Annotated in this window: 53 protein-coding genes; 36 read left to right on the plus strand and 17 right to left on the minus strand. The window is 65.2% G+C overall.

Translation table 11 applies throughout. The annotated features are described in order from the left end of the window. Nucleotides 1–68 precede the first annotated feature (68 nt). From HMPREF3151_RS01595 to HMPREF3151_RS01625, 7 genes are all read left to right on the plus strand, one after another. Complete coding sequence (locus tag HMPREF3151_RS01595; RefSeq protein WP_070472665.1) at nt 69–515, plus strand: hotdog fold thioesterase; 447 nt, start codon at nt 69–71, stop codon at nt 513–515. Between the two features lie 66 nt (nt 516–581). Continuing rightward, nucleotides 582–1,868, plus strand: a complete 1,287-nt coding sequence (locus HMPREF3151_RS01600; protein ID WP_083290117.1) for an amino acid permease — start codon at nt 582–584, stop codon at nt 1,866–1,868. Beyond that, a complete protein-coding gene (hisC, locus tag HMPREF3151_RS01605; RefSeq protein WP_070472668.1) occupies nt 1,865–2,881 on the plus strand; it encodes a histidinol-phosphate transaminase in 1,017 nt (338 codons plus the stop codon). Before HMPREF3151_RS01600 ends, hisC begins: the two co-directional genes overlap by 4 nt. After that, nucleotides 2,871–4,205 (plus strand): MFS transporter, encoded by a 1,335-nt coding sequence (locus HMPREF3151_RS01610; RefSeq protein ID WP_070472671.1) that lies wholly within the window; start codon nt 2,871–2,873, stop codon nt 4,203–4,205. The genes hisC and HMPREF3151_RS01610 overlap by 11 nt, the downstream gene beginning before the upstream one ends. A gap of 132 nt (nt 4,206–4,337) precedes the next feature. Next, nucleotides 4,338–4,988, plus strand: coding sequence for a 50S ribosomal protein L25/general stress protein Ctc (locus tag HMPREF3151_RS01615; RefSeq protein WP_070472674.1), 651 nt, complete (start codon nt 4,338–4,340; stop codon nt 4,986–4,988). A 79-nt stretch (nt 4,989–5,067) separates the two neighbouring features. Beyond that, the gene (pth, locus tag HMPREF3151_RS01620) at nt 5,068–5,619 is read left to right on the plus strand and encodes an aminoacyl-tRNA hydrolase (RefSeq protein ID WP_070473044.1); all 552 of its coding nucleotides are present in this window, start codon (nt 5,068–5,070) and stop codon (nt 5,617–5,619) included. A gap of 5 nt (nt 5,620–5,624) precedes the next feature. Beyond that, a complete protein-coding gene (locus HMPREF3151_RS01625; protein WP_070472677.1) occupies nt 5,625–6,419 on the plus strand; it encodes a fumarylacetoacetate hydrolase family protein in 795 nt (264 codons plus the stop codon). On the opposite strand, the gene HMPREF3151_RS01630 is transcribed toward HMPREF3151_RS01625, so the two are convergent. Further along, nucleotides 6,416–6,727, minus strand: a complete 312-nt coding sequence (locus HMPREF3151_RS01630) for a hypothetical protein (RefSeq protein ID WP_070472679.1) — start codon at nt 6,725–6,727, stop codon at nt 6,416–6,418. The two genes, HMPREF3151_RS01625 and HMPREF3151_RS01630, sit on opposite strands and share 4 nt — an antisense overlap. Nucleotides 6,728–6,750: 23 nt before the next feature. Then, nucleotides 6,751–7,641 (minus strand): NAD(P)H-dependent flavin oxidoreductase, encoded by an 891-nt coding sequence (locus HMPREF3151_RS01635; RefSeq protein WP_070473050.1) that lies wholly within the window; start codon nt 7,639–7,641, stop codon nt 6,751–6,753. On the opposite strand from HMPREF3151_RS01635, the gene pth (HMPREF3151_RS01640) reads away from it, so the two are divergent. Continuing rightward, on the plus strand, nt 7,640–8,218 hold the full coding sequence (pth, locus tag HMPREF3151_RS01640; RefSeq protein ID WP_083290118.1) for an aminoacyl-tRNA hydrolase: 579 nt from the start codon (nt 7,640–7,642) through the stop codon (nt 8,216–8,218). The genes HMPREF3151_RS01635 and pth (HMPREF3151_RS01640) overlap by 2 nt on opposite strands. A 10-nt stretch (nt 8,219–8,228) precedes the next feature. Beyond that, nucleotides 8,229–8,798 (plus strand): DUF6891 domain-containing protein, encoded by a 570-nt coding sequence (locus HMPREF3151_RS01645; protein WP_083290119.1) that lies wholly within the window; start codon nt 8,229–8,231, stop codon nt 8,796–8,798. On the opposite strand, the gene HMPREF3151_RS01650 is transcribed toward HMPREF3151_RS01645, so the two are convergent. Continuing rightward, nucleotides 8,795–9,334 carry an NADPH-dependent FMN reductase gene (locus HMPREF3151_RS01650; protein WP_070472682.1) on the minus strand — a complete coding sequence of 180 codons (540 nt, stop codon included), beginning with the start codon at nt 9,332–9,334 and terminating at the stop codon, nt 8,795–8,797. The two genes, HMPREF3151_RS01645 and HMPREF3151_RS01650, sit on opposite strands and share 4 nt — an antisense overlap. A 47-nt stretch (nt 9,335–9,381) precedes the next feature. Between HMPREF3151_RS01650 and HMPREF3151_RS01655 the strand changes: the two genes are divergently transcribed. After that, nucleotides 9,382–11,013 (plus strand): peptide chain release factor 3, encoded by a 1,632-nt coding sequence (locus HMPREF3151_RS01655; RefSeq protein ID WP_070472685.1) that lies wholly within the window; start codon nt 9,382–9,384, stop codon nt 11,011–11,013. Here HMPREF3151_RS01655 and HMPREF3151_RS01660 read toward each other — a convergent pair. The 5 genes from HMPREF3151_RS01660 to HMPREF3151_RS01680 are packed head-to-tail and all read right to left on the minus strand — an operon-like array spanning nt 11,010 to nt 15,882. Further along, nucleotides 11,010–11,882: a patatin-like phospholipase family protein gene (locus tag HMPREF3151_RS01660; RefSeq protein WP_070472687.1), complete on the minus strand. Its 873-nt coding sequence runs from the start codon at nt 11,880–11,882 to the stop codon at nt 11,010–11,012. The genes HMPREF3151_RS01655 and HMPREF3151_RS01660 overlap by 4 nt on opposite strands. After that, nucleotides 11,879–12,556, minus strand: a complete 678-nt coding sequence (bioD, locus tag HMPREF3151_RS01665) for a dethiobiotin synthase (RefSeq protein ID WP_070472690.1) — start codon at nt 12,554–12,556, stop codon at nt 11,879–11,881. Before bioD ends, HMPREF3151_RS01660 begins: the two co-directional genes overlap by 4 nt. After that, nucleotides 12,553–13,818: an adenosylmethionine--8-amino-7-oxononanoate transaminase gene (locus tag HMPREF3151_RS01670; RefSeq protein ID WP_070472691.1), complete on the minus strand. Its 1,266-nt coding sequence runs from the start codon at nt 13,816–13,818 to the stop codon at nt 12,553–12,555. The genes bioD and HMPREF3151_RS01670 overlap by 4 nt, the downstream gene beginning before the upstream one ends. Nucleotides 13,819–13,866: 48 nt before the next feature. Further along, on the minus strand, nt 13,867–14,751 hold the full coding sequence (locus tag HMPREF3151_RS01675) for an SDR family oxidoreductase (RefSeq protein WP_070472693.1): 885 nt from the start codon (nt 14,749–14,751) through the stop codon (nt 13,867–13,869). Between the two features lie 27 nt (nt 14,752–14,778). Next, on the minus strand, nt 14,779–15,882 hold the full coding sequence (locus HMPREF3151_RS01680; protein ID WP_070472697.1) for a YihY/virulence factor BrkB family protein: 1,104 nt from the start codon (nt 15,880–15,882) through the stop codon (nt 14,779–14,781). A gap of 153 nt (nt 15,883–16,035) precedes the next feature. Between HMPREF3151_RS01680 and HMPREF3151_RS01685 the strand changes: the two genes are divergently transcribed. Both HMPREF3151_RS01685 and HMPREF3151_RS01690 read left to right on the plus strand, forming a co-directional pair. Then, complete coding sequence (locus HMPREF3151_RS01685) at nt 16,036–17,094, plus strand: HNH endonuclease (protein ID WP_083290133.1); 1,059 nt, start codon at nt 16,036–16,038, stop codon at nt 17,092–17,094. Between the two features lie 25 nt (nt 17,095–17,119). Next, complete coding sequence (locus tag HMPREF3151_RS01690; protein ID WP_070472702.1) at nt 17,120–17,512, plus strand: hypothetical protein; 393 nt, start codon at nt 17,120–17,122, stop codon at nt 17,510–17,512. Here HMPREF3151_RS01690 and HMPREF3151_RS01695 read toward each other — a convergent pair whose 3' ends face one another. Further along, nucleotides 17,513–19,018, minus strand: coding sequence for a DASS family sodium-coupled anion symporter (locus tag HMPREF3151_RS01695; RefSeq protein ID WP_070472705.1), 1,506 nt, complete (start codon nt 19,016–19,018; stop codon nt 17,513–17,515). It lies immediately after the preceding gene. Nucleotides 19,019–19,140: 122 nt separating this feature from the next. Here HMPREF3151_RS01695 and HMPREF3151_RS01700 point away from each other — a divergent pair, with 122 nt between their 5' ends. The 5 genes from HMPREF3151_RS01700 (at nt 19,141) to HMPREF3151_RS01720 (ending at nt 24,744) form a co-directional block, all read left to right on the plus strand. After that, on the plus strand, nt 19,141–19,326 hold the full coding sequence (locus tag HMPREF3151_RS01700; protein WP_070472707.1) for a hypothetical protein: 186 nt from the start codon (nt 19,141–19,143) through the stop codon (nt 19,324–19,326). Next, nucleotides 19,323–20,528: a peptidase T gene (pepT, locus tag HMPREF3151_RS01705; protein ID WP_070472710.1), complete on the plus strand. Its 1,206-nt coding sequence runs from the start codon at nt 19,323–19,325 to the stop codon at nt 20,526–20,528. The genes HMPREF3151_RS01700 and pepT overlap by 4 nt, the downstream gene beginning before the upstream one ends. Before the next feature lie 85 nt (nt 20,529–20,613). Further along, complete coding sequence (locus HMPREF3151_RS01710; RefSeq protein WP_070472713.1) at nt 20,614–21,744, plus strand: ATP-binding protein; 1,131 nt, start codon at nt 20,614–20,616, stop codon at nt 21,742–21,744. Nucleotides 21,745–21,796: 52 nt separating this feature from the next. Further along, a complete protein-coding gene (locus tag HMPREF3151_RS01715; protein WP_070473055.1) occupies nt 21,797–24,154 on the plus strand; it encodes an MMPL family transporter in 2,358 nt (785 codons plus the stop codon). Between the two features lie 2 nt (nt 24,155–24,156). Further along, entirely contained in the window at nt 24,157–24,744 is a 588-nt protein-coding gene (locus tag HMPREF3151_RS01720) for a TetR family transcriptional regulator (protein WP_083290121.1), read from the plus strand. On the opposite strand, the gene HMPREF3151_RS01725 is transcribed toward HMPREF3151_RS01720, so the two are convergent. Beyond that, nucleotides 24,741–25,100 (minus strand): DUF2200 family protein, encoded by a 360-nt coding sequence (locus tag HMPREF3151_RS01725; RefSeq protein ID WP_070472716.1) that lies wholly within the window; start codon nt 25,098–25,100, stop codon nt 24,741–24,743. The genes HMPREF3151_RS01720 and HMPREF3151_RS01725 overlap by 4 nt on opposite strands. A gap of 145 nt (nt 25,101–25,245) precedes the next feature. Here HMPREF3151_RS01725 and HMPREF3151_RS01730 point away from each other — a divergent pair, with 145 nt between their 5' ends. After that, a complete protein-coding gene (locus HMPREF3151_RS01730; protein ID WP_070472719.1) occupies nt 25,246–26,043 on the plus strand; it encodes a hypothetical protein in 798 nt (265 codons plus the stop codon). Here the strand turns inward: HMPREF3151_RS01730 and HMPREF3151_RS01735 are convergent. Then, nucleotides 26,040–28,427: a zinc metalloprotease gene (locus HMPREF3151_RS01735; protein ID WP_070472722.1), complete on the minus strand. Its 2,388-nt coding sequence runs from the start codon at nt 28,425–28,427 to the stop codon at nt 26,040–26,042. The two genes, HMPREF3151_RS01730 and HMPREF3151_RS01735, sit on opposite strands and share 4 nt — an antisense overlap. 14 nt (nt 28,428–28,441) lie before the next feature. Continuing rightward, nucleotides 28,442–31,771: a Rib/alpha-like domain-containing protein gene (locus HMPREF3151_RS01740; protein WP_083290122.1), complete on the minus strand. Its 3,330-nt coding sequence runs from the start codon at nt 31,769–31,771 to the stop codon at nt 28,442–28,444. 179 nt (nt 31,772–31,950) lie between these two features. On the opposite strand from HMPREF3151_RS01740, the gene HMPREF3151_RS01745 reads away from it, so the two are divergent. Both HMPREF3151_RS01745 and HMPREF3151_RS01750 read left to right on the plus strand, forming a co-directional pair. Further along, nucleotides 31,951–33,147, plus strand: coding sequence for an NAD-dependent epimerase/dehydratase family protein (locus tag HMPREF3151_RS01745; protein ID WP_070472726.1), 1,197 nt, complete (start codon nt 31,951–31,953; stop codon nt 33,145–33,147). Further along, nucleotides 33,148–34,278 (plus strand): glycosyltransferase family 4 protein, encoded by a 1,131-nt coding sequence (locus HMPREF3151_RS01750; RefSeq protein WP_070472729.1) that lies wholly within the window; start codon nt 33,148–33,150, stop codon nt 34,276–34,278. It begins immediately after the preceding gene. Here HMPREF3151_RS01750 and HMPREF3151_RS01755 read toward each other — a convergent pair. Continuing rightward, nucleotides 34,256–34,696, minus strand: a complete 441-nt coding sequence (locus HMPREF3151_RS01755) for a hypothetical protein (protein WP_070472732.1) — start codon at nt 34,694–34,696, stop codon at nt 34,256–34,258. The two genes, HMPREF3151_RS01750 and HMPREF3151_RS01755, sit on opposite strands and share 23 nt — an antisense overlap. A gap of 65 nt (nt 34,697–34,761) precedes the next feature. Next, a complete protein-coding gene (locus HMPREF3151_RS01760; protein WP_141741281.1) occupies nt 34,762–36,153 on the minus strand; it encodes a glyceraldehyde-3-phosphate dehydrogenase in 1,392 nt (463 codons plus the stop codon). 237 nt (nt 36,154–36,390) lie between these two features. Between HMPREF3151_RS01760 and HMPREF3151_RS01765 the strand changes: the two genes are divergently transcribed. Continuing rightward, complete coding sequence (locus tag HMPREF3151_RS01765) at nt 36,391–38,001, plus strand: histidine-type phosphatase (RefSeq protein WP_070472738.1); 1,611 nt, start codon at nt 36,391–36,393, stop codon at nt 37,999–38,001. On the opposite strand, the gene HMPREF3151_RS01770 is transcribed toward HMPREF3151_RS01765, so the two are convergent. Then, on the minus strand, nt 37,998–38,993 hold the full coding sequence (locus tag HMPREF3151_RS01770; protein WP_070472740.1) for a 3-hydroxyisobutyryl-CoA hydrolase: 996 nt from the start codon (nt 38,991–38,993) through the stop codon (nt 37,998–38,000). The two genes, HMPREF3151_RS01765 and HMPREF3151_RS01770, sit on opposite strands and share 4 nt — an antisense overlap. Nucleotides 38,994–39,034: 41 nt before the next feature. Here HMPREF3151_RS01770 and HMPREF3151_RS01775 point away from each other — a divergent pair, with 41 nt between their 5' ends. From HMPREF3151_RS01775 to HMPREF3151_RS01785, 3 genes are all read left to right on the plus strand, one after another. Continuing rightward, nucleotides 39,035–39,817, plus strand: a complete 783-nt coding sequence (locus HMPREF3151_RS01775; RefSeq protein ID WP_070472743.1) for an HAD family hydrolase — start codon at nt 39,035–39,037, stop codon at nt 39,815–39,817. Then, entirely contained in the window at nt 39,814–40,395 is a 582-nt protein-coding gene (locus tag HMPREF3151_RS01780) for a DNA-3-methyladenine glycosylase (RefSeq protein ID WP_070472746.1), read from the plus strand. Before HMPREF3151_RS01775 ends, HMPREF3151_RS01780 begins: the two co-directional genes overlap by 4 nt. Nucleotides 40,396–40,478: 83 nt before the next feature. Beyond that, nucleotides 40,479–41,126, plus strand: coding sequence for a biliverdin-producing heme oxygenase (locus HMPREF3151_RS01785; protein WP_070473061.1), 648 nt, complete (start codon nt 40,479–40,481; stop codon nt 41,124–41,126). Between the two features lie 11 nt (nt 41,127–41,137). On the opposite strand, the gene HMPREF3151_RS01790 is transcribed toward HMPREF3151_RS01785, so the two are convergent. Beyond that, nucleotides 41,138–41,485, minus strand: coding sequence for a hypothetical protein (locus HMPREF3151_RS01790; protein ID WP_141741270.1), 348 nt, complete (start codon nt 41,483–41,485; stop codon nt 41,138–41,140). A gap of 173 nt (nt 41,486–41,658) precedes the next feature. Here HMPREF3151_RS01790 and HMPREF3151_RS01795 point away from each other — a divergent pair, with 173 nt between their 5' ends. The 7 genes from HMPREF3151_RS01795 (at nt 41,659) to HMPREF3151_RS01825 (ending at nt 48,574) form a co-directional block, all read left to right on the plus strand. Further along, nucleotides 41,659–43,593, plus strand: coding sequence for an HtaA domain-containing protein (locus tag HMPREF3151_RS01795; protein WP_083290123.1), 1,935 nt, complete (start codon nt 41,659–41,661; stop codon nt 43,591–43,593). Between the two features lie 25 nt (nt 43,594–43,618). Further along, a complete protein-coding gene (locus HMPREF3151_RS01800; RefSeq protein ID WP_070472756.1) occupies nt 43,619–44,686 on the plus strand; it encodes a heme/hemin ABC transporter substrate-binding protein in 1,068 nt (355 codons plus the stop codon). Next, nucleotides 44,683–45,726, plus strand: coding sequence for a FecCD family ABC transporter permease (locus tag HMPREF3151_RS01805; RefSeq protein ID WP_070421265.1), 1,044 nt, complete (start codon nt 44,683–44,685; stop codon nt 45,724–45,726). The genes HMPREF3151_RS01800 and HMPREF3151_RS01805 overlap by 4 nt, the downstream gene beginning before the upstream one ends. Then, nucleotides 45,723–46,526, plus strand: coding sequence for a heme ABC transporter ATP-binding protein (locus HMPREF3151_RS01810; protein WP_070472758.1), 804 nt, complete (start codon nt 45,723–45,725; stop codon nt 46,524–46,526). The genes HMPREF3151_RS01805 and HMPREF3151_RS01810 overlap by 4 nt, the downstream gene beginning before the upstream one ends. Before the next feature lie 92 nt (nt 46,527–46,618). Further along, nucleotides 46,619–47,479: an HtaA domain-containing protein gene (locus tag HMPREF3151_RS01815; protein WP_070472761.1), complete on the plus strand. Its 861-nt coding sequence runs from the start codon at nt 46,619–46,621 to the stop codon at nt 47,477–47,479. Nucleotides 47,480–47,484: 5 nt separating this feature from the next. Further along, nucleotides 47,485–47,748, plus strand: a complete 264-nt coding sequence (locus tag HMPREF3151_RS01820; protein WP_070472763.1) for a hypothetical protein — start codon at nt 47,485–47,487, stop codon at nt 47,746–47,748. 64 nt (nt 47,749–47,812) lie between these two features. Beyond that, nucleotides 47,813–48,574 carry an HtaA domain-containing protein gene (locus HMPREF3151_RS01825; RefSeq protein WP_070472765.1) on the plus strand — a complete coding sequence of 254 codons (762 nt, stop codon included), beginning with the start codon at nt 47,813–47,815 and terminating at the stop codon, nt 48,572–48,574. On the opposite strand, the gene ppk2 is transcribed toward HMPREF3151_RS01825, so the two are convergent. After that, on the minus strand, nt 48,575–49,426 hold the full coding sequence (gene ppk2 / locus HMPREF3151_RS01830; RefSeq protein ID WP_070472768.1) for a polyphosphate kinase 2: 852 nt from the start codon (nt 49,424–49,426) through the stop codon (nt 48,575–48,577). 186 nt (nt 49,427–49,612) lie between these two features. On the opposite strand from ppk2, the gene HMPREF3151_RS01835 reads away from it, so the two are divergent. From HMPREF3151_RS01835 to HMPREF3151_RS01855, 5 genes are all read left to right on the plus strand, one after another. After that, a complete protein-coding gene (locus HMPREF3151_RS01835) occupies nt 49,613–50,251 on the plus strand; it encodes a GntR family transcriptional regulator (RefSeq protein ID WP_070472771.1) in 639 nt (212 codons plus the stop codon). Between the two features lie 60 nt (nt 50,252–50,311). Further along, a complete protein-coding gene (locus tag HMPREF3151_RS01840) occupies nt 50,312–51,067 on the plus strand; it encodes a LamB/YcsF family protein (RefSeq protein WP_070472773.1) in 756 nt (251 codons plus the stop codon). Beyond that, nucleotides 51,064–52,614: a 5-oxoprolinase subunit B/C family protein gene (locus HMPREF3151_RS01845; RefSeq protein ID WP_070472777.1), complete on the plus strand. Its 1,551-nt coding sequence runs from the start codon at nt 51,064–51,066 to the stop codon at nt 52,612–52,614. The genes HMPREF3151_RS01840 and HMPREF3151_RS01845 overlap by 4 nt, the downstream gene beginning before the upstream one ends. Nucleotides 52,615–52,617: 3 nt before the next feature. Continuing rightward, entirely contained in the window at nt 52,618–54,342 is a 1,725-nt protein-coding gene (locus HMPREF3151_RS01850; protein ID WP_070472780.1) for an acetyl/propionyl/methylcrotonyl-CoA carboxylase subunit alpha, read from the plus strand. Nucleotides 54,343–54,408: 66 nt separating this feature from the next. Continuing rightward, nucleotides 54,409–55,494 (plus strand): zinc-dependent alcohol dehydrogenase family protein, encoded by a 1,086-nt coding sequence (locus tag HMPREF3151_RS01855; protein WP_070472783.1) that lies wholly within the window; start codon nt 54,409–54,411, stop codon nt 55,492–55,494. Nucleotides 55,495–55,528: the final 34 nt, after the last annotated feature.

Below are 55,528 nucleotides of genomic sequence, written 5' to 3' on the forward strand. Positions count from 1 at the left end.
CGCCAGACCGCAACAGCCGGGGCAGCACTTCCGCTGCCCCGGCTTCACGCATACGGGAAGGAATAGGCATGTACGAGCGCTACGCTCCGTCGGTGGAGTTCACCCCCGACCTCGAGCACGCGAAATCCATGTTCGACCATGACGCCACCTTGGAGTACCTCGGTGCGACCATCACGCGGCTCGAACCGGGGTTGGCTGAAGGCGAGTTCACGGTGGAGGCGCGCCACGCCAACGGCTTCGGAGTTTGCCAAGGCGGCGTGCTGTTCACCTTCGCCGACGCCTTGTTCGGCGGCGCGTGCAACTCGCGGCGCACCGACCCAACCGTCAGCGCGCAATCCGAGATGATTTACCTCGCCCCCGCGAAGATGGGCCGCACTATCCGCGGCGTTGCGCGCGAGCGCCACACGTGGGGCAGGAACGGGCTTTCGGACGTCACGCTGTACGACGGCGACACCGCCATCGCCGAATTCCGTGGCATGTCCCGCACCACCACCCGACCACCGACAGGAAACTAAACCGTGAGCCAGAACGACAGCCTGCAAGAGCAGGGCCTGAACAGGAGCGTCAAAAGTCGGCAATTGATGATGATTGCCTTTGGTTCGTCGATAGGCACGGGCCTGTTTTTGGGCTCCGCCGGATCGATCCAGTACGCCGGGCCCGCGGTGTTGATCTCCTTCGCGCTCGTCGGGCTGATCGTGTACTTCCTCATGCGCATGCTCGGCGAGATGGCGGTGGAGCACCCCGTCTCCGGGTCGTTCGCGGCGTACTCCCGCGCGTTCATCGGGCCGGTGGCCGGCTTCATCACCGGCTGGAACTGGTGGTTCACCACCGTCGTGGTGGGGATGCTGGAGCTGACGGCCATGGGCACATTCTTGGACTACTGGTTTCCCGGGTTGCCGCACTGGGTCACCGCGCTGGTCACGCTAGTCCTGGTTGTTGTGCTGAATCTGTTCAACGTGCGCGTCTTCGCCGCGACCGAGTACTGGCTGTCGCTGATCAAGGTCGCCGCTCTCGTGCTCATGATCGTGCTCGGGTTTGCCCTGGTGGCCGGTCTCGGCCCCGACGAGCCGATCGGGTTCTCCAACATCACCGAGCACGGCGGGTTCATGCCCAACGGCCCCTCCGGCGTGCTGTTCGCGCTGGTGGCGGTGACGTTCACGTTCGGCGGCATCATGTCCATCGGCACCGCCGCCGGCGAGGCGGACAACCCCAAGACCGCCATCCCGCGCGCAGTGAACTCGGTGGTATGGCGCATTCTGGTGTTCTACCTCGGCGGCATCGGCACCATCCTGCTGCTGGCACCCTGGAACGAGCAAGAAACGAACGAAAGCCCGTTTATCCGCGTGCTTGCCGGTGTCGGCTTCGGCCCGGCGGCCACGGCACTCAACGTGGTCATCGTGGTGGCGGTGTTCTCGGTGCTCAACACCATGACGTATTCGGGTGCCCGCATGCTGCGCGACCTCGCCCGCAACGGCCAGGCGCCGCGCGCATTCGCGGCAACCAGCGCGAAAGGGCTGCCCACCAGAGCCCTGCTTTTCGACGCCGCGCTCATGGGCACCGTCGTCATCCTGAACTTCTTCTTCGAAGGTAAGATCTTCGCGGTGCTGCTGGCGATTATCGTCGGCACCGAGCTGATCACCTGGGCGGGCATCTGTATCTCCCACCTGAACTTCCGCAAGACTGCCAAGAGCGCAACCTTCGCGGCGCCGATGTATCCAGCGGCCAACTGGATCTGTATCGCGTTTTTCCTCCTCGTGCTCGTGTTAATGGGTATTCTTCCGGAATACCGGATGGGCCTTGCCACGCTGACCGGCTGGATCATCGTGCTGGGCCTGATCTCACTGACTACGCAGAGGAGCCGCGCATGATCCGCCCCGACCTCGAGGCCATTCCCCCGTACGTCCCGGGCGTGCGCGACGAGCGCGCCATCAAACTGTCCTCCAACGAGTGCGCCGAAGGGCCACTGCCGCCGGTGCTCGACGCCATGAGCAACACGCTCGGCGAAATAAACCGTTACCCGGACATCGGCGCGCTCCGGCTGCGCACGGCTCTGGGACAGCACCTGGGTGTGGAACCTGAGCAGGTCGCGCTCGGCGCCGGATCATCCGCGCTGTGCCAGCAGCTGGTCTCGATTGCGGCCCAGCCCGGCGACGAAGTGGTCTTCCCCTGGCGCAGCTTCGAGGCCTACCCGATCTTCGTCCAGATCGTCGGCGCCACCCCAGTGAAAGTCCCGCTCGACAGCGACAACAGGCTCGACATGCCGGCGCTCGCCGCCGCGGTGACCGAGCGCACCAAGCTGATCTTCCTCTGCAACCCGAACAACCCCACCGGCACGACAATCACCAACGCCGAGTTCACCGCCTTCATGGACAAGGTGCCGGCGGACGTGCTCGTCGTGCTCGACGAGGCCTACTTCGAGTACAACCAAGCCGCCGACACCCCAGTGGCCACCGAGGTGATCACCCGCTACCCGAATGTGGTGGGCCTTCGCACCTTCTCCAAAGCGTACGGCCTGGCAGGCGCGCGAATCGGCTACGCGTTCGGCCCGCGCCCGATCATCGACGCGCTGAACAAGGTCTCCATTCCCTTTTCCGTCAGCGCGATCGCGCAAGAGGCGGCACTCGCCTCGCTCGAGGCACAGGAGGCGCTGCGTGCGCGTATCGACGGCACCGTGGCCGAGCGGAGCCGTGTCGTCGACAAGCTTGGGCTTGCAGCAAGCCAGGCGAACTTCGTGTGGTTGCCCGGCGCAGGCAAAGAGTTGGCCGACCGGCTGGCCACGGAAGGCGTGCTGGTGCGCTCCTTCCCTGAAGGCATCCGCGTGACAGTGACGAACACGGAAGAAACCGACGCGCTTTTGGAGGCCTTCGACCGTGCGCAGTGAACGCCGTCGCGTCGTCGCGGCCACCACCATCGGCACCGCCATCGAGTGGTACGACTACTTCCTCTACGCGGCCGTCGCCGGCTTGGTGTTCAACCAGGTCATGTTCGGCCCGCTCGGGCCCGCCGCGGCGACGATTGCCAGCTTCCTCACCGTGGGCCTGTCCTTTTTGTTCCGGCCGTTGGGTGCGGTGCTGGCAGGCCACTTCGGCGACCGGCTGGGCCGGCGCGGGGTGCTCATGGTCACGCTGTTCACCATGGGCACCGCCACAGCGCTGATCGGTCTTTTACCCACGTATGAAACCGCTGGCTGGTTCGCGCCAGCCGCCCTGGTGTTCCTGCGCATCCTGCAGGGCACCTCTGCAGGAGGTGAGTGGGGCTCGGCGGTGCTTCTGGCCGTGGAACACGCACCGGCCGACAAGCGTGGCCTTTACGGCGCCGGACCCCAGGTGGGCGTGCCGGCGGGGCTTTTGCTGTCATCCGGTGTGCTGGCGCTGATGACCATGATCGCCCCGGGGGATGCGTTTCTGCAGTGGGGCTGGCGCGTGCCGTTTCTGCTTTCCATCGGCCTGACCGTGCTGGGCTGGTGGATCCGTACCGGCGTGGAGGAATCGCCCGTGGTGGAGGAAATGCGCGAGGTCGGCGCGCGTAACCCGGTCGGCTCGCTGTTCAAGCGCCACGCCGGGCTCGTGCTCGCCGCCGCGCTGATCTTCGCCGCAAACGGCACGGTGGGCTACATGACCACCGGCGGCTACATCCAGAACTACGTCACCGACCCGGCCGGGCTCGCCATCGAACGCGGCGACATCCTGTGGGCCGTCACCGCCTCAGCCGCCACTTGGCTGTGCACCACCGCGTTCGCCGGCTGGGTCTCCGACTTCATCGGCCGCCGCCGCACGCTTGCGATCGGCTTCGTCGTGCAGGCAGCCGGCGTGTTGGCGCTGTTCCCGCTGGTGAACACCGGATCGTTGCCAAAAATCACCGCGGCGCTGATCTTCCTCACCGTCGGGCTCGGCCTGACCTACGGACAAATCGGCGCGTTCTACGCCGAGCTCTTCCCCGCCTCCATCCGTGCCTCCGGCGCCTCCATTTCCTACGCCCTCGGCGCGATCCTGGGCGGCGCGTTCGCCCCCACCATCGCCGCGGCCCTGCGCGAGGCGACGGGCGGCACCACCGCCATCACCGTGTACTTGATGGCGGCGACGGTCACGGGCCTCGTCGTCACGCTGCTGATGCGCGAGCGCCGGGGCATCCCGCTCGGGCACGAGTTTGAGGAGGCCCAGGCAAGCGGGCATTTTGTGTGGCAAAAACCGCCTGCTACCCTGTAGCAGTCTCGGCGAGGGCCTTGATAGGCCGTTATCGACGCGATTTTGAGATCCTTTGCGATCACTCGACGAGCACATATCCGTTTAGTGGTCGCAGGCAAGGCCTGTGGCCCTTCACACACGAAGGAGTACAACATGGCTATTACCCCCACCGTTATCAAGGGTGAGCGTCGCGAGGAGTTCGGCAAGGGCTCCGCACGCCGTCTGCGCCGCGACGGCAAGATCCCGGGTGTCCTGTACGAAAAGGGCATCGAGAACATCCACTTCGCGGTCGACCGCATTGAGATGACCGCAATCGTGCGTAACGACGGCGCCAACGCCATCGTCGAGCTCGAGCTCGACGGCGAGAAGCTGCTGGCCATGGTCAAGCACATCGACCAGAACGTGCTCACCCTGGACATCGACCACATCGACCTGTTCGGCATTAAGCGCGGCGAGAAGGTCACCGTCGAGGTCCCTGTTGTCATGGAGGGCGAGGCTGCTCCGGGCGCAGTTGTGCTGCAGGAGACCGACTACGTGGAGATCGAGATCGACGCGCTGTCCATCCCGGACGAGCTGACCGTCTCCATCGAGGGCAAGGAGATCGGCGACGCGCTCTACGCAACCGATGTCAAGCTACCGGAGGGCGCAGAGCTCATCTCCGACGCGGAGACCCTCATCGTCAACGTCACCTACGAGCAGGTTGACGAGGACCTCGAGGCTGAGGCCGAGGCCGCTGAGGAAGGCGGCGCCGAGGCTGGCGCTGAGTCCGAGGCTCCGGCTGAGGAGAAGGGCGACGAGGAGTAAATCCTCCCCTCCCCAACCCGCCACCGCATCCCCGCGGCGGCGGGTTTTCCGCATTTTCGGGTGGGTTATCCTCGTGGGCGTGACTATCTTGATCGTCGGCCTTGGCAACCCCGGCCCGCAGTACGCCGCCACGCGGCACAACGCGGGCGTGTTCGTCGTGGAGGAGCTGCTCGGCCGCGCCACCCCGATGCCGGCGCAACTTGCGGTGCACAAGCGCACGAACACGGAGATCGCCGAGCTTGCGAAGGGGCGCTTGCTTGACGACGACCATGCGGTCATCGCCCGCACCCGGGCCTTCATGAACGTCTCCGGTGGGCCAGTCAAAGCACTGATGGACTACTTCAGCGTGAAGCCGGAGGACCTCTACGTGGTGCACGACGAGCTGGATTTAGAGCTCGGCGAGGTGAAGCTACGCCTGGGCGGCGGCGACCACGGGCACAACGGGTTGAAGTCCATCACGAAATCGCTGGGCGGCAAGCCGTACAACAAGGTGGCGGTGGGCATTGGGCGCCCGCCCGGACGGATGGCGCCGGCGGACTACGTGCTCAAACCATTCAGCGCGAAGGAGCAGGTGGACTTGGCTATCGCGTCCGCAGACGCGGCAGATGAGATCCTGCGGGCGATAAGCTAGTGTGCATGAAACTTGCCACGATCAGGACCGGAAGCACCACCACCGCTGCCCGCGTTATCGGCGAGGGAAGGGCGGTGACGTTGGGCGCGGAGGACGTCGGAACGCTGCTGCGCGACGGCACTTTCGAAGAAGGCGAGGAGATCACCTTCACCCCGGGCGATCTCGCGCCGGTGATCCCGCGCCCCGGCAAAATCATCTGCGTCGGCTTGAACTACGCCAAGCACATCGCCGAGATGGGGCACGAGCAGCCGGACGTGCCCACCTTGTTCATCAAGTACCCGGAGGCGCTCATCGGCGCCCACGACGACGCCGAAGTACCCAGCTTCAACGCCGACACCCTCGATTTTGAGGGCGAGCTCGCGGTGGTAATCGGCACCCGCGCCCGCCACGCGACCAACGGCGCGGAGCACATCGCGGGATACTCGGTGATCAACGACTACACCCAGCGCCACTACCAAAAGCGCACGCAGCAGTGGCACCAGGGCAAGTCCCTGGAGAAAACTGCCGGTTTCGGACCGTGGCTGGACACCGAGTGGCAGCCGGGGCCTGCAATCACCACCACTGTCAACGGCGAGGTGATGCAGCACGCCCCCACCGACGACCTGGTGTTCACGCCCGCGAAGCTGGTGGAGTTCATCTCGCACCTCTACCCGCTCGAGCCCGGCGACGTCATCGCCACCGGCACCCCTGCCGGCGTGGGCCACGCCCGCGAGCCGAAGCGCTACCTTGCTGACGGCGACACGGTGCGCGTGGAAATCGAGGGCTTGGGCGCGATCGAGAACACCACGCGGGTGTATTAGCGGCTGAGCTGGTCCAGCAGACGGACCTCAGCCTCGGCGATCATCTGCAGCGGGAACAGCAAGATCGCCAGCGGCAACGCGCTGAGCATGACCCCACCGAACTTTTCGGTCGGGTGCCTGTCCGCGCCGCCGTTGATCTGGTCGAGCCCGTTCATGATGTTGGTCATGAGGAAGCTGTAGAGCCCCCACGCGCTGCCGCTGTAGGCGATGTCGTGCTCAGCAGGGGCTGCGGGGGCGGCCGGGGCAAGCGCGCCCATTGCAAGCGCGCCTGTGGTTGCGGTGGCAATGGCAATCTTGGAAAGTTTCATGTCCCTAACATCGCTGCCACCGGTTAGGGCGTTAACATCCGCTGGATCTCGCGCGCCGGTGCGGCCATGAGTTCGCCTCGGTCCACGCCGACGAGGCAGTAGTCGTTGTCTCTGGTCATGGGCCGCAGGTACGGGTAGGTCGGCGGCAGGTCCGGGTGTTCGCGGGTGAACGCGGTTTCCAACCCGCTCGCCCACCGCCCAGAGAACGCGCGCGAGACCACGGCGGGCGCGTCCGTGCGCAGCAGGTCGCGGTTGCGCGCGCTGGTGCCGGCTTCGTCGGCGAGCAAAAATGCGGTGCCGCAGGCGACAGGGACGCCAAGCGTTTCGACGTCCTCCGGTCCCCGCACCCCACCCGCCGCGATCACGGGCCCATCCGCGAGCGCGAGAAGCTCCTCCAACGTCCGCTGGTCCGGGTCCTCGTGCTGGTCCCAGGTTGCGCGGTGACCGCCGGCACGCGGGCCCTGGACGATCACGCCGTCGACGCCCCTGCGCTTCGCCTCGGCAATCTCGGCAGGGCTGGTCACCGTCGCCCACGCCTCCGAGCCCGCGGCGTGCAGCTGGGCAATCTCGGCTTCGGTGAAGCAACCGAAAGTGGACGAGACCACGGCGGGTGCAGCGTCGAGGACGAGCGCGAACTTCTCCGCGTAGTCGGACGAGACGTCCGGGACTTCTTGGTGGAGGCGGCGGGCGACCGTGAGGACGTCATCAGGCTTTGGCTCCCGCTGGGGCACGAAGAGGTTGGCGCCGAACGGCGGCTCGCACGCGGCGAGCCACTCGCGGGCCTGGGCGACGGTGCAGGTGCCGAGCGCGATGAACCCGAAGCTCACCGCGTTGACGAGTGCGGGCGTGGACGGTCCGCCGGCCATGGGTGCTGCGATCACTCGTGGAAACTCCATGGCTAGAGTATGCGTCATGTTCGGATTCTTCAGGCGCAAACGCACCCCCAAGCTGGAGGCGCAGTGGCTCGTGGTGGGGCTGGGCAACCCGGGCGACAAATACGCCGCTACCAGGCATAACGTGGGCTATATGGCGCTGGACGAGCTGGCCGACGAGCTTGCGCCGGTGCCGGGAGTCAAAGCGCTGGTGCAGGTGCGCGACCGCGTCGCCTACGCGCGCTCGACGACGTACATGAACACCACCGGCGAGGCCGTCGGCCCGCTGGCGGCGCAGCTGGGCGTGGCGCCGGATCGCATCATTGTGGTGCACGACGAGCTGGACCTGCCCGCCGGGAAAGTGCGCGTAAAGCTCGGCGGTAACGAAAACGGCCACAACGGGCTGAAATCCATCACTGAGCACCTGGGCACCCGCGACTACCTGCGCGTGCGCATGGGCATCGGGCGCCCGCCGCAGGGCATGAGCGTGCCGGACTGGGTGCTCTCCCCCATCGAGGGCGACATTTCCGGCCAGGTCGCGCTCGCCGCAAAGGCCGTGCAGTTGATTGTCAGCGAAGGCCTAGGAAAGGCACAAAACGTGATCCACGCAATACGGTAGGTTGTGGGGCATGACCCGCCATGCCATGTTCGACAGCAAATACCCGCCCGCGCCCGGCCTGTTTGAACCCGACGAGACCACCAGCGAAATCTGCCTCCAGCTCTGCCACGGTTGGAGCTCCAGCCACATTGAAAGCTGGCTGGAAGATAACGAGCGCCCGACAGACCTCATCGACGAAGTCCGCGAGGAATACGCCCGCTTCGTCCCCGAGGCCTCCGAGGATGCCAAGCGCATCGAGGCCCTGCGCGAGGCGCTGGCGAAGCGCGACCTCTCGTTTTCCTTCGACGACGGCTACGACAAGGGCGAGGCCGCCGAGGACGGCGCCGACCTGGCCCGCGAAAAAGGCCGCAAGGGCTACGCCTACTGCACCATGCAGGACGTGGACAGTGTCATCCACACCGGCGAGCTCCTATTCGGCTTCAGCTCCCTGGACAACCCCGGCGACGAATCCGACGCCGAGATCGGCCAGACGGTCGTCGACGCGCTTAAAGAGGTCGGCTTCACGCCTGAGTGGAACGGCAAACAGACCGGCCGCATCACATGCGAGGGCCTGAAGTTCGAGCTCCCGCTGGCGGACTAGCCCAGCTCGGCCTCTAGGTCATCCAGCGCGCGCGTGAGCGCCGCCTGCTTGTGCTCGCGCGGGGCGAGCTCGCCATCCTCGACGTCCTCGCCGAAAATGTTCAGCGCCAGCTGGTTGCGGATGCCGCGCATGGACAGGTTCGCAACAATCTGGCGCCAGTGCTCGACCGCGCGCACGCCGCCGTCGGCGCCGTAGCCCACAAACGCCACCGGCTTACCGGCCCACTCGCCGAACAGCGAGTCGAAGGCGTTTTTCATCGTCCCCGGGATGGAGTGGTTGTATTCCGGGGTGACAAAGACGAACCCGTCGCAGGCGTCGACGGCCTCGGACCAGGCGGTGACGGCCGGGTCGTCGTACTGCTTGTTCGCCGCGCCCGGCACAACCTCCGCGATGAGGTGCGGCACGTCGAATTCGGCCAGGTCGAGCAGGCGGTATTCTGCGTCGCGCTCGGCGGCGGCGTCCATCACCCAGGCGCCGATTTGCTCGCCGATGCGGCCGGTGCGTACAGATCCAAGAAACACTCCGATTGTTGTCATGGACACGACTGTACTTGGCCGGAGGTGCGTCGATAAGCTAGCTGCTTATGAGTACCGTTTCCGAGGCCGCGCGCCGCCGCACATTCGCCGTCATCGCCCACCCGGACGCCGGTAAGTCGACGATCACGGAGGCGCTGGCGCTGCACGCGCACGTCATTTCGGAGGCGGGCGCGGTGCACGGCAAGGGCAACCGCAAGTCCACCGTGTCGGACTGGATGGAGATGGAAAAAGACCGCGGCATCTCGGTCGCGTCCTCGGCGCTGCAGTTCGAGTACGCGCCCGACGGCCACGAGGGCGAGCCGTACGTGGTCAACCTGGTGGACACCCCGGGCCACGCGGACTTCTCCGAGGACACCTACCGTGTGCTTTCCGCCGTCGATGCCGCAGTGATGCTTATCGACGCAGCCAAAGGCCTCGAGCCGCAAACCCTGAAACTGTTCCGCGTGTGCAAGGCCCGCGGGCTGCCGATTGTCACCGTGATTAACAAGTGGGACCGCGTGGGCCGCGAGCCGCTCGAGCTTGTGGACGAGATCGTCTCCGAGATCGACCTGCAGCCGACGCCGCTGTACTGGCCGGTGGGCGAGGCGGGCGATTTCCGCGGGCTCGCGCACGTCTCCCGCGACGGCGACATCGACGGGTATGTGCACTTCACGCGCACCGCCGGCGGCTCCACCATCGCCCCGGAAGAGCACTACTCCCCCGACGAGGCCCTGGCGAAAGAAGGCGACGCGTGGGACACCGCCGTCGAGGAGGCGTCGCTTCTGCTTGAGGACGGCGCCGTGCACGACCAGCAGCTCTTCGAGCAGTGCATCACCTCGCCGATCATTTTCGCCTCCGCGATGCTGAACTTCGGCGTGCACCAAATCTTGGACACGCTGTGCGCCATCGCCCCCGCGCCCGAGGGCCGCGCCTCCGACCCGAAGGCTGTGGAGGCGTCCACTGCCGCGATGGACGAGCAGCGCGAGGTCGGCGACGACTTCTCCGGCGTGGTGTTCAAGGTCCAGGCCGGCATGGACAAAAACCACCGCGACACCCTGGCGTTCATGCGCGTGGTCTCCGGCGAGTTCGACCGCGGCATGCAGGTCACGCACGCGCAGTCCGGCCGCAGCTTTTCCACGAAGTACGCGCTGACGGTGTTCGGCCGCAACCGCGACACCGTGGAGACGGCGTACCCGGGCGACATCATCGGCCTGGTCAACGCTGGCGCGCTCGCCCCCGGCGACACGATCTACGCCGGCAAGAAAGTCCAGTTCCCGCCGATGCCGCAGTTCGCGCCGGAGCACTTCCGCACGCTGCGCGCGAAGTCGCTGGGCAAGTACAAGCAGTTCCGCAAGGCGCTGGACCAGCTGGATGCCGAGGGCGTGGTGCAGATCCTGCGCAACGACGCCCGCGGCGACGCCGCCCCCGTCATGGCCGCGGTCGGCCCGATGCAGTTCGAGGTCATGCAGGCGCGCATGGAAAACGAGTACAACGTTGAAACCGTCACCGAGCCGATCCCGTACTCCGTGGCGCGCCGCACGGACGCCGAGTCCACCCCGGAGCTGGGCCGGCAGCGCGGCGTGGAGATCTTCACCCGCACCGACGGCGAGCTCATCGCCCTGTTTGGCGACAAGTGGAAGCTCGCGTTCGTGGAGAAGGAGCACCCGGAGCTGACCATCGAGCCGCTCATCGCTGACTAGCGCTTCGCGGTGAGGAACTCGCGCATCGCAGGCCAGTCGCGCTCCACCTGCGCCTGCCCGGCCGCGTAGTTCGCCCGCAGCTTCTCCGCGTCGAGCTCGGTGGACTCCACTCCCATCGCGTCGGGGTAGAAGATGTAGGCGTTTCCGGCGGCGGCTTCGTCGATAAGCGACTGCTTCGCAGCGTTGTAAATGCCCGGCCGAGCCACCATTGCGTCGGCGACTTTCGGCGTGTTGCGCATGATGCGACGCACGGCGCGCTCGCGCTTTTGCGGCCCCTTGACGTAGTCGCGCGGGCGGGTGAGCACGGCCACAAAACGGGTGTAGCCGGCGGCGCGGGCGGCGTCGATAAGCAAACCGCCCGAGGTGCCCAGCGCGCCGTCGACGTAGGGCACGCCGTCGATCTCGCGCATCTTCATCAGGACCGGCATCGTCGACGACGTCCGCGCGGCGAGGGCGACATCCTCCAAAGTGCGCAGGTCGTCGCGGTTAAACGCCACCGTCTCCCCTGTGTCGGCACGCACGGCCTCCACGTGGACCTCCTCGGTGGTCCGGGCAAACGCGTCAAAGTCGAACGGCAGGACGTCCTCGGATTGCTCGTACGCCCATTCGCCGTTGATCAGGCCCTTGCCTCGCACCACAGAGCGCCAGCCGCCGAACTTGGGGTTACCCGGAAACTCCGTGAACGCGTTCTCGGAGCGCCACGTGTCACGGGAGGCGAAGTTCAACGCGTGGATCGAACCGGCGGAAATGCCGCCGACCCAGCCGAACTGGACCTCCTCCGCGATGAGCTTTTCCACCACAGGGGCGGTGTACGAGTTGCGGGTGCCTCCGCCCTCGAAGATGAGGGCGGTGTCGCGGGCGTCAATCATGCACGCGAGCCTACACGCACGGCCTCCCCGATCGCGTCCCAGGCGACCTCCGCGAATTCGGCCGCGTCGAGGCGCCCGCAGCCTTCCGGCAGGTGGCCCCAGTACTCGGCGCCGGTGACCTCCGGCAGCTCTTCGACGTTCAGCCGCGTGGGCAGGTCCGGGTTGTCCGGCATGCTGCCGCCGATGAGCCCCAGCACCTCCAGTCCCATGGCGCGGGCGTGGACGCACGTCAGCTCGGCGAGGTTCAAACTACCCAGGCCCAGCGAGGTCACCACCACCAGCGGCGCGCCTGTGGCCTGTGCAATGTCGGCGAGCGTGTAATCGTCTGCGAGCCGCACCAGCAGCCCGCCGGCGCCTTCGACCAGCACCACACGATCCGGGGCGTCGAGGCCACGGATCCATTCGGCGACCTCGTCCAGGCTCGGGGTTTGCATCCCCGCGCGCCGCGCGGCAAGGTTCGGCGCGAGCGGTTCCGGGTAGCGCCACCGCTCGAACGTCTCAATGCCAGCAAGCTTCTCGACGACTGACGCGTCCCCCTGCCCCGGTGCCTCCCCCGTCTGGATGGGTTTGGCGGCCACGACGTCGACGCCGCGGCGCTTGAGCACGGCCGCGACGGCGGCGGTGGCGACGGTTTTTCCCACGTCGGTGTTGGTGCCGGTGATGGCGATGATCATTTCGTGGCCTCCTTGACCGCTGCCGTAATACCCCGGCAGATCTGGGCGATGTCTTCCTCCGTGCAGATGTATGGCGGCATGACGTAGACCAGCCGGCCGAATGGCCGGACCCACACGCCGTCGGCCATGGCGACCTCGGTGGTCTCGCGCATGGGAGCGTCGCGTTCGAGTTCGACCACGCCAATGGCACCCAGCACGCGCACGTCCGCCACGCCCGGGGCGTCTGCTAGCGGTCGCAGGCCGCGCTCGAGGCCGGCCTCGATCCGGGCGACCTGCCCGCGCCACTGCCCCTCCGCCACCATCGCGACGGATTCAGCAGCGACCGCGCATGCGAGCGGGTTGGCCATGAAGGTCGGGCCGTGCATGAGCGCGCGCGGCTGCATGCCGGAGGCGATATTCTCGGTGGCCATGGTGGCGGCGAGCGTCATGAACCCGCCGGTCATCGCCTTGCCCACGCACATGATGTCAGGCACCACGCCGTTGTCCAGGGTGGTGAACAACTGGCCGGCGCGGCCGAACCCGGTGGCGATCTCGTCGGCGATGAGGGGGATGCCGGAGGCGTCGCAAAGCTGGCGTAGGCCCACAAGAAGTTCGGGGTCGTGGAAGCGCATGCCGCCGGCACCCTGGACCACTGGCTCGACGATCACACCTGCGATCTCCGGGGTGATCAGGCGCTCAAACCGCTCGAGGTACGCCGCACGCTCGGCGGCGGACGCCCCGCGCACCGGCGGTGCAGGCGCGAACACCTGGGGTTTCAGCGCGTCACCCCACATCGCGTGCATCCCACCCTCCGGGTCGCACACGCTCATGGTGGCGAACGTGTCCCCGTGGTAGCCGGAGCGCCAGGTCAAAAACGTGGTGCGCTCCGGATGACCCTGTCCGAGGGCGTACTGCAGCGCCATCTTCATCGCCACTTCCACCGACACGGACCCGGAGTCGGAGTAGAACACCTGGGAAAACTCCCCGCCAGTCAGCTCCAGCAGGCGCTGCGTCAACGTTGCCGCCGGTTCGTGGGTGAGCCCGCCGAACATGACATGGCTCATCTTCGCAATCTGCGTCTGTGCCGCCGCGACCAACCGCGGGTTGGAATGGCCGTGGATGGCGGCCCACCAGGAGGACATGGCGTCGATGAGCACGCGGCCGTCGGAAAGCGTGATGCGCGCACCGGCCGCGCTGTCGACAGGGTAGGTGAATTGCCCCGGCTCGGCGTAGGGGTGCCAGATGTGGGCGGCGTCAATATCGGCGATTTCTCGGGTTTGCATGAACTAGCACGGTAGCAGCTCATGCCACGTTTTGAACACTGTTCAGTGCTACGGAGTTAGCGCACCGCCAGTGACCGCGAGCGTCTCGCCGGAGATGTAGGAAGCGTCCTCGGACGCGAGGAAGACGTACGCGCCCGCAAGCTCCGCGGGCTGACCCGGGCGGCCAATATCGGAGTCCTGCGCAAAGTTGTCAACTACCTCCTTTGGCTGCCCCTCGGCCGGCTGAATGACGGTCCAGATCGGCCCCGGCGCGACCGCGTTGACCCGGATCCCCTTCGATGGCAGCAGCTCACCAGAAAGCCCCTTGGCCAGATTGTTGAAGGCGGCCTTGGTCATGGCGTAATCCAGCAGCTCCTTCGACGGGCTGTACGCCTGAATAGACGTGGAAAAGATGATGGACGACCCCGGCTCCATGTGTTTGACCGCTTCCTTGGTCACACGGAAGGCGGAATAGATGTTGGTTTTCATCGTGGCATCGAAGTCCTCGTCGGAAATGTTGAGGATGCCGTCATTCCACACCTGGCGCGAAGCGTTGTTGACCAGGATGTCAATGCCGCCCAGGCCCGCGACGGTCTTTTCCACCACGGCCACGCAGTTGTCCAGTTCCTGCAGGTCGCCCGGGATCGCCACTGCTGTGCGCCCGGCGTCCTCGATGAGCTTCACAATGCGCTCCGCGTCTTCCTGCTCCTCCGGCAGGTAGGAAATGGCGACGTCCGCGCCCTCCCGTGCGAACGCGATGGCGGTGGCGGCGCCGATACCGGAGTCGCCGCCGGTGATGAGGGCGCGGCGGCCTTCTAGCTTGCCGGAGCCCACGTAGGATTCCTGGCCCAGGTCGGGCTCGGTGGCCATCTTCACGTCCAGGCCGGGATTGTCCTGGCGCGGCTCGGAAGGAAACTCGGACGGGTACTTTGTGCGAGGATCAGTCAACGTCATGCCACCAAGCTACCGACGCGCCGGTGTTCAACTGTCCAAAATTTCACCGGCGGCCCGGTCGGTCCAGCGCCGCATTTGCAGCCTTCCTGCAGCGCCCCTGCTGGAGCGCGGCGGCGCCTGGATGCAGCGGCGCGAATCCATCCCTGCCTGCAGCTCTTTGGCGCGCAGCACTTCGGCGTCGATCTTCACGCCCATCAGCAGCACTACGTTGACGGTCCACACCAAAACCAGCACCGCCAGCACCGTCCCGAACGCGCCGTAGGTGCTGCGCACCCCGACCAGCTTCAGGTACCAGCCAAAACCCACCCACAGCGCGCTGGCCACCGTGAGCGCCAGCGCCGAGCCGAGCGTAAGCACCCGGAACCGCCCCGGCCGGACGTTCGGCGTGAAGTGGTAGAGCACGCTGACCAGCGCGACTGCCACCACGGCAATCACGGGTCCACGCAGGTAGTCCCACACGGGCAGGAAGATCGAGGTGAGGTACTCCAGCTCGTCTTCCAGCCGCAGCGGCCGTGCGATGGGGCCGAGGACGGCGTTGACGATGCCGTCGGTAAGCAGCGCGCCCAAAATAATCACTACCGCGCCCACGACGAGCACAAGCGTGACCAGCCACATCGTCGCCCACGTGACCACAATCGGGCGGCCCTCGGTGCGGCCGTACATGAGGTTGGCGTTGCGCGAAAACGACCGCACGTAGCCCGAGGCGGACAGCAGCGAGATCAGCACCGAAACCACAAGGGCAATCGTGCTTTGCGACGGCGTCCCGACGATCGACAGCACCAGCGCAAGCGCATCTTCCTGCAGTTCCGCCGGCACGTACGAGCGGATCAGCTCGGCGAGCAGCGAGTCCGGGGCGTCCTCCTCGCGCGGCATGAGCAGGCTGAAGATGGAATAGGAAGCCAGCAGTATCGGCGCTACAGACAGCAGCGTGTAGTACGTCATCGCGGCAGCGCGGTCCACCATGGCGTCGTTGGAAAAATCGGTGACGATGCGGCGCAGCACCGATTTCCAGCCAGCGCGCGTGAGGCGGGTGCCCAGCGGGGATACGTAGTCGTGCGGGGAGACGACCACGTCGCCGGTGCCGTACGGCATGACCAGCTCAGCGCGGTATGTGGTGCCCTTTTCTGCCATGTCAGACACTGTAACCGGGGTGCGGCGGGGAAACTGTGCGCGGGTTCCCAGTGTTTCCAAATCTGTGGATAACTCGCCGCCGCACGCAGAGTTATCCACAGATTTCGTTTGCAAGGCCTTGCGGGGTTGCTTTTTGCGTTTATGTTTGCCCGCATGAGCTTCCAACACTTCGTCCAAAACCGCCCGACCGTCGACCATCTTGAACACTTCGACCGCGACACCGCACTTTCCATCGGCATGAACCCGACCACCGCCACCGCCTGGCAGCAGTTGGAGGCGGTGTACTTCGGCCGCACCAGACGTGTCAAACAGCAGCGCAAAGCGTTAAACAGAGCCCGCGAAGGGGACTTCTCCGTGGAGCAGCTGGCCATGATCGAGCGCCGGTTAAAGCCCATCACGCACGAGGGCACGCGCTGGCGGCTGCGTTTGGCACTGCTCAAGGCGTCGAAACGGTACAAATCACTCGAACGCGCCGCGAAGAACCTGATTCCGGCGGTGAAGAAGCCGCGGAAAGACTCCATTTCGTTTTCTAAGTCCGTCGACGGCAAGCGGGTGCTGCACATCATCTTCGACGAGCGCTTCCTCGCCGACCTCGAGGCGGCCCTGCGCCGCGGCATCGACACCTCCAAACCCGCCGGTCCGCAGATGCTCGAGCGTTTCGTCGCATTGCTTCGCTACGGCGACTCCGTCCCCGCCGCCGCTCCCACCCCACTTATTCTGGTGCCGCTTGAGGACCACGTCCGCATCCTCGCCGGCGACGGCGACGAGACGATCCTAGGGCTGACCGACGGCACCACCATCACCGGCGCCGAGTGCCTGCAGCACCTCGCCGGCGACAAACTCCAGGTCGCGCTATTCCACCCGGAGGAAGGTGCGGTGAACCTGTATACGGGCCAACGCCACGCCAACTGGAAGCAGCGCATCCTGGCCATGGCAACCTCGCCGGTGTGCCTGGTGCCCGACTGCCGCCACGCCGCCGACTACTGCGAGGTGCACCACGTCGTGCCGTGGAAGCACGGTGGCGAAACAAACATGAACAACCTGGCCATGCTGTGCCCGTACCACAACCGAACGAACGACGATGACGAGTACATCAATAAGCGCGGCCGGGTGCGCTTCATCGGCGGGATGCCGGTGTGGGTCTCACCCAGGGGCTATGCGGTGCCGAACCCGTACCACCAGTTCGGGGCGATGCGCCTGCTCTTTCACTAGCGGCGGTCCTATACACTCGGCGGGCATGGGACTTCTCAGTCGCGCGCGCCAACTCCTCGGCCTCGGCCACACGCCGCTGGTGGATTTTCCGGACCGGTATGAGCCTTTGGACGTCGACAAGCTTGAGGTGCACACCGCGAAACTTTCCCCCGACACCGAGGAGAAGATGGTCATTGTGTCCACCTCGGCGGCCGCGCTCGAGCACATCGCCGCAGGTAGCGCGGTGCAGCTGCGGCACGAAGGCGAGCGCGACGTCACCTTCGTGCCGGTGGACCGCGAGGCAGTGCCGGTACTGGACCCGAAACTTGGGTGGATCATCCCGGTCACGCCTGCGACCGCAGCGGAGCTCTCCACATTGCCGAAAGGCCCAGGCGAGCACGAACTATCCGCGCTGCACCTGGGCCTGATCCTGGAGTAGCTAGAGCAGACCGATCCAGTTCCAGTACGTCGCCGACAGCAGCAGGATGAGCAGGTAGCCCACGATCGTCAGCGGGATACCGGTGCGCAGGAACTGCTTGGCGGTAAACGCACCGGTGCCGTAAGCCAGCATGTTCTGCGGCGCGGAGACCGGCAGCAGGAAGCCGAAGCAGATGACGAACTGCTGGATGATGACAAAACCGATGCCGTTGTTGGGCACGTCCAGGGTGGCCGCCAGCGCGATGAACACCGGAATCAGCGCGGACGCCAGCGAGGTCGCCGAGGCGAAGCCCAGGTGAATCAGGATGTTAAACAGGCTCACCAGCGCGATCGTGGCAACGATCGGCATCGATGCGAGGCCGATGGCGCCGAACGTGGCCTCCGACAGCCAGGTCGCCGCACCCGTGTCCAGCAGGAACTTGCCCAGGGAGATGCCGGCCGCGAAGACGACCAGGGTGCCCCAGTTGATGTGCTCCTGCGCGTATTTCCAGTCCATCACGCCGATAATCGGGGTGAGCATGATGCCCACCGCGACGATGGTGATGGTGGCCGAGCTGATCGGGTGCAGCACACCTTCGGTCGCCCAGAACAGCAGCAGCGCGACGGCGATTGCGGTGAGGCGCTTTTCGGCGCCGGTCATCGGGCCCATCTCTGCAAGCTGCTTCTCGACGAGCTCACGCCCGCCCTCAATCTCCTCAGCCTCCGGCTTGATCGCCCAGCGCATAATGAAAAACAGCGCGATCGACATCAACACAGACCACGGCGCGGCCCACAGGAACCACTGGCCCCAGGAGACGGTTTGGCCCAGTTGGTCCTCGATGAAGCCGACGGCAACCAGGTTCTGCGCCGCGGCGGTCTTGATGCCGACGTTCCAGATGGACACCGCCTGCGTCGCGGTAATCACTAGCAATGCCGCCAGCTTCGACTCTTTGGCCAGGCCGAACGCGGCAACCATACCCATCAGGATCGGCACCACAGCGCCGGCGCGGGCCGTTGCGGAGGGGACGAAGAACGCCAGGATGATGGAGATGGCAATCGCGCCGATGACGATATTGGAGACCTTCTCGCCCGCAGTCTTGAGCACGTAGAGCGCCAGCCTGCGGTGCAGCCCCGTGGCCTGCATGGCCGTGGCCAGCGCGAGTGCCGCACCGACCAGCGCCACCGCGGACGAGGAGAAGCCGCTCATCGCGATGCTCAGGCCCTTGGACGCGCCGACCGCCTGCCCGGTCTCCGGGTCGGTGGCGAATGTGAGCATGATCGCGATCAGGCCGACGATGATCACGGCGGAAACCGAGTAGGACACCGCCTCGGTGACCCACATGATCACGGCGAAGGCCAGCATGCCGAGTGCGATCTTTGCCGGCATGGCCAGTCCCGCGATCGGCAGCATCACCACGACGCCGAGTGCCACAAACGCCAAGATGAACGCGATGATCTTGCCGGTGTTGCGTTCTTTTTCCACGGGTTGTTGCTCTGTGCTTGCTGCAGGTGTGACTGCTGTGGTCACTGTGCCCCTCCTTGATTCGGTTGTTATATACCTGACGCTAGTCACTCCTATAATGCCTGCAAAATGGGATGTTCGTACGGTTAGCCGGAGGTGCGCTAAGAAGCGGGCGTAGCATCGGCGGCATGCATTTAAGCTCGCAGCTGACCTACAACATGCACCACGGCGCGGAAGATCTGCGCATCATGCTGACCACCGACATCACGAACAATTTCCTGCCCGCTTCCTGGCAGGAATCGCTTTCTGACCTCAGCTTTTCCGTGATCGGCCTGTGGGATTCGATTGTGCGCGGCGTCGGGGTGCTGCTGTGACGCAGCAGCACCTTACCGAGCGCTTCCTGCGCTACGTGCGCACCGAAAGCCAGTCCGACGCCGCCGCGGCCGCGGTCCCCTCCACCGACAGCCAGTGGGCGTTTGCGCGAATGCTTGTCGGCGACCTCACGGCCGCCGGCGCCACCGACGTGCATCTGTCGGACACGTGCGTGGTCACGGCGAAGATTCCGGGGGCGGGCACGGGGCCGTCGATAGGCTTTTGCTCGCACATGGACACGGTGGACGTGAACCTCTCCCCCACGGTAAACCCGCAGGTGACCGAGTACGCGGGCGGCGACCTGCGCCTGGGTGAGACGTGGATGCGCGCCGACGAGCACCCCGAACTCGCAGCCTATGTCGGGCAGACGATCCTGCATACCGACGGCACGAGCGTGCTCGGCGCCGACGACAAGGCCGGCGTCACCGCGATCATGGAGGCGGTCACCGCGCTTGGCGGCCAGGCGCCCGCGGGGGATGTCTACGTCGCGTTCGTGCCCGACGAGGAGATCGGACTGCGCGGCGTGCGCACCATCGACTTTGACCGCTTCCCCGTCGACTACGCCTACACCGTCGACGGCGGCGAGCTCGGCGAGGTGGTGGAGGTGACGTTCAACGCCGCCACCGCCACCATCGCGATCCAAGGGGTGAGCGCGCACCCGATGAATGCGAAGGGCAACCTGGTCAACCCGATCACGGTCGGCATGGACTTCGTTTCCCGGCTGGATCCGTTGGAAACGCCCGAGCACACCGAGGGCCTCGAGGGCTACATCTGGTGCAATCACATCGAGGGCAACCAGTCCACCTGCACGCTGAGCCTGAGCATCCGCGACCACGACCGGGCCAGCTACGAGGAGAAGAAGAAGCGGGTGCGTTTGCTTGCCGACGAGCTCGCCCACGCCCACCCCCGCGCCACCGTCACCTGCACCATCGAGGACGTCTACGGCAACATCTCGGACGCGAAAACGCCGGACAACGCCGTGGCCTCGCAGCGTTTGCGCGCGGCAATGGAGCGGCTGGGCATCGAGGCCAAGGAGCTGGACATGCGCGGCGGCACCGACGGCGCGTGGCTGTCCAACCAGGGCATTTACACGCCGAATTACTTCACTGGGGCGCACAACTTCCACTCGATCTACGAGTTTCTGCCAGTGCCGTCGCTGCAGCGCTGCTACGAGCTCACGCTCGCGCTCATGCGCGGCGAGTAGCCAGGAAAGTCCCTCCCAGCTGGGATTATAAGGAGTATAAAGAGCTCCGCGTGTATAAAGAGTATAAAGACTCTAGGAGGCACGGATGCGCAATCCCTTTATCCCCACGTTCGGCGTCTCCCCCATTGTGCTCGGCGGCGACGACAACCTCACGCGCAGCTTCGGCGCCGGCCTCGACGGCGGGCCGGGCGACCCACGACGGACCCTGCTCATCTCAGGCCCGCGCGGCATCGGCAAGACGGTCGCGCTCAACGAACTCGAAGACGAAGCCACCGGCCACGGCTGGATCGTGTTACGCGCCCAGCCCTATGACCTCATTGAGCCTTTGGTCGCCACCGTGATCCCGCAGGCGCTCGCCGCGGTACGTCAACAGGACCCGGAGCGGCGCCGCATCACTGGTGTGACGGTCTCCGGCATCGGCGGATTTTCAACCACCACCGCCCCGGGCGACAAACCCGCACCATCGTTAATCGGTTCGCTCAACACACTTTGCGACGAGCTACCGCCCGAATCCGGTGCTCTGATCACCTTGGACGAAGTCCAAAGCGTCGCCGCGAATGAGCTGTGGCAACTTACTGCGGCGGTGCAGGATCTGCGCCGGGACGGGCGCGACATCGCCTTCGCCGCAGCCGGATTGCCTGACGGCGTGGAGTCGCTACTACAACACCCGGGCACCACATTTCTGCGGCGCGCCCAGCACGCCGTGCTCGCACCAATGACACCAACAGAGACGCTTTCGGTACTGAGGGACACCGCTGCGCAGGGGGCAGTCGACATCCCTCACGAGGTGCTCACGGACGCCGCAGAGCTGACCCGCGGCTACCCATTTCTCATCCAGCTCCTCGGATACCACCTGTTTGAACGGGCGAGCCGCCGGGACCAGCTCGTTTCCCACGACGACCTTGTGGCAGTTACCCCGGACGTGCTGCAGACACTTGGCGATTTGGTCCACCAACCGGCGCTTTTACACCTGCCCGCTGCCGAACTCGAATACCTCGAGGCGATGGCCGAAGTACAGGACGGCCACCAAGCGGTGCCGAGTTCAGCTGTAGCGCAGCAGTTAGGCAAACGCGTGCAGCAAGTCTCCATGGTGCGGCAGAAGCTCATCGACCGAGAGTTGATCTACTCCCCTCGCCGTGGCGCGCTCAACTTCGTTATCCCCCACATGGGCCACCACCTCAAACAACGCGCCACGCGCGACTCCGGCTGGGACTAGCCCCACACAATCATTTTGCACACACTGCACAAGTTTGCGTACTGTGTGCAACATGTCTGAATTCCTCTACCGGCTCGGAAGCTGGTCATATAGAAAAGCCTGGCCTTTCTTGGCCGTCTGGCTCATTCTGTTGGGTGCCCTTGGTTTCGGCGCCGTGAACTTCGCAAAATCTCCCAGCCCAACCTTTTCCATGCCCGACATGGACTCCACCGTCACGCAGGAGGAGATGAACGAGCGCTTCGGCACCGACGAGGACGCGATGAGCGTGCCCTCCGGCAGCGTCGTGATCAAGGCGCCGGAGGGCAAAACACTCAAGGACCCGGAGGTGATGGCTGAGGTCGACGCGATGCTCGACGAGCTCAAGGCCACCGGTGATTTCCGCGAGCCGGAAGCGATTGTCAACCCGGTGCTCGCTGCCGGCGGCATGGCCCAGCAGATGGGCGAGGCTAAGGCAGCCCAGGGCATGCCCCAGGAGCAGATCGACGCCGACCTCGCAGCCCTGTCGCCGCTGAGCCCGGACGAAACCACCGGCACCGTGTCCGTCACCTTCACGGACGACACCATCATGGACATCCCAGAGGAGTCCCTGGACGAGGTCGAGAGCATCCTCGAGCGTTACGACGAGACCGATCTCACCGTGAAGTACAACGGCAACGCGTTCAGCGGTGCTGGCGAGATGGACGGCACCTCAGAGCTCATCGGCATGGCCGTCGCCGCGATCGTCCTGCTGGTCACCTTCGGTTCCCTGGTTGCGGCCGGTCTGCCGCTGATCGCCGCTGTTGTGGGCGTCGGCGTGGGCATCCTCGGCGTGCAGCTGGGCACGCTGTTTACCGACTCGATCTCGGATATGACACCGACGCTGGCGTCCATGATCGGGCTTGCCGTGGGCATCGATTACTCCCTGTTCATCGTCGCGCGCTTCCGCAACGAGCTGATTTCGTCGTCCGGCCTCAACAACCTGTCGCCGAAGGAACTGGCGCAGGAGCTAAAGAAGATGGACAAGGCGACGCGCGCACACGCCATGGGCATGGCGCTGGGCACGGCGGGCGGCTCCGTCGTCTTCGCAGGTACGACGGTGCTTATCGCGCTGGCCGCCCTGTCGATCATCCGCATCCCGTTCCTGACCACCATGGCGCTTGCCGCCGCGGCAACCGTCGCCATCGCCGTCCTCGTGGCGCTGACGTTCCTGCCGTCGCTGCTCGGCCTGCTGGGCACCCGCGCGTTCGCGATCCGCATCCCCGGCCCGAAGGTGCCGGATCCGGAGGACGAGAAGCCGACCATGGGCCTGCTTTGGGCCCGCCAGATCCGCGCCCGCCCCTGGCTCAACCTCATCGCCGGTGTGCTGTTGCTGGGCATCCTCGCTATCCCCGCCGCCAACCTGCGCCTGGCCATGCCGACGGACGGCACCGCGAAGCTCGGCTCCCCGCAGCGCGAGGCGTACGAGCTCATCGACGACGCCTTCGGCCACGGCCGCAACGCCCCGATGATCGCGTACGTGGACACCGCTGAGGTCGCGGAGCAGGACCGCATGGGCGCCTACCAGACGCTGCTGCAGGATTTCTCCGGCACCGAGGGTGTGGTCAACGCGCAGATCGTGCAGACCACCGAAAACTTCGACGCCGCCCAAATCCTGATTACGCCGAACTCGGGAGCGACCGACCAGGCAACCACCGACACACTGGAACGCCTGCGCGAGTTCCAGCAGCCGTTCGAGGACGAAACCGGCGCCACGTTTGGCATCACCGGCATCACGCCGATCTTCGACGACATCTCGCAGATGCTTTCCAACGTGCTGGTGCCCTACATCGCCATCGTTCTGGGGCTTGCATTCATCGTGCTGATGCTGGTGTTCCGCTCCATCTGGGTTCCGCTGATCGCCGCGCTCGGCTTCGGCCTGTCCATGGCAGCCACCTTCGGCGTGACCGTGGCCATCTTCCAGGAAGGGATGTTCGGCCTCATCGAGGACCCGCAGCCGCTGCTGTCCTTCCTGCCCATCATGCTCATCGGTCTCACCTTCGGTCTGGCCATGGACTACCAGGTCTTCCTGGTCACCCGCATGCGCGAGGGTTACGTCTCCCGCGGCAAGACCGCCGGCAACGCGGTGGCGAACGGATACAAGCACGGCGCGCGCGTGGTCACCGCGGCCGCGCTGATCATGATCTCGGTGTTTGCGGCGTTCGTGCTCATGGACGAGCCGTTCATCAAGGCCATGGGCTTCGCGCTCGCCGCAGGTGTGCTTATCGACGCTTTCGTGGTCCGCATGACCCTCATCCCGGCCACGATGTACCTGCTCGGCGACCGTGCGTGGAAGATCCCCGGCTGGCTAGACAAGGCGCTGCCGAACCTGGACATCGAGGGCGAGAAGCTGCACCAGTCGCAGCCGCAGCAGTCTGAGCCGGTTACGGTGTAGCCATGAGTCTTCGCGAGGAGAAGAAGGCGGCGACCCGGCGCGCCATCTCGGAGGCGACCGCGGCCCTGCTGCTCGAGGAGGGCACGGCCGCAGCCACCGTCGCGCGGGTCTCCGAGCGCGCGGGCGTGTCGGCGAGGACGTTCCACAACTACTTCGCCGACATTGACGAGGCGCTCGAAGAGTTCCTGCGCAAGGTCTTCGCCGCCATCGCCGAGCAGATCGCGGCGCTGCCGGAGGAGCTCTCGGCCGCCGAAGCCATCGAGGCGATCATCATCGACGCGCTCAGGGAGGACGGCTTCGAGCTCTACTCCGCATCCACCCTGGTGCTCCTGAGCGATCGCACCCGCGCTGAATCCGGCACTCCCCCCGCCGAGGAGACCATGCGCGACATCGCGCAGCCGCTGGTTGTGGCTGTGCGCGAGCGCACCCCCGGCGCGACAGCGTTCGACGCGGAGGTACTGCTCAACGCCTACGGCATCGCGGGCGCCACCGCGGTGAAGGCCTACTTGGCGCTGCCGGAGCCGCGCACGCCCGACGACGGCCGCGCGCTGGTCCGCCGCGCATTCGAGGTGCTGCGCGACATGCGCTAGCTGCGCTTGATGCTGGTGATCTTCTTGCCGCGGGCCAGTTCGTCGACAAGCAGGTCCATCTGGCGGATCTTGCGCATGAGATCCTCGTCGACCTCCTCGACGCGAACGCCGCACACCTTCCCGGTGATCAAATCGGCGTTCGCGTTGAGCGCGACCGTCTCGAAGAACTCGCGCAGCGTCTTCCCCGACGCCGCCTCCGATTCCAGCTCCTCCGGCGCAAGACCGGTGAACCAGCCGAGCACGTCGTCCAACTCGTCGCGAGTGTGCCCCTTGCGCTCAACTTTGGCCAGGTAGTTGTTGTAAATGTCGCCGAACGGGTAGGCGTAGACCCGCTCCAGCTTCGCCTGCTCATCCATACCCGCCACACTATCGCCTCCCGCGGTTCCATCGCGGATGCGCATTTTCATGGGCATACGGGCTCTTGTGCGCGGGGTGTGGGTGGCTTTAGTGTCGTCGATAAGCGGGAGCAGGGGGCTCCCGCACGACACCTAGGGGGGACCCATGCGATTCGACACCTACGAGCTTTATTACCTGGACACCTACGACGAGGAAGCCGCGGATCTCGCCGACGATCTCGGGATCGAGGCGGACAACCCGTACTTCGATGAGGACATAGCCATCCACCTCGACGCCGACTACGTCATCGACAACGGTCTGCGCGTCGCCGTGATCGTGCACGACATCGACTCGCACGAGGTCGAGCTCGCGATGCTGCAGCCCGGCAGCCCGCAGGCGCCTGAGTGGTACTCGCCCGAAGACGCCGCGAACGTGGTCGCCGAGCTGGGCCGTGTGCTCGTCGCGCTCGACGACAAAACCGTGAAAATCGTGGACCCGCAAGACCCGGCGTTCGCGCTGAAGCGCCGCGCGTCGTTCCAGGCGGAGGACATGACAACCGCCACAGTGGCGATGCTGCAGGACTCGCAGGACAACGCGCTCTACACCACGTTTTGCATCGAGTTCCGTCCGAATATGCACTCCGATTTCACGTTCCCGGTCGCGATCTTCGCGTTCGACCCGCGTGTGGGCAGGCTTTCAGGGCACATGCTTCTCGACGACAACCCGTTCGCCCCGCCCACCTTCAACCGCGCCCAGAAGAAAATCGTGGCGCGCAGGATCAACGACATCCTGGAATCCATCCACACGGCCATGCGCGAAGAGCGCACGATCAGCCCGTTTAAGAACCTGGGGCCGCAGTTCCGCTCCGAGGGCCTGCCGTCGATGGAGGCGGTGGACACCCACCACGCCATCGACCAGGCGCTGGAGTACCTCGAGCGGTGGTGGGGCGAGCGCGCGTCCTAAATCAGACCTTGGCTGTGCGCCCAACCGAACCCGGCCGCGCCCAAGCCGACGAGCCCCAGCAGCACACCGATGATGATGCCCACCGGCGACTCGGAGCTGCCGGAGGGCTTCTCGCTTTGCGACGGCTCCGCCTTCCCCTGCACCTGCACCGGTGTCGCGGTCGCAGTCGATGTCTTTTCCGGGGCGGCCTTGAGGCGGTTGCGGGCGAACGTCTTCAGTTTCTCGTCCGCGTCCGAGGCGAGGACCTCCTTGAGCACCTTGTCCATCTCGGCGCGGGAGTACTCGAGCGCGGAGACGTTGAACGTGTCGTCGAACACCTGCGCGCCCTCGGAGTTGGACACGGTGATGTGCAGCGGCACGACCGGGTTATCGATGAACGCGGCCGGGGAAACCTCGATGTCCACGGGCGTGATGTAGTTCGAGTCGCCTTTGGCGAAGTAGTTGCCGCTGAACTCGCCGACGCCGTAGTCCGCGACCACGGTGAAGGTGTCGTCGGTGGCACCCAGGTTGCGCAGCTCGCCCTTGATGATGTTGGTGTCGGCCTGCGTGATGATGCCGTTGTCGTTGTTCAGGTTGCGGGCGAGGCTGAAACCGACCTTGCCGTTGTTTTTACCGGTGGCGGCGGCTGCGGAGATCAGCTCGTCGACCACGGCACGCTCCTCGTCCGCGAGCACCTCGGGGGCGTCGGCGGTGTGGTCGTAGTCGCGCACGCCCTGGCCGATGAACTCGGTCTTGAACAACAGGTTGTCCCAGTCCGACGGGATGGCGTAGTCGAAGTTGTCGTCCTGGGGCCTGTAGCGGGACCTGTCGTCGGGGTTGGGGATCGCCTCGGTGGTGCGCACCTCCCGGCCGGAGAATCCAAAGGTGGAGAATTGGTGGGCGTAGCTCATGGTGGACTCGTACGCGTCCAGCCAGTCGTAGCCGAGGCGGTCGAACTGCACCGAGGGGTCTTTGGTGTCCACGAAGCGCACGGGGCGCTGGGCGGTGTTGCCGCGGGTTTCGCGTCCCCAGTGCATCAGGCCCAGGGTGTGGCCGAACTCGTGGAGGATGGTGTTGCGCAGCAGCTCGTCGCTGTTGGTCACGTCCCCGGAGACGAAGAAGGTGGAGCCGTTGACCTGGCCGAGGCCGGTGACGTTCTTCTTGTCGCTTTCGTCGAAGCGGGTGCCGATGAGCGCCGAGCGGAACACGGAACGGCGCGCGCCGAGGAGTTTTTCTGCCTGTTCTTCCAGCTTGGCGGTGCGCCCATCGTCGTCGAGGCCGCCGAAGTACTCGGCGGTGTACGGCTCCGTTTCGCCGCCCTTGCGCTCGCCGGCGGTCATGCTGGCCATGGATTCGCTGACGTAGGACTTGCCCGCGTCGATGTGCAGGTTGATCCCGTTTTGGTCGAAGAGGTCTTCCAGCTCTTTGAGCAGCGACGGGTTCGGCGCGTAGCTTTTTGTGTTCGCGGTGGCGCAGGCGGCGAATTCGGCGAAATCTTCCAGGTTGGCGGCGAAGCGTTCGGTGCGGTCGCAGCCGATGGTCTCCCATTCTGATTGCATCCAGTTGACCTGCAGGAACAGGTCTTTGCGGTCGGGGTCTGCGCCCCAGCGTTGGATGGGCAGGTATGTGCCGTCGGCAAGCCTGAGCCCCTCGGCTTCCCAGGAGTCGCGCAGCCCGTCGCCGTCGCTGTCCAGCACGGAATCTTGCGGCGTGATGGTCACCGACATGCCCGCGCTTATCGACGCCCCCGGGGCCACCGTGCGCTCCCACCTCGCGGCCTGGTGCTGGGCGCCGTCATTCGCTCCCGCGAGCGCCGCCGCCTTGGTCTGGCCCGTCGCCACGGTGGTGGGCGCGGTGAAGCGCACGTCGGTGACGTAGCCGCCGGTCTTCGGCTGCACGACCACGTTGTTGCCGTTGCGCTTCGCGGTGGCGCCAGCGGCCGCCGGCAGCGCGTTGGCCAGGTCGATGTTCACCTTGCCGCCGGCCTGACCGGTGTTTTTCACGGTCACGGTGGCGTCGACGCGCCCGCCGTCGATGCGGTAGGTGCGGGTGATGAGGACGTCGTTGTGCTGCTGGGTGTAGGTGAGCACGTCGGCGGGGCCGTCGGTAGTCACGTTCGGCTTGGCGTTCAGGCCGGGGTCCACCAGTACCCCGTTCGCGCGGACCTCCATGGAGGTGTCGAACTGGTGGTTGTCCGCCTGCGACGCCGGGTGCGAGTAGTCGAAGCGGCCCACCCCGCGCGGGGTGATAAACCCGTTGATGAACGGCTCGGTGGCGCTGGAGTGGGTCACGGTCGCATCCGGGTGGGTGGTGCCCAGGGTGACCTTCGCGTCCGCCGCCGGTGCCGCGGTAGCTGCCAGGGCCGCGCAGAGGGACACTGCCAGCGTTTTCTTCATCACATTCATGCCGATGTCCCTTTCTAGAACCCGAACTGTTTCAGCTGCGCCCTGACGGCGTCTTGGTTGAGAAACACCGCGTAGCCGATGCCCGCGATCGCCGCCAGCGCGCCGAGCACCACCGCGATCCACCCGGCGGATTCCGACGAGCCCTGCTGCGTCTTCGCTGCCGGCGCGGCGGCTGCAACCGGGTACTCCACAATCTTCGTGGAGCCGTCCGGGAATGTCGCCTGAACCGGCACCTTCAGCACGGTGCCCGCGGGCACCTCGCCGCTCGGGGTGGCGGTCAGCTCGCCGGTGGCGGAGTCGTAGGCGACGTCCCAGCCGTCATGGTCGAAGTCTGCAAGCTTCGCGCCGCGCGGCAGCCCGGTGCGAACCGACGTGCCTTCGCCGCCGGTGACCTGCGGGGAGAAACGCACCGCGTCCGAGACGGCGGTGACCTTCGCGGTGATTTCCTCGGTGCTGCCGTCGGCGTAGCGCACCCGCACCGTCACCGTGTACGGGGTGTCGCGCTGCGCGTCCGGGGCCAGTTGAATCTTCAGCGAGCCAGTTTGCCTATCGACGCCCACGTTTCGCAGTCCCCCGCCATCCACGACAGCGAACGTGGTGCCCGCCGGCACGGTGCCGGTCAGCCCCACCGTCGCGGTCCCGCCAGACGCGGACGAAATATCGGCGTACGAGGGGGAATGTTTGGTGGACAGGGCGGAGCTCGTCGATAAGCCAACGCCTGCGGTAAGCCTTGTCGACGACCCGTCCGCGAAGTACGCGATCACCGGGACCTCCACATCGCTGCCCTGTGTCGGGGCGAACAGGCGCAGATCCCCGGAGTAGGTGTCCACCAACGCGACCCAGCCGTCCAGTGGCGTGGAACGGTCAATCTCAAACGTCGTGCCCTGCGGCAGCACGGTGGTGCCGGTGCGCAGCACGGTGATGCCCTCGCCGGGACGCACGGACAGGCCGTCCTCGTAGCCCAGCTCTGTGGTCAGGGCGAGCAGCGGATCCCCGATCTCCACCTCCGCGTTGTAGGCGCGGAAGGATTTGTCGGGGAAGGTCACCTTCACCGGGATCGTGCGGATGCCGGGCTTGGCGTCTCGCGGCGGGGTGAACGTAAGACGGCCGTTGTTGTCGGCGCGGACCCAGCTGGCGAAGGCCGGGTCCACGTCGAAGCGGGCGCCCTCGGGCACGCGGCGGTCCTGGTAGACGAACGGGCCGTCGGTCACGGTCGCGCGCGGGCGGCCCGCCTGACGGCTCGCCCCCGCCAGCACCGGAATCAGGGGGAAACGCACCTCGTGCTGCTTCGCCATCGGCGCAGGCTGCGCCACCTCGACGGTGATGGTGTGCGTCTGACCCGCGTTGTCCTTGGCCACCACGCGGTACTCGCCCGGCGCGGCGTCGCGCGGAGGGCGGGCGACGACAGTTCCGTCCTTCTCCACCGAAATCCAGCGGTTCTCGGCGGGGATCTGTGTGGTCTTGCCGTCGGGACCGACCTTTGTGACACCGGTCGTGCGGAAACTCGGTGCGGAAGTGGTGTCGCCGGAGCGCTTTGGCGCGCTGACCTGGGTTTCACCAGGTTTGACCACCACACGGTCCCAATCGAACCGCGCCTTCGGCTTTTCGGGGTTGACCACGAACCCGGGCAGCCGGACGGTCTGCCCCGCCTTCACTGTCACGTTGGCGGGCGGCGGCGCGACGTGGCCTTTAGGCACGCCGACGGTGACGGTGTAGCTTCCCGGCGGCAGGTTGCTGAGCTGGAAGGTCCCGTCCTTGGCGACGGCGACGGTGTACGCCTTGCCCTTTGCGTCGCGAGCCGTCACGGACGCGCCCGGCACCGCCTTGCCGGCAGCGTCGGTGACCTTGCCGGCCACGGAGCCGACCGTCGGCACCGGCGGCTTGGTGGGCGACGGCTTCGGGGTCGGCGCTGGTTTCGGCGTGGACGCCTTCGTCGTCGGTTTCGGCGTGGTCGGCGCCGTGGATGGCTTCGTCGTGGTCGGCGCCGGTTTCGAGGTTGTGGTCGACGGTTTCGGAGCCGGCTTCAACGTGAGCTCGAAATCCACGGTCTCGGTCCCCCGACCGGTCAAGGTCACTTGCTCAGGTGCCGGCAGACCATATTTCGCTGGTGCCGCGGTGACCTTGATGGTGGTCAAGCCCGCCGGCACGCCGGTGATCACATAGTCGCCGTCAGCCGTGGTCTTCACCGATTGGCCACCAGCCTGCACAGTCACGTCCGCGACACCTTGATTGTCCGGGTCAGTCACGCGGCCGGCCACGGTGCCGAACTGCGGCTTTTCATCGACCTTGTACTGGCCGATGGCGTTGTCGCGCTGGTCGCTCACCACAACACCGTTGACCGTTCTCGACTCGGTTGTTGTGGTCTCGCCGAACACCAAGTCGTGCGTGCCCGCTGGGACCTTGGTCACCGTGAAGTTGCCCTCCTTATCCGTGGTGGTGGAGCGGCCGGCGATCGCCACGGTGGCGCCTTGGACGGGGTTATCGGAGGCGTCGATAAGCGAACCGCTCACAGTGATCGGGTAGACGTCGAAGTCGGGGGCGGCGAGCCCCTCCGCGGCCTCCCACGTCTTCGGTTCCGGGGTGGCGAAACCGGCCGGTGGAACCACCGTGATTGCCATCGTGCCGGAGGGCGACGGCGCCGCAACCTCGTAGGAACCGTCGGGGCGCACTGGTGAAGTGAAGGTCTCGGCACCTTGACGGAGCTCCACCATCGCCTGCTTGTACTCATCCGCGGTTGCGTCGTGCATAGTTACTGAACCGCGGATGTCGGCGTTGACGGTTGGGCGAGTGAACCGCGCACCGCCGCCACGCAACGGCGTGGGGTACTGCGCGCCTTTGCCCGGTGCAAACAGGGCCAGTCGCTCGCCCCTGCCAACCTGCACCCCCGGCAGCTCATAGGAGATGCGGATGGAGGGATGGCCCGACGCCGAGGTGCTCCGGCTGCGGCGCGCCTTCACGTCGTAGGAGGCGAGGACCTGTGTGCCTTTCATGTGGTCCACTCGGTATTCGGCGACTTCGGGGATCCGCGTGAAGACCGGGTCGTCGGCTGGTGCGAACTCTCTCGGATTGGTGCTGTCCGGCGGCACGAAGTCGATGCTCACGGTGCGCACGGTCATCTCCGATTCAAAGAAGACGGACGCTTCCCAGTCGCCATTGAGGTTGTTCACGGAGCCGAAGCTGATGCCCTGCTGCTGCGTCGGTGCGACCTGCGCGTGCGCAACCGGGAGCGTCGGCCCGAGCGGCCCGAGTGGCACAGCGGTAACACCGCCAGCGAGCGCCAGCACCGTCGCCGCCGCCGTTATGCGTTTGATGGGCGCACGATCAGTACTGGGGTGACGGGACATACTTCTCCCAACTTTTTCAACGCTTCGGCACCGCTAAGACACAGCAAACGCTACCACTCATTTGTATGCCCTATCCAAAATTGCATGAGGCGGGGGTGCGGCGGTTCGGGTTCGATCAGCGGAGGTTCCCGGACACCGGTAACGTATGCGTAAATGTGCGTAAAGAAAGGCGAGAATTAGTGAAAATTGCAGTTCTGGGCGGCGACGGATTCTGTGGCTGGCCCGCGTCCCTGCACCTTTCAGACCTCGGACACGAGGTCACGATCGTGGACAACCTGTCGCGGCGTCGCATCGATAAGGAACTCGATGCGGAGTCGCTGACGCCGATCGCGACTATCGACGAGCGCCTGGCCGCCTGGAACGAGGTTTCCGGCAAAGAGATCGGCTTCGAAAACATCGACGTCGCCCAAGACTACGACGCACTCGTGGCGTTCCTGCAGGATTTCCAGCCGGACACGGTCATCCACTTCGCCGAGCAGCGCGCCGCGCCGTACTCGATGAAGAGCCCGCGCAACAAACGCTACACCGTGGACAACAACGTCAACGCCACCCACAACCTGCTCGCCGCGATCGTGGAGACCGGCCAGGACATCCACGTCGTGCACCTGGGCACCATGGGTGTGTACGGCTACGGCACCGCCGGCATGAAAATCCCGGAGGGCTACCTGGACGTGCAGGTGGACGCGGGCGAGAACGGCATTGTGGAGCAGCAGATCCTCTACCCCACCAACCCGGGCTCGATCTACCACATGACCAAGGTGCTGGACCAGCACCTGTTCGCCTACTACGCCAAGAACGACGAGCTGCGGATCACGGACCTGCACCAGGGCATCATCTGGGGCACCCACACTCCGCAGACGCTTCGCGACGAGCGCCTGGTCAACCGCTTCGACTACGACGGCGACTACGGCACCGTGCTCAACCGCTTCCTCATGCAGGCGGCGATCGGTTACCCGCTGACCGTGCACGGCACCGGCGGGCAGACCCGCGCGTTCATCCACATCCGCGACATGGCGCGCTGCATTCAGCTTGCTGTGGAGAACCCGCCGGCGCGGGGTGAGCGCGTGAAGATTTTCAACCAGATGACGGAGACGCACAGGGTGCGGGATTTGGCGGAGCTCGTCGCAAAGATTGCGGACGCGGAGGTGCAGATGGTGCCGAACCCGCGCAAGGAGTCCGCCGAAAACGAACTCCACGTGGTCAACGACGCCTTCCTGGACCTGGGCCTAGAGCCGACGAAGCTGGAAGAAGGCCTGCTCGTGGAGGTCGAGGAGGTGGCGAAGAAGTACGCCGACCGCGCGGACCGCTCGAAGATTCCGGCGCGCTCGCTGTGGACCGCCGCGCAGTCCGCCGGTGTGCCGCAGGGCGAAAAGTAAATGCGCATCGCGCTACTCACCGAGGTTTTCCTGCCCAAAATCGACGGCGTGGTCACCCGGACCATCCGCCACCTGGACCAACTGGCTGCGATGGGCCACGAGGTGCTCATCTTCGCGCCCGGCAACCCGCCCGCCGAGTACGCCGGCTTCGAAGTCGTGCCGATCCGCTCGCACAGCCTGAAGGTGTACCCGGAGGTCAAGCACGGCATGCTGGGGCCGAAAACCTACCGTCGGCTTCGCGAGTTCAACCCGGACATCGTGCACGCAGTGAACCCAATTTGGACGGCCGGCTGGTCCACGCTGGTGGTGGCGCGCCGCTTCCCCGTCATCGCTTCCTTCCACACGGACGTGCCGGAGTACTGCTTGAAGCTGGGGATCCCGTGGGTGAAGCCGATCGCCGAGTGGGGGCTTCGCACCTTCCATGGCCGCGCCGGGCTGAACATGGTGACCTCGGGCCCGATGATGGACAAGGCCGCCGACTACGGCATCGACAACGTGCGGCTGTGGCCGAAGGCGGTGGATACGGAAAGCTTCACCCCTGAAGCGCGCACCCGAAAGATGCGCAGCCTGCTTAGCGACGGCCATCCGGACGACCCCCTGGTCATCTTCGTCGGCCGCATCTCGGCGGAAAAATCCGTAGAGCGCTGCGTTCCGATCGTTGAAGAGGTGCGAAAGCGCATCCCGAACGCGCGGCTGGCGTTTGTGGGCGAGGGCCCGCTTTACGACGAACTCCGCGCTACCCCGCCCGACTGGGCCACCTTCACCGGGTATTTGTCCGGCGCGGACCTGCACGCGGCCTACGCCTCAGGCGATGTCCTGCTGTTTCCCTCCACCACGGAGACCTTGGGCTTTGCGGCGCTGGAGGCGTTCGCGTCCGGCGTGCCGGTGGTGGCAGCGAAGGCGGGCGGGCTGCCGTTTGTGGTGGCGGACGGCGAAACCGGCGTGCTGGTCGACCCGGACGCGCCCGATACAGCGTGGGCCGACCCGATCGAGCGTCTGCTCACGCAGCCGGAGCTGCGCGAGCGCATGTCCGCCGCCGGCCGCACCGAGGCTGAGCGCTGGACATGGCGCGCCTCCACCGAGACGGTGCTGGGCTACTACGACGAGGTCATTCGAAACGCAGGACAGTGACCTCGGCGGTCTCTCCGTCGGCGAACTCGCGAGATTCCGTCGCCGTGCGCACCGTCGCCGCCGGGTCGATCTCCTGGTACGGCTCCACGCCCGAGCCGCAGGCGTCGACCTTTCGCGAGTCGAACCACTCGATCTCCGCGCGGTCGCCGGCAATCACGCCGATGCCGGAGGCGGTCTCCCAGGCCTGGGAGTTGTCGTCAATGCCGGGCACGTCGTCCGGGTCGAAGCCGAGGCGCTGCGCTTCGGCCCTGTCCGTGTACGGGCAGAACACGTAGGCGCGCTCCACGTCCGGCCCCGCCACGTCCGCCACGGTGAAGTCCCCGGCGAGCGCGACGTCTTCTAGCCCCAGCTCGGTGCCGTGCGCGCCGCAGCCGGCCAACACGAACACGCTGGCTGCGGCGATGATTTTGCGGAACATACCCCACAGCATAGCTCAGCCCCGGCCGAAACGGGGCCGGGGCGGAGCTCTTTTACGTCGAGAAGCTACTGAATCTCAGCCGGATCCTTGCGCTCCGGGAACACGCGCGGACGCACGCCCGCGATGTCCTCGACGACGCGGACCACCTGGTGGGAGTATCCGTACTCGTTGTCGTACCAGACGTACAGCACGAGGTGGTTACCGGAGGCGATGGTGGCCAGGCCGTCCACCACGGAGGCGTGGGTGGTGCCGAGCAGGTCGGTGGAGACGACCTCCGGCGAGTTCACGTAGTCGATCTGCTGGCGCAGGTTGGAGTTGGTGGACACGCGGCGCAGGAAGTTGTTCACCTCGTCCTTTTCCACTTCCTTCTCCAGGTCCAGGTTCAGCACAGCCATGGACACGTCCGGGGTGGGCACGCGGATGGCGTTGCCGGTGAGCTTGCCCTCGAACTCCGGGAGCGCCTTGGACACGGCCTTGGCGGCGCCGGTCTCGGTGAGCACCATGTTCAAACCGGCGGCGCGGCCGCGGCGGTCGCCCTTGTGGAAGTTGTCCGCCAGGTTCTGGTCGTTGGTGTAGGAGTGGACGGTCTCGACGTGGCCGTGCTTGACGCCGTAGCGGTCGTTGATCACCTTCAGCACCGGGGTGATGCCGTTGGTGGTGCAGGACGCGGCGGACAGGACGCGCTCGTCGCCGATCATGTCCTCGTTGATGCCGTAGACGATGTTCGGGATGTCGCCCTTGCCCGGCGCGGTGAGCAGGACGCGGTCCACGCCCTTGGACTCGAGGTGCTTGGACAGGCCGTCGCGGTCGCGCCAAGCACCGGTGTTGTCTACCACGATGGCGTTGTCGATGCCGTAGGCGGTGTAGTCGATCTCTGCCGGGTCGTTGGCGTAGATCATCTGGATGGGGGTGCCGTTGGCCCAGATGATCTCCTTGTCCTCGTCAACGGTGATGGTGCCGTTGAACGGGCCGTGCACGGAGTCGCGGCGCAGCAGCGACGCGCGCTTGATGATGTCGATGTCGCCCTTCTTGCGCACCACGACCGCGCGCAGGCGCACGCCGCCGTACATTGCCTCGCGGGCAATGAGGATGCGGGCGAGCAAACGGCCGATGCGGCCGAAGCCGTAGAGCACGACGTCACGGGCCTCGAGTTCCGAGGAGGTGCCGATGACGTCGGCGAGCTCGCGGTCGAGGAAGGCGCGCAAATCGGACTCGTCGGAGTGCTTGTACTCCTTGGCCAGGCGGCCCAGGTCGATGGAGGCGGTGCCGAGGTCCATCTCGACGAGTTCCTTGAGGATCGGCAGCGTCTCGTCGAGCGCCAGCTCCTTCTCGTCGATGCGGCGCGCGTAACGGTGCGCCTTAATGATGTCGATGTCGGTGACACCCACCAGCAGGCGGCCGTAAACCGAGGTCGCCGCGTTGTGCTCGCGGTGCAGGCGGCTGATCAGCGGCAGCATCTCCTGCGCGAGGGTGAGCTTGTGGTTCCAGTCGTCGCGGGGGTTTGTCGTTTCGGTCAACGTCGCTCCTTTGGCATGTGGGAATCGGGGGCAATTTCTTCGCCCGTAATCGCCCCCTTACTGTAGCGCCTGCGCGACCTCGCCGGGCAAGGATCCCCTGGCGCGTGTTCACTTCAATTTCATCTCGGAGGTTTAGCGTCGGCAGAGGTCTTGTCCCCTGTAAGGAGCCCGCTTCCCATGTCCGTACTTTCCCGTCGTGCTGTTTCATTTGTCGCAGCTGCGTCTGTAGCTGTCAGCAACATTGCGGCTGCCAGCGCCGACTCCGCGACGTACTACTCCACAAAGCAGCCCTACTTCCCTGCCGCAACCATCGACAGCTACAGCAAAGCTCCCGAAGGTTTTCAGCAGATCTACACGAGCTCGGTTAACCGCCACGGATCGCGAGGGTTGTCTTCCTTCAAGTACGACGACCTCGCCGGCCAGATGCTCACCGCTGCGAAAGAACGCGGTCAGCTCACGGACCTCGGCGAACGCCTCATCCCGCAGGTCGAGGCGATGAGCAAAGCAAACCGCGAACTAACCGGTCCGGGTGAAGGCGGCTACGGCAATCTCACCGCCTTCGGCCGCGCCGAGTTGAGTGGCATCGGCGAGCGCAACGCGCGGCGCAACGCGGAACTGTTCGACGCTATCGACCGCGAAAAGCACTCCATTAGCTTCCTGTCCTCCGGTGAGGACCGCGCGATTGAATCCGGCTGGTACTTCGGCAGCGGCCTGCTTGAAGCCAATCCGGAGCTGACCGACAACCTCACGTACGGTGCGGCCGACGGCCATGTCGAGCTCGAGCCCCGCCAAGACCTCCTCTACGCGCACAAGAACAAAACAGCGCCGAGCTACGAGGCATACAACGCATGGGCCGACAGCGACATGCTCGAAGAGAAGGTGCAGCAGGCCTACGCCAAACCCGCATCCCGCGAGGCAGCCAAGAGCCTTCTGAGAAAAATTTTCGCGCCGGAATTCATCGACGCGATCGATAACGGCACCCTGACGTTTACCGGCGTCGAGAAGAAAGACAAGACCGTCGAGGGCATCGTTGATGCCGCCCTGCAGTTCTACAACCTGTACATCATTGCCCCAGCGATGGAGGAAGAGCCAGCGAAGCCCGCTGAAGGTTGGATCTTCGACGAATACATGGATGAGTCCGACGGACCAACATTCGCCTACCTTCTCGATGTCGAGGATTACTACGAGAAAGGCCCAGCTATTGAGGGCCAAACGGTCTCGTACGACAACTTCGCGCCGCTGCTCGACCACATGCTCGCCGGTGTACGCGAGCGCGCCGAGGGCGGTGACACCGCGGCCGAGTTCCGTTTCGGCCACGCGGAGACCATCGTTCCGCTGGCGGCGTTACTGAAACTGCCGGGCTCGGAGAAGGGCGTTCCGGCAGACCAGGTGATGGACTACTCCAACTCCTCGTGGCGTGGCGACAAGGTCACGCCGATGGGAGCGAACATTCAATGGGACGCGTTCCAAAACGACAACGGCGACACCATTGTCCGGATGCTGTACAACGAGGCCGAAGTGCCGTTCCACTCGGGCTGCGTGCCGATTGAAGAAGGTTCGATGTTCTACACGCTCGATGAGCTTGAAGACTGTCTCCCGCTGGGCGCGACCTCAGACCACGCAAAGGCCCGCCTCACTGAGACCGCGACGCCCGTTCCGGCGCCAGAAACGTCGTCCGGCAAGATGGGCGCGCCCGAAGTCATCGCGATTGCCGTCGCAGCCTTCTTCTCCGTCTGGGGCCTGCTCGGCCTTGGTGGGGAGATCATCGCGCGGCTGATGCCCCATTAGGCCAACTGCTCGTTACGCAGCACGTCCCGGTACTTGCCCGGTTCTGGCTGCGGGGCGAAGTTCGGGGACTGGTCCTTGTCCACGAGCACCGCGCGTACCCCCTCGGCGAAGTCAGGTTCGCGGGTCATCACCGCACCCAGTCGCCGCTCGTTGTCCAGCGCGCCGGCGAGGTCGTGTGCGGCGTTGGCGGCGAACAGCTCGGCGGCGGCGACCAGGGATGACGGGGACGCCTGGGCGGTCAGCTTTGCGACGAGCTCCGCCAGTTCCCCGTCCAACTTGCCCTGAATCTCAGCCCATGGGCCCTGGAACGTGCGCTCGATGGCGTCGAGAAGCGAAAGCAGCCTCGACTCCCCCGGCTCGAGCGCGACCGTGTCCAGGTAGCCGGGCCCTTCTGCGACGATGCCGTCGAGCACGCCGTCCAGCGATGCGACCTTGTGCGTGGCCAGTCCGGTGGCCAGCATGTCGTCGGGGGTGAGGCGGTAGCCCGTCAGCCCCAAAAAGGTGCCCAAGCTTTGCGACGGCACCTTCGGCAAATTCTGCAGCAGCCACGACATCCCGACGTCGGTGACGTAGCCGATGTTCATCTCCGGCATGGACGCAAAGGCATCTTCGGTGACCACCATGTGCGAGCCGTGGGCGGAGATGCCCATGCCGCCGCCCATGATCACGCCGCCACACAGCGCGATGTACGGCTTGGGGTAATTCGCGATGTCCAGGTTCATGGCGTACTCGTCGGCGAAGAAGGCGTCGACCTCATCGCCTCGGCCCTCGAGGATGCCCTCGCGCGCCGCGCGCACATCGCCGCCGGAGCAGAAGTGCTTGCCGGAGGACTGGATGACCACCTGGTCGATGGCGTCGTCGTCGCGCCACTGCTTCAACGTGGCGTCGATGGCGCGGGCCATCTCGGGGCTCAGCGAGTTCAACGCCTTCGGGCGGTCCAGGGTGATCACGCCGGTGGTTTCGCATACTTCAGTCTTGATCAGATCGGTCATGCTTCCCCAGTGTTCCACATCACACCGGTAGTGTGGGGGCAATGCAGACACCTCGGTTAATAGCGTTGGACATGGACGGCACGCTCCTCGACGGCGACGGGCGTGTGCCGGATGCGTTTTGGCCGCTGCTGGAGACCGCGCGCTCGCGCGGGGTGACCCTCGCGCCGGCGTCGGGGCGCCAGCTGGCCACGTTGCAGCAGATGTTCCCGGATTGCGAGAACTTCATCGCGGAAAACGGCGCGGTGGTGGCGCGCGGCGGCGAGGTGGTCTCCACCACCGCCCTACCCCTGGATGCTGCCCGCAACCTCATCGCAGCGCTTCCCGACGCACCATTTCCCGCCCACACCGTCATCTGTGCACCAGAAGTGGCCGCCACCCTCCCGCTGCCACCGGCCATCGACGCCGAGGTAGACAAGTACTACGCCTCCCGCACAACACTGGCAGCACTCGGCGACCACCCCACCCCCGTGATCAAAATCGCCCTCTACGTCGAAACCGACGCCGAACGCGACGCCCTGCCCTGGGTCCGCGAACACGCCCCCGAGCTGCGCGCTGTAGTCAGCGGCAAACACTGGCTAGACATCATGCACCCAGACGCCGACAAAGGACACGCACTCGAAGCGCTCGCCGACACGCTGGGTATCCCCCTTGCACAGACCTCAGCATTCGGCGACTTCCTCAACGACTACGGCATGCTTCGCGCCGCCGGCTACGCCGTCGCCATGGAAAACGCACACCCCGACCTCAAAGCGATCGCGGACGAGGTGATTGGGTCAAACGGGGACGAGGCGGTCGTCGATAAGCTTGCGCAATGGCTGAAATGATCGACTTCACCCAACCCGCCGACGTCGTCGCACCGCAGTTGCTGGGGTGCCTCATCACCCACAACGGGGTAACCGTGCGCCTGACCGAAGTCGAGGCATACCTCGGCGACGACGACCCCGCCGCCCACACCCACAACGGCAAAACCGCCCGCAACGCCGCCATGTTCGGCCCACCCGGCAGGCTCTACGTCTACCTCTCCTACGGCATCCACCACAACAGCAACATCGTCTGCGCACCCGAAGGCGTCGGCCAAGGCTGCCTCATGCGCGGCGGCGAAATCATCGCCGGCGAAGCACTCGCCCGCAAGCGGCGACAACGCCCCGACCGTGCCATAATCCCGTTTGAAAACCTCGCACGCGGGCCAGGCAACCTCGGCCAAGCGCTCGGACTGGGGTTAGGCGACAACGGCACCCCCGTTCACCTCACCCCACGCGACACCGAACCCGAATGGGTCGCAGGACCGCGCATCGGGATCTCCAAAAACAAAGACGCCCCGTGGCGGTTCTGGATCCCCGGCGACAAAACCGTATCCACACCACGCGGGCGCCCGAAGCGGATCAACCTTTTGGGTGATTGATTAAAGGTTAGGCTTACCTATATTCTCAATCTGCAACTAAGGGTAACCTACCCTTCATTCCTAGATTGGAGAAGCAGATGACCATGGCCGCCCCCACTGACCAGCGACTGTCGGCCGCACTCAAAGACCAGACTGCCACTGCGCACTCCAGCGCCGAGAATTCCCCCTTCATGTCGAGCCTTGGAAAAGGCGAGCTGGACCGGGCAGCCGTAGCAGAGCTGACAGTGCAGTACTTCCACATCTATTCGGCACTCGAAGCTGCGGTACGCCGCGCCGCTTCCCACCCCGCGGTGGCGCAGATCGCCGACGAGCGCCTCGAGCGCGTGCCCGCCCTCGAAGCCGATCTCACCGCCATGCTCGGTGCCGGCTGGAAGGAAACCACCGCCCCACTCGATGCCACGAGGCGCTACGTTGCCGAACTCGAGGCGCTCACCCCGGACTCCGGCCCGGAAGTCATCGCCCACCACTACGTGCGCTACCTCGGCGACATTGCCGGCGGACAGGTGCTCGCACGCGTGTTCCAGAACGCGTACGCACTGCCCGACGAGGCATTGCACTTCTACAACTTCTCCGCGGTAGGCAAGATCCCACACTACCGCGCGCACTACAAGGAAGCGCTCGACGCGATACAGCTTAACGACGAAGAGCGCGCACAAATCATCTCCACCGCCCAGCACGTTTTCGCCCTGAACCAGGCAGTGTTCCAGGACCTTTCGACCCACGCCGGCTAGGCCGGGGCTCACTAACGCCTGTCAACGTAAGCGATCGCACCCCAGATCGCCCCAGCCGCCACGAACGCGGTGAGCACTCCGCCGGTGAGCGTGAACTGCGCAGGCACCAGAAACAGCACTAGCACTGCCAAGCAAACAATCAACCCCCAAGCCACCGCGAGGACGATCCCCGCGCGTTTGCCCAGTCGAGCACTGGCATCGCGGCCCTTATGCGAGGGCAGTGACGAAAGCCCGAGAACCGCAGCCACCAACGCCACGCTCGCAGGGAACGCCACCCAGATGTTTCCGGTACCCGCCCCAAACGCGATCACACCTGTGATCAAGGCGATCAGGGCGCGCTCCCAGGTGACGAAGTGCACAGCGCCGCCTTCATATGTGCGCGGCAATCGCACACCGACAGGTCGAATGAGTTTGGTAGCAGGTCCCGTCTGTTGCGCCATCACGACAACCCCTTTCAACATTATGCAAACCTAACCTTACTTAGGTAAGGTTAGCCTACCTACTTTTCGCTATTTCGCACCTCGAGGCAACCATGAATGTTCGCACCCACCTCGGCGCAGTCGCTTGCGCGAGCCTGATCGGCTTTACCGCCACCATGTTCGGCGCCGCGCCTGCGCTTCTTCCTCTCGCGGCGGCCGAAGAGCCTGCCAGCACACACCGCAGTGTCTCAGCGGGAACCATGCAATGGGGGGTGCGCGAATCGTTCAGAAAATACATCGAAGGTCCCATAGCCCACGGCAGCATTTCGGTCGGTGGCGGCGCACAGCGCTCAGGCGACGGTTTCACGTTCGACGCCAAATCCTCGGCACTGACTTCAGCCTCGGCCGGCGAAATCAGCTTCCAGGGTGAGGTCCATTTCACCGGACACAACGGCGCGCTTGATATGACGCTGCGCAACCCCACAGTGGTGGTCAATGGCACTCAAGCCGAACTGCGGGTGGATTACGCTTCGCGGAAGTACGAGGGCATGAACTCGACCGGCCCGGTGCGCGAAGGCACCCAAGAGCTGCTCGCCACCATCGCGCTCAACGCCGCCCCGGATTTCTCCGCACAAACAACGACCATCGCAGGCCCCACCTCCCTCACCACAACCGGTGCGGAGATCTTCGGTGGCTTCTACGAGGTGGGCGCTCCACTCGACCCGGTCACAATTGAGCTATCGCTTAACGACGCCTCCGGCCCCGCCCCACAGCCCAAAGAGGGCGGCGGCACCTCCGGCGCAAAGAGATCGGGCGCCACCTCCGGCCCGGCCCGCCTCCTCGGCGAGATCAACGACACCCTGGAAGAACTCAACGCGATGTTCGCCAACACTGAGACACTGCTGCGCAGCGGTGAGTCACTGCATCGCCGGGTACTTCCGATGCAGGAAGGCACGAGCCCTGCACCAGCGGCCAACAGCGGCGCCCCCACGTCCAATGCCTCCCGAACGGGAGGAACCTCCAACGCAACGAACAGTCCAGCGAACGTCAACCCTGGCTCCGTCCCCGCGACACCAGCCGGCGCGCCGAAGGTGAGTGGCGGCACGAACACCGGTAATGCAGCAAAACCCACTGGTGCGGCACCTGCGGGTGGCGCCAGCGACAGCGGGATCTGTGACTCGAGCGCGTCTCGTGGGATTGTCAGTTCCGAGGCCCAGTGGGGCATTCGCCAATCTTTCCGCACGTACATCCGCGGCAACATCGCGAAAGGACGCTGGGAACTCAAAGGCGTCGGCGACGACGGCAACGCGTTCACGTTCTCCGGCAATTCCGGCGCGGTGGACACTGCCGCACGCTCCGGTTCCATCCTCTACCCCGGCACCATCCACTTCACCGGCCACGAAGGGGTGTTAGACACCCGCTTTTCCAATATGGAGATCCAGTTCAGTGGCGATTCGGGCCAAATCGTCATCAATGTTTCGTCGAATAGCACTGATGGCAAGGCGAATGATTTCGGCCGCATCGCGATCGCCAACTTATCCTTCAGCGAGCTGAGCGTCTCCGATTCCGCGGTGTCCGGCTCCGCGCAGGCGACGCTCACCCAAGTCGGCGCGGAGGCGTTCGGCCAGTTCTACCCCGCTGGGGCCCCACTCGACCCAGTGAGTTTCAGCGCTCGCCTCGGCAACACGGCGAACTGCCGCGAGGGGCAGGGTGGAGCCTCCTCGGAGTCGTCGACAGGCAAAGGCGGAACCGCAGGTGACGCTGCGGCGCTGAAGCGCGGCGGCACGGCAGGAGCCCAAGCGAAGCTGAACTCAGGGACGACCCCCGAAAACGCAAAAGGCAGCGTGTTCGACGAGGTAGAAGGTACAGATGCCGTGGAATCCGCCAAACAGCCCGAAGGCGGAAAGTTCCAGATCAAAAACTCCGCGGCAGGCGACGGCGCCGGCAGCGGAGGCTGGGACGACTCAACGGTGGCCAAACTCCTGCTTCTGGTGGCCTCGCTGCTCGGCGCCGGTGGCGCGCTGACCAGGTTTATTGCGACCGGATAAAACCGGATAGAAAAGGAAACTCTCAATGAAGCTTTGGAAAACACCCCTCGTCTGCGCGGTCGCGGCGGCCGTGGGTCTGTCGCTTGGAGGTTGCGCCAGCTGGGACAACCCCGTGCAAACCGAACAAAAGGCGCTTTCGCAGTCGCTCGCAACCGGAGCCGACCCGCACCAGGCTGAGGGCGTCGCGATGGTATCGGAGATTTCCGAGGTAGAACCCGTCGAAGCGGAGCGCGAAACTGCGCTGCCCGTCGAACTCACTGACGCCGACGGCCACGACGTCACGGTCACCGACACCTCCCGCATCCTCGCGCTCGACCTCTACGGCACCTACACAAAGACGCTCCGCGGTATCGGGTTGGCGGACAACATTGTCGGTCGCACGGTCAGCTCCGCGGAACCCTCGCTTTCTGACCTTCCCGTGGTCACCGAAAACGGTCACTCACTAAACGTGGAGGCAATACTGAACTTGCGCCCGACGTTGGTCATCGTGGATCACTCCGTCGGCCCGAGCGAGGCCATCGACCAAATCCGCGCGGCGGGCGTGACCACCGTCGTCATGGAGCCGAAACGGACCATGGCATCAATGGGAGAGGACATCATGAACGTGGCCTCCGTCGTCGGGGAGCCAGAAGCGGGCAAACTCCTCGCGGAACGAAGTGAAAAAGAGGTGCAGCAAGCTCTCAAAGCGATCAAACAGGTCGTCCCGAAACAGCCGCTGCGCATGTCATTCCTGTACGCGCGCGGGACCGGCGGCGTGTTCTACCTGCTCGGCGGCGAAGACGGCACCAAGGACCTCATCGAGGCGCTCGGCGGCGTCGACGTGAACACTGAAAACGGCATCGGCAACGCTTCCCCCGCCAGCCCCGAAGCGCTCGCCCAGGTCAATCCGGAGGTGTTCGTCATGATGAACGGCGGGCTGCAATCCACCGGCGATATCGAGGGCCTGCTTCAACGACCCGGTGTCGCACAGACGACCGCCGGCCAGCACAAGCGCGTGCTTTCACTTCCCGACGGCGACTCGCTTGCGTTCGGCCCCCAAACCGGGGAACTTCTGCTGCGCGCAGCCCACGCCCTGTACGGGGAGGGGCAGTGACATCTTCCGCCGAGGTGTTTCACGCCCGCCGCCGCGGCCGTGTGGCGCTGTTCACGACCGTCAGTGTGTTGCTGGTGGCGACAGCCATCGGCTCGATCATGGTTGGACAGTTCGAGCTTTCGGTCCGTGAGCTGTGGCCGATTCTCCAGGCCGGTCCGCTGTCCGCAACCTCTCTGGAAGCGTCCGTGATCTGGCAGATCCGACTCCCCCGCCTGGTGCTCGGTCTGTTCGTCGGTGCCGCGCTGGGCGTCAGCGGGGCGCTCATGCAGGCAGTCTTCGCCAACCCGCTCGCGGAGCCGAGCGTGATCGGCGTGAGCACCGGCGCGGGCGTCGGGGCCGCCGTCGCGCTCGTCTTCGGGCTCACCACTTTCGGCACGATGACGGTGCCCGTCCTTGCCTTTATATCTGGGACCCTTGCAACCGCGGTGGTGTACTTCCTCTCGCGAGTCGGCGGCAAGGTTCGCGTGCTCAACCTGATCTTGGTGGGTATCGCGGCCAACGCTATCTGCGGTGCCATTATTTCAGTGCTCACTTTTATGGCCCCCACGACCGCGCGAGAGCAAATCATCTTTTGGCAGATGGGCACTCTCTCGGGCGCGAACTGGGCGCAAACGGGCGCAGTGACAGGCGTGGTCATCGTGTCGCTGACGCTGGCGATGCTGTTAGGCAGCAAGTTCGACCTTCTCGCACTCGGCGACCAGGCCGCCTACCACGTCGGGCTCAATGTCACACGCCTGCGAATGGCGGCGATCGTGCTGTCGACGCTGCTCACCGCTGCCGCTGTCTCGTTTGCGGGACTGATCGGGTTTGTGGGTCTTGTGGTGCCGCACATCGTGCGCACTGCGGTAGGCCCTTCCAATAAGGTGCTGCTCCCCGCTTCAGCTCTCGGTGGGGCACTTTTGATCGGTGCCGGCGACATTCTCGCCCGCACAATCATCCCCTTTGCAGACCTACCGATTGGCATATTTACCGCGCTGATCGGTGGGCCAACATTCTTCTTGCTGCTGCGGCAAATGATACGAAAGAACCACCAGATATGACTGTTACCGCACGTGGCGTCACTGTGCAGAAGCAAAACCGCACGATTCTTAACCAAGTCGACCTGCACGCAACCGCCGGCCAGGTCACCGGGCTTATCGGACCCAACGGAGCCGGAAAGTCGACCCTGCTGTCGGCCTTGGCGGGTGACATTCAGCTCGCGCACGGAGTGGTCGAGGTGGCGGGCAAGGATGCGTCGGAAAGCACAGCCTCCGAACTCGCGCGCACGCGCGCTGTCATGCTCCAAGACGTCAGCGTGGCGTTTTCCTTCCTCGTGCGCGATGTCGTCGAAATGGGCCGCCACCCCTGGGGCCGTGGGCCGGACGATGCGGCGATCGTGGATGCGGCGCTCGACGCGACGGGGATCACCCATCTACAGGACCGCGAGATTGTGACGCTGTCCGGCGGAGAGCGAGCCCGCGCAGCCTTCGCGCGGGTGCTCACGCAGCAAACGCAGGTCGTGCTTCTCGACGAACCAACGGCAGCCATGGACGTTCACTTCCAAGAACAAACGATGGGAGCCGTTCGCGCGCTTGCGCGCCGCGGTGTGACAGTCATCGTCGTGTTGCACGACCTACAGCTCGCGGCGCGATATTGCGACAGCGTCGTGTGCCTTAAGGCGGGCGAGATTACAGCGGCAGGCACCGTTGACGAAGTGTACAACGACGCGATTCTCAGCTCCGTCTACGACTGGCCCATCACCGTGTTGCGGAGCAGTGGGCGGATCCTAGTGGCCCCCGACGAGGCGGGTGAACCCGTCTCCGGACTCTGGTGTCCAGCCCCAGCTCCCCCCACCCCTTGAAAAAGTTAGGGACACCTTGCTAAGGTTAGCCTACCCTATCCAATCGGTGCGATGTTACATCCACCACACCAACTCACCGAAAGGCTTCATCAATGTCCCGCACCACCACCCTCGCGGCCATCACCGCCACGGCCATGATCTCGACTGCATTCGCCACCCCCGCTGCCTTCGCGGATGCGCCAACCATCGAGTCGGGAAATGCGCACTGGAACATCAAGGAATCGTTCCTGCGCTACGTGCAATCCCCGTTCGTCGCCAGCACCATCACAACCACGGAAGGCGCGGAGAAGGTGCTTCGCGACGGCAAGCTTGCTGACTTCGCACTTCCGGTCAATGCCGCCGACTCCGCCCTCGATGCCAACGGCAACGGCACCATTGACCTCGACGGCGCCATTTCGATCGTGGGTCACCACGGCGCTATGGACATCAAGATGTCCGACTTCAAGATTGTGGTCAACGGTACGAAGGGCGTCCTGCAGGCGGATTACGTGCGCAAGGGCGCAATGCCGGGCTCTGAGCCCACCACCGCCACCGGAGACGACAAGCCGATCGCAGAGTTCGAGGTCACAGATGCGCTGAAGCCCGGCAAGGACAACAAGTTGTCTGCGACGTTCACCCCGACCAAGCTGACCGAGTTCGGCGTCGACATCTTCGGCTCGAGCTACGAAGTCGGCAAGCCATTGGATGACTCGAAAGTCGCCGTCAACCTCGCATTCAAGGCCCCGAAGAAGGAGCCGAAGCCGACTGACCCGAAGCCGACTGACCCGAAGCTGATTGACCCGAAGCCGACTGACCCGAAGCCGACTGACCCGAAGCCGACCGGTGAGGACGGCTCGAGCACCGGCGCAATCGTCGGCATTGTCATGGCGGTTATCGCAGTGCTGGGCGGCCTGGGCTTTGCGGCGACTCAGCCTTCGGTCCAGAAGCTGATTAACCAGTTCATGGGCAAGTAGCGGCCATGTGCAAGGCGCGATTGTCCACCGCGGTGGCGGTGGCGCTATTGCTTTGCTCCCCCGCCGTCACTGAAGGCCAAACTGCGGAGGAAGACACTTTCACGGAGATTTCCTCGACAGACGACGGCTCGCCGGCTACGCAAGCCACGCGGGCAATCGCACTGGCGATGGCTTTCACCGGTTTAGGGTTCGCGCTCGGCGCCCTCATACAGGGGGCCGCGTCAATCCTCGGCATCAAGCCTCCACAACTGCCCCAACTGGTGCGTTAAACACTGTCCCAAGGGCCCCGTCGTCCGGCGAGGCCCTCATTTGATTCGAAAAGGATTCGCCTCAATGCTCATCTCCCGAAACGCCGCTGCGGCGGGGTTCTCCGCGCTTATATTCGCCACTGCGCTGGCAATTCCTGCCGCCGCCGAAAGCTCCTCCGCTGAGCCCGCCGAGGTTGGCGGCGAATTTGTGTGGCCCATTTCCACCGGTTTTCTGAATCAGGCCGTCATTAAAGGTCAAGGTCGCGTGCTCACAGGCGGGGGCGCGACGTGGAACCAGGAAGCGCTTGAATTCTCCTTCCCGGTCACCTCCGCGACGCGGACCGGAAAGACGTGGACATTCGCGCTCGACGGCTCAGCGCAGGTACAGGGATACAAGAATGCGGGTGGCTACGACGGCTGGGCCGTAGATGTAAAGTACTCGGACCTCAAGCTGAAGGTGGAGGGAAAAAACGCCACTTTGTACGGCGACTACCTCCTCGCCGGGGTCGCGAACAAGACGTACAAGCCAGTCGGTGCCAAGGGGGACGACGAGCCGCTGGTCACCTTCACACTCGGCAGCGAGATCACCCCGCCGAAACGAGTGACAGAGCACAACCGGACAACGGTGTCGGATACCGGCATGGAGAAGTCCCTCAGGCACTACCCGAAGGGCACGTTGCTAAAAGACTCTGAAGTGGATCTCAACGTGACATTCGGGGCGACTGCTCTCAGCCCTGGGGCGATCGCGGGCATCGCCGTGGGCGTGCTCGCCGTACTTGGCAGTCTCGCCTACGCATCAACCCTTACCCCGGTCCGGGCGCTCCTTGCGCAGTGGCTGCCCCGGTAACTACTTTCTCTTTTTCTTCTTGCTGCCCTTGCCCACTTTGCGCTTCTCCAACTTGGCGGCGACGTCGGGGACGTAGCGGAACTCGTCGCGAGGCGGACGCTCATAGTCCGTGATCTCCGGGCGCTCCGGGATCTCCGGCAAGTCCGGCTTGATGTGCTCGTACGGGATGGTGGACAAAAGGTGCGAGATGACGTTGATGCGCGAGCGCTTCTTGTCCTCGCTTTCCACCGTGTACCACGGCGCCGACGGAATGTCGGTGTGGACGAACATCTCGTCCTTCGCGCGGGAGTACTCCTCCCACTTCGTGATGGACTCCAGGTCCATCGGCGAGAGCTTCCACTGACGCAGCGGATCGTTGCGGCGCGACTGGAAGCGCTTGTACTGCTCCTCATCGGAGACGGAGAACCAGTACTTGCGCAGCATGATGCCGTCCTCAACCAGGAGGCGCTCGAAGATCGGCGCCTGATGCAGGAACCGGCGGTACTCCTGCGACGACGCGAACCCCATCACGCGCTCCACACCGGCGCGGTTGTACCAGGAGCGGTCGAAGATGACGATCTCACCGGCCGTGGGCAGCTTCTCCACGTAGCGCTGGAAGTACCACTGGCCCTGCTCGCGATCCGTCGGCTTCGGCAGCGCCTCGATGCGGCAGGTGCGCGGGTTCATGTACTGGGTGATCCGCTTAATCGCGGAGCCTTTGCCGGCCGCGTCGCGGCCCTCCATGACGATGACCAGGCGCTCGCCGTTTTCCACCACCCACTGCTGCATATCCACGAGCTCAGCCTGCAGGCGCAGCAGCTCCTTCTCGTACGCTTTCTTGGACAGTTTCGGCGGTTTGTTGTCGTGGCTCATGGGTGTAACCGTACCTGCAGGTGCCGTGAGCACTAAAAACACAAAGAAACCTGAGAAGAAAGATCAACATGAGATAACCAGTGCATTGTTCAACAATAAATGCGTTATACTCTCCGTAGTTCTAACCAATACGGTCACCCACCTGCGCAAACACGGTAGGTGACAACTGATTTCAATACGGATGCCATGCTTGCACACAACGTTTCCGCCGAGGTCCGCCGCGCGATCTCACGTGGCGAATTCGCCCCCGGGCAAAAGCTCAACGAGGTCGCCCTCGCCGAGCGCTTCGGGGTTTCCCGCAACACGTTGCGTGAAGCTTTCGCCATGCTGACCGCTGAAGGCCTCTGCGAACGCATCCCCAACCGCGGCGTGTTCCTGGCCACCCCGACGCCGGAGTTCGTCACAGACACCTTCCGCGCCCGCGCCGCCATCGAGCCGGCCGCGCTGCTGTGGGGCCCCGACCTGGACGTCGAACGCCTCGACGAGCTGAACAAGGAAGCCCGCGTCGCCATCGAGGAAGAGGACGACGACCTGTTCATCGCCGTCAACCAAGCCTTCCACCACGTCGTGCTCGCCGCGATGGGCTCGAAAACCCTCGGCGACACCATGGACCAGCTCGACGCCTTCCTCCGCCTGGCCACCCTGCCCATCCTGGAGCGCGACCCGGCGTTCAACCGCCGCTTCATCGAGGTCAACGAGCACATCGTCGAACTGGTCCAGTCCGGCGACCGCCAAGCCGCCTCCGACTACCTGCAGGTGCAGCTGATGGAACAGGCCGAGGCGATCATCGAGATGATCGAGAAGATCAACAACGGCGCAGTCTAAGCCACCCCCGCACCCAACCTGAGTGCGAGATCACATGCGCCAGGTTGTATAACTAGGGTCATGCACATCGACCTCAATGCTGACCTCGGTGAGACCACCGCGGGCAACCCGGTCGCTGACGACGCAGCCATGCTGGAGATGGTCTCCAGCGCCAACGTCGCCACCGGCTTCCACGCGGGAGACCCCCATTCCATCGCCGGCACCTTAAAAAACGCCGCCGCCCACGGCGTGACTATCGGCGCGCACGTGGCCTACAACGACCCGGCAGGCTTCGGCCGCCGCTTCATCGACTACGCCCCGGCAGAACTCGCCGACGAGACGCTCTACCAAATCGGCGCCCTCGACGCGCTCGCCCGCGTCCACGGCATGCAGGTGCGCTACGTCAAACCGCACGGCGCGCTCTACAACACGATCGTCCACCACGAAGCGCACGCCAAAGCGGTCATCGACGGCATCAAAGCGTTCAGCCCCGACCTTGCCGTGATGCTGCTACCCGGCGGCGTCGCCGTCGACATCGCCGAGAAGGCCGGCCTGCGCGTCATCCGCGAGGCGTTCGCGGACCGCGGCTACAACCCGGACGGCACGCTCGTGTCGCGGCGTGAGCCGGGTGCGGTCATGCACGACCCGCAGGACGTCGCTAAGCGAGTGCTCCAAGTCGCCTCCACCGGATCCGTCACCGCCATCGACGGCACCGAAGTCAAAGTCCAAGCCGAATCGGTCTGCGTCCACGGCGACTCCCCCGGCTCCGTCGAACTGACCCGCAGCGTCGTGCGCAAGCTTGCCGACGAAGGCATCCGCATCGAGGCCGTCCTGTGAGAAACATCAAACGCGTCGGCACCCGCGCCCTCATCGTGGATCTGCCAGACCTACAAACCGTCATGGACTTCTACGCGGCACTTACTGCCTCCCCACTGGAGCACCAAACCGATGTCGTCGCCGCCGCCCGCACTGTGCTGGTGACCTTCGACTCGCCAACCGCCACCACCAAGGCCGTGGACGTGCTGGCCTCCTACTCCCCCGACGCCGCCGACATGGGCACCCCGCGCGACATCAACATTGACGTGCGATACGACGGCGAAGACGTCGAAGCGCTGGCGTCGTCGCTAGGCATGAGCGCGGACGAGCTGATCGAATGGCACACCTCCACCACCTGGGTCGCCGCCTTCGGCGGATTCGCCCCCGGATTCACCTACTGCGTGCCAGAAGACGCCTCGCGCGCGCTGGAAATCCCGCGCCGCGACTCGCCCCGCACCGCCGTACCCGCAGGCGCCGTCGCCCTGGCCGGCGAATTCTCCGCCGTCTACCCGCGCACCTCCCCCGGCGGCTGGCAGCTCATAGGCACCACCGCCACCCCGATGTGGGACTCCACCGCCACCCCGCCCGCGCTCGTCGCCCCCGGCGACCGCGTGCACTACCGCGCCGTAGACACCCTGCCGGCGGACACGCAAACCGCGCGCAAGCACCTGGCCACACCGCCGCGCAGGCCCGTGTTCACGCTGGACGACGCCGGGCTGCAGACCCTGTACCAAGACCTCGGCCGCCAAGGCAACGGCAACCTCGGCGTGACAACCTCCGGCTCCTCCGACCGCGCCTCCGCCCGCACCGCCAACGCCGCGGTGGGCAACAAACGCAACGCCACGCTTCTGGAAAACGTCGGCGGGCTGACCATGACCGCCCTGGCCGAGACCGTCATCTGCGTCACCGGCGCCGACGCCGACGTCACCGTCGGCGGGCGGCCCGCCCCGCTGGCCACCCCGACGATCGTGCCGGCCGGCGCGGAGGGCGTCGTGAAGCCAGCGCGGCTGGGTTTCCGCACCTACGTCGCCGTGCGCGGCGGGCTCATCGCCGACACCGAGCTGGACTCGGCAGCCACCGACATGCTCTCCGGCCTCGGCCCGAAGCCGCTTGCCGCCGGCGACACCATCGCCATGTCGCTGACCCCGCCGCAGTCCGCAAACTCGCTTCTGACCAACCCGCTGCGCGTCGAACGCGACGGCGCCGACGTCGTCGGCGTGGTGCGCTGCGTGCTCGGCCCCCGCGACGACTGGTTTGACCAGGACGCCGTGGACCGGTTCTTCGCCACCACCTTTACCGTGACCGGCGACTCCAACCGCGTGGGCCTTCGCCTCGAATCCGACGCGCCGCTGACCCGCTCGCGCGACGGCGAGCTACCCAGCGAAGGCATGGTCGCAGGCTCCGTGCAGATCCCCCCGTCCGGCCAGCCCGTGCTCTTCCTGCGCGACCACGCCGTGACCGGCGGATACCCTGTCATCGCGACCGTGATCAATGAAGATGTCGACATCGCCGCACAACTCCCGCCCGGCGGAAAACTCCGCTTCGAGCGCTACACCCTGGAAGGTTAAGGAATGACTCTTTCTGCCGTACTGATTGCCAACCGCGGCGAGATCGCCGTGCGCATCGCGCGCACCGCCCGCGATCTGGGCATCCGCTCCATCGCCGTCTACTCTGAGCCCGACACCGGGGCGCTGCACACCCAAGTCGCCGACGAGGCATACCTGCTGCCGGGCACAACCTCCGCCGAGACGTACATGAACATCCCGGCGCTCATCGAAATCGCGCACCGCGCCGGCGCCGACTGTCTCCACCCCGGCTACGGCTTTTTGTCCGAAAACGCCGACTTCGCCCGCACCGTCGAGGAGGCCGGCCTGAAATGGATCGGCCCCTCGCCCGAGGCCATCGAGCTGCTCGGCGACAAACTCTCCGCCCGAGCACTTGCCGTCGAAGCAGACGCCCCGCTCGCCCCCGGCACCGGCGAACCGCTGTCCACCTGGGAGGAAGCACGCGACTTCGCCAACGAGCACGGCATGCCCATCGCGATCAAGGCAGCCTTCGGCGGCGGCGGCCGCGGCCTGAAGGTCGTCTTCGACGAAGCCGACATCGAGGAAGGCTTCGCTTCTGCCGGCCGCGAAGCGAAGGAAGCATTCGGCCGCGGCGAGTGCTACGTGGAGAAGTTCCTCACCCATCCACGACACGTCGAGGCGCAGGTGCTTGCCGACGCGCACGGCAACGTCGCCGTCCTCGGCACCCGCGACTGCTCCACCCAGCGCCGCTTCCAAAAACTCATCGAAGAAGCCCCCGCGCCGTTTCTGACCGACGAGCAGCGCACCGCCATCGAGGAAGGCGCCCGCGAAATCATTCGTAAGGCGAACTACCAGTCCGCCGGCACCGTCGAATACATCGTCTCCGAGGACGGCACCGTGTCGTTTTTGGAGGTCAACACACGTGTCCAGGTCGAGCACCCCGTCACCGAAGCCATCACTGGCGTGGACATCATCGCCGAACAGTTCCGCATCGCAGACGGGCTTCCGCTGTCCTTCGGCGACGCCGACCCGCAAATCCATGGTCACGCGTTCGAGTTCCGCATCAACGCCGAAGACGTCACCAACGGATTCGCACCGTCACCCGGCACCGTGACGCGTTTCGACGTGCCCACCGGCCCCGGTGTGCGCATCGACACCGGCGTGCGCACCGGTGGCCAAATCCCGCCCTACTACGACTCGCTCATGGGCAAGCTCGTCGTCTGGGGGCCGGACCGCGACACCGCGTTGAAGCGGGCGCAGCAGGCGCTCAGCGAGTTCGTCATCGAAGGCGTGCGCACCGTGCTGCCGTTCCACCGCGACATGGTCGACGCGCCCGAGATCACCGGCGACAGCCTCGAGGTCTACACCGACTGGGTCGACCACAATTACTCACCGTCGCAGAAGCACAACGGCGTGGACATCGAGCACATCTACGACGAGCGCCGCGACGTCGTCGTGGAAATCGACGGCAAGCTGCACACCATCGGCTTCCCCGTCGCGATGCTCGGCGGCGGCGCGGCCACGGCCTCGGCTGAGGCGGCTGGCCCGGCCGGCGACGAAGCGGGCGCCGTGACGTCGAAGTACGAAGCCACGATCGTGGAATGGCTCGTTTCCGACGGCGACGTCATTGCCAAGGGCGACCCAATCGCCACCGTCGAGGCGATGAAGATGGAATCGCAGCTCAAAGCGCCTCGCGACGGGCAGATCTCGCTTGCCGCGAAGCAGGGCGAGCGCGTGAAGGCGAACGCCACCATCGCGACGATTTCCTAGATATGAGCGCGGTCACTGACATACGATGAGGGTGTCTGAAGCCACACCAGCGAAAGGACCCCTATCATGGCTGAGACAATGCAGGCACTCACCTACTTCGGCGAGGGCGACGTGCGCGTCGACACGCGCCCTGTGCCGACCATCTTGGAGCCCACCGATGCGATCATCCGCATCGACACCACCACCATCTGCGGCACCGACCTCGGCATCTTCCATGGCAAAAACCCCGAAATTGAGGAACGCGAACGCGAGCGCACAGGCGAATGGAACGGACGCATCCTCGGCCACGAAGGCATCGGCACCGTCGAAGCCGTCGGCGAGGCAGTGCAAAACTTCCAACCCGGCGACAAAGTACTTGTCTCGTGCGTTTCCCGATGCGGCGCGTGCGAGAACTGCCAAAAGCAGCTTTACAGCCACTGCCAGAACGGTGGATCCTGGATTCTCGGCTACATGATCGACGGCACTCTCGCCGAGTACGTGCGCACCCCGTTTGCCGACACCTCCCTCTACCACCTGCCGGACACACTGGACAAAGAAGTCGCAGTGTTCCTTTCCGACGCCTTGCCCACCGGACACGAAATCGGAGTCCAATACGGCAGCGTCACCCCGGGCAGCGACGTCATGATCGTCGGCGCAGGCCCAGTCGGCATGGGCGTGCTGCTCACATCCCAGTTCTACTCCCCCGCCACCATCACAGTCGTGGACATGGACGATAACCGCCTCGCCAAAGCCCGCGAAATGGGCGCAACCCACACCCTCAACCCCGCAAGCGATGATGTCAACGCCCGTGTCGGCGACATCACCGAAGGGCGGGGCGTGGACACCGCCATCGAGGCAGTCGGTCTGCCTGCAACATGGAAAACATGCGCCGACAACGTCAAGGAAGGCGGAAACATTGCTGTCGTCGGCGTGCACGGGAAACCGGTGGAGTTTCCGCTCCAGGAGATGTGGATCAAAAACCTCACCGTGACCACCGGTCTCGTCAACGCAAACACCACAGGCATGCTGCTTAAGGCAGTCCAGAACTCGGACCTGCCCATCAAGTCTCTGGCTACCCACCACTTCACGTGGGACCAGCTCGGCGAGGCATGGGAGACGTTCTCGCATGCCGACGAGCACCAGGCGATGAAGGTCATCATCGACAACGTCTAGCCGAAGAGTTGGTCGAGTGCTCCGCGGTCGGTGT

Origin of the sequence: Corynebacterium sp. HMSC05H05, from assembly GCF_001807265.1 — a bacterium.
GTDB lineage: Bacteria > Actinomycetota > Actinomycetes > Mycobacteriales > Mycobacteriaceae > Corynebacterium.

Excerpts from the sequence above, each read along its gene's own strand:
- HMPREF3151_RS01595 (WP_070472665.1), top strand. The coding sequence starts at position 69 with ATGTACGAGCGCTACGCTCCGTCGGTGGAGTTCACCCCCGACCTCGAG.
- HMPREF3151_RS01600 (WP_083290117.1), top strand. The coding sequence starts at position 582 with ATGATGATTGCCTTTGGTTCGTCGATAGGCACGGGCCTGTTTTTGGGC.
- hisC (WP_070472668.1), top strand. The coding sequence starts at position 1,865 with ATGATCCGCCCCGACCTCGAGGCCATTCCCCCGTACGTCCCGGGCGTG.
- HMPREF3151_RS01615 (WP_070472674.1), top strand. The coding sequence starts at position 4,338 with ATGGCTATTACCCCCACCGTTATCAAGGGTGAGCGTCGCGAGGAGTTC.
- HMPREF3151_RS01625 (WP_070472677.1), top strand. The coding sequence starts at position 5,625 with ATGAAACTTGCCACGATCAGGACCGGAAGCACCACCACCGCTGCCCGC.
- HMPREF3151_RS01630 (WP_070472679.1), bottom strand. The coding sequence starts at position 6,727 with ATGAAACTTTCCAAGATTGCCATTGCCACCGCAACCACAGGCGCGCTT.
- pth (WP_083290118.1), top strand. The coding sequence starts at position 7,640 with ATGTTCGGATTCTTCAGGCGCAAACGCACCCCCAAGCTGGAGGCGCAG.
- HMPREF3151_RS01635 (WP_070473050.1), bottom strand. The coding sequence starts at position 7,641 with ATGACGCATACTCTAGCCATGGAGTTTCCACGAGTGATCGCAGCACCC.
- HMPREF3151_RS01645 (WP_083290119.1), top strand. The coding sequence starts at position 8,229 with ATGACCCGCCATGCCATGTTCGACAGCAAATACCCGCCCGCGCCCGGC.
- HMPREF3151_RS01650 (WP_070472682.1), bottom strand. The coding sequence starts at position 9,334 with ATGACAACAATCGGAGTGTTTCTTGGATCTGTACGCACCGGCCGCATC.
- HMPREF3151_RS01655 (WP_070472685.1), top strand. The coding sequence starts at position 9,382 with ATGAGTACCGTTTCCGAGGCCGCGCGCCGCCGCACATTCGCCGTCATC.
- HMPREF3151_RS01660 (WP_070472687.1), bottom strand. The coding sequence starts at position 11,882 with ATGATTGACGCCCGCGACACCGCCCTCATCTTCGAGGGCGGAGGCACC.
- bioD (WP_070472690.1), bottom strand. The coding sequence starts at position 12,556 with ATGATCATCGCCATCACCGGCACCAACACCGACGTGGGAAAAACCGTC.
- HMPREF3151_RS01670 (WP_070472691.1), bottom strand. The coding sequence starts at position 13,818 with ATGCAAACCCGAGAAATCGCCGATATTGACGCCGCCCACATCTGGCAC.
- HMPREF3151_RS01675 (WP_070472693.1), bottom strand. The coding sequence starts at position 14,751 with ATGACGTTGACTGATCCTCGCACAAAGTACCCGTCCGAGTTTCCTTCC.
- HMPREF3151_RS01680 (WP_070472697.1), bottom strand. The coding sequence starts at position 15,882 with ATGGCAGAAAAGGGCACCACATACCGCGCTGAGCTGGTCATGCCGTAC.
- HMPREF3151_RS01685 (WP_083290133.1), top strand. The coding sequence starts at position 16,036 with ATGAGCTTCCAACACTTCGTCCAAAACCGCCCGACCGTCGACCATCTT.
- HMPREF3151_RS01690 (WP_070472702.1), top strand. The coding sequence starts at position 17,120 with ATGGGACTTCTCAGTCGCGCGCGCCAACTCCTCGGCCTCGGCCACACG.
- HMPREF3151_RS01700 (WP_070472707.1), top strand. The coding sequence starts at position 19,141 with ATGCATTTAAGCTCGCAGCTGACCTACAACATGCACCACGGCGCGGAA.
- HMPREF3151_RS01710 (WP_070472713.1), top strand. The coding sequence starts at position 20,614 with ATGCGCAATCCCTTTATCCCCACGTTCGGCGTCTCCCCCATTGTGCTC.
- HMPREF3151_RS01715 (WP_070473055.1), top strand. The coding sequence starts at position 21,797 with ATGTCTGAATTCCTCTACCGGCTCGGAAGCTGGTCATATAGAAAAGCC.
- HMPREF3151_RS01720 (WP_083290121.1), top strand. The coding sequence starts at position 24,157 with ATGAGTCTTCGCGAGGAGAAGAAGGCGGCGACCCGGCGCGCCATCTCG.
- HMPREF3151_RS01725 (WP_070472716.1), bottom strand. The coding sequence starts at position 25,100 with ATGGATGAGCAGGCGAAGCTGGAGCGGGTCTACGCCTACCCGTTCGGC.
- HMPREF3151_RS01730 (WP_070472719.1), top strand. The coding sequence starts at position 25,246 with ATGCGATTCGACACCTACGAGCTTTATTACCTGGACACCTACGACGAG.
- HMPREF3151_RS01735 (WP_070472722.1), bottom strand. The coding sequence starts at position 28,427 with ATGAATGTGATGAAGAAAACGCTGGCAGTGTCCCTCTGCGCGGCCCTG.
- HMPREF3151_RS01740 (WP_083290122.1), bottom strand. The coding sequence starts at position 31,771 with ATGTCCCGTCACCCCAGTACTGATCGTGCGCCCATCAAACGCATAACG.
- HMPREF3151_RS01750 (WP_070472729.1), top strand. The coding sequence starts at position 33,148 with ATGCGCATCGCGCTACTCACCGAGGTTTTCCTGCCCAAAATCGACGGC.
- HMPREF3151_RS01755 (WP_070472732.1), bottom strand. The coding sequence starts at position 34,696 with ATGTTCCGCAAAATCATCGCCGCAGCCAGCGTGTTCGTGTTGGCCGGC.
- HMPREF3151_RS01760 (WP_141741281.1), bottom strand. The coding sequence starts at position 36,153 with ATGCTGCCGCTGATCAGCCGCCTGCACCGCGAGCACAACGCGGCGACC.
- HMPREF3151_RS01765 (WP_070472738.1), top strand. The coding sequence starts at position 36,391 with ATGTCCGTACTTTCCCGTCGTGCTGTTTCATTTGTCGCAGCTGCGTCT.
- HMPREF3151_RS01770 (WP_070472740.1), bottom strand. The coding sequence starts at position 38,993 with ATGACCGATCTGATCAAGACTGAAGTATGCGAAACCACCGGCGTGATC.
- HMPREF3151_RS01775 (WP_070472743.1), top strand. The coding sequence starts at position 39,035 with ATGCAGACACCTCGGTTAATAGCGTTGGACATGGACGGCACGCTCCTC.
- HMPREF3151_RS01780 (WP_070472746.1), top strand. The coding sequence starts at position 39,814 with ATGATCGACTTCACCCAACCCGCCGACGTCGTCGCACCGCAGTTGCTG.
- HMPREF3151_RS01785 (WP_070473061.1), top strand. The coding sequence starts at position 40,479 with ATGGCCGCCCCCACTGACCAGCGACTGTCGGCCGCACTCAAAGACCAG.
- HMPREF3151_RS01795 (WP_083290123.1), top strand. The coding sequence starts at position 41,659 with ATGAATGTTCGCACCCACCTCGGCGCAGTCGCTTGCGCGAGCCTGATC.
- HMPREF3151_RS01800 (WP_070472756.1), top strand. The coding sequence starts at position 43,619 with ATGAAGCTTTGGAAAACACCCCTCGTCTGCGCGGTCGCGGCGGCCGTG.
- HMPREF3151_RS01810 (WP_070472758.1), top strand. The coding sequence starts at position 45,723 with ATGACTGTTACCGCACGTGGCGTCACTGTGCAGAAGCAAAACCGCACG.
- HMPREF3151_RS01815 (WP_070472761.1), top strand. The coding sequence starts at position 46,619 with ATGTCCCGCACCACCACCCTCGCGGCCATCACCGCCACGGCCATGATC.
- HMPREF3151_RS01820 (WP_070472763.1), top strand. The coding sequence starts at position 47,485 with ATGTGCAAGGCGCGATTGTCCACCGCGGTGGCGGTGGCGCTATTGCTT.
- HMPREF3151_RS01825 (WP_070472765.1), top strand. The coding sequence starts at position 47,813 with ATGCTCATCTCCCGAAACGCCGCTGCGGCGGGGTTCTCCGCGCTTATA.
- ppk2 (WP_070472768.1), bottom strand. The coding sequence starts at position 49,426 with ATGAGCCACGACAACAAACCGCCGAAACTGTCCAAGAAAGCGTACGAG.
- HMPREF3151_RS01835 (WP_070472771.1), top strand. The coding sequence starts at position 49,613 with ATGCTTGCACACAACGTTTCCGCCGAGGTCCGCCGCGCGATCTCACGT.
- HMPREF3151_RS01840 (WP_070472773.1), top strand. The coding sequence starts at position 50,312 with ATGCACATCGACCTCAATGCTGACCTCGGTGAGACCACCGCGGGCAAC.
- HMPREF3151_RS01850 (WP_070472780.1), top strand. The coding sequence starts at position 52,618 with ATGACTCTTTCTGCCGTACTGATTGCCAACCGCGGCGAGATCGCCGTG.
- HMPREF3151_RS01855 (WP_070472783.1), top strand. The coding sequence starts at position 54,409 with ATGGCTGAGACAATGCAGGCACTCACCTACTTCGGCGAGGGCGACGTG.